This is a genomic window from Dyella kyungheensis, assembly GCF_016905005.1.
GTDB lineage: Bacteria > Pseudomonadota > Gammaproteobacteria > Xanthomonadales > Rhodanobacteraceae > Dyella > Dyella kyungheensis.
In genome coordinates this window covers 55445-113115 of sequence record NZ_JADIKC010000005.1, presented here as the reverse complement: position 1 = coordinate 113115, position 57671 = coordinate 55445, and the positions used below count along the sequence as shown (strand labels likewise).

The window sequence follows — 57671 nt, the reverse complement described above, 5'->3', positions numbered from 1 at the left end:
TGTGTTTTGGCATGGCCTCGACCATGGCGCCTGCGCTTACCGGCAAGATGATGGAGATCTGCCGCGCGAGCCTGCCCAAGATCACCTTGCGCTTCATCACCGGCGACAGCGAAACGCTGCGCGACAAAGTGGCGGCGAAGACGATCGACCTCGCCATGGTGTTCGAGAACGCGCCGGAAACCGGCTTCACGCGCGAGGTGCTGTTTCGCCAGCGCCTGTATCTGGCCAGCCGCAAACAAGGCACGACGGAGAAGTCCACATCGCTGGCCAGGATCACCCAGTTGCCGTTGATGCTGCCCACGCCGACCAATGTGTTGCGCAAGGCGCTGGACCGCGAACTGGCTGCCGCCGGTCTGCAGGTCGAACCGGTGGCGGAATCGGATCTGTTCGACGTGGTGCTGTCCGCCGTCGAAACCGGACTCGGCCACGCCATTCTTCCCAAGGGCGATTTCACCGATATGCCCGGGCACCCGGACATCGCCACCACGCCGATCGAGCCGCCGATCTATCTCACCGCCTGCCTGATCACCTCGCGCGACAAGCCGCTGACGCGTGCGGCCGCCGCCATCGAAGCCCAGCTGCTGGGCTTTCTGCGCAGCCAGGTGGGCCAATCGGCGTTCAAGGGCGCCGAATGGGTCGACGCCGAGCCATAACGGGCCGATATGCCCGCATAGCGAAACAGTATTTTCTTTCGCCCCGGCACAAGCACACACTCTGCTGCAACGCACAAGCAAGGCCCTTAGCCGCACCGCCTCCGCAGCCTATCTCTTCCCTGGAACCGCCCCACAGGCGCTTCCCGACCCCTTGATTCCCATCATTTCGAACCAGCACGCTTTTGGCTGGAACGGAGAAGTCATGTCTACCGTTGCCCCCCGTCGTACCTTGAACAAGGCGCTTGCCGTCAAGGCCCAGCACGCCACCCGCGCCCTGCTGAACCGCTGCGCCGGCAACACCAGCTGGATGCAGTCGAACCTCCTGGCCGATGCTTCGAGCATGCGGGCAAAGGCCTCTGTATGGACGCATGCAGACGCAACGCCGGTCACCTGGGAAGCCACCACGCCGCAGAACGCCTATGCGGTGCTGTTGTTGCTCGACGATGCACGGCTGTCCCTGCGCAGCGATGCGCATGCGCTGCAGGAACGCGCTTGCGATGCCGGTTCGTACTACGTCAGCCGCCCCGGCGAATCGGTGAGCGTGCATTGCCCGGGCCGGTGCCGCGCGCTGTATGTGGCTGTGCCGGTGCAACTGTTCTGGTCGGCGGATGAAGCGAGCCACGCGTGCTTCTCGGTAGGCCCGGCGCGCGATGCCCTGCTGCTGCAGCTGGCCCGCACGCTGCTGGAGATGCATGGCGAAAGCCGCGAACAGGCGCTGGCCACGCAAGTAATGGAACTATTCGTGGATCGCCTGCGCCACCTGCGTGCCGCCGCCGCGCCGGTGGCCTGTGCCGTCAGGAAGACCGTGCTGCCCCAATGGCGCCTGCAGCGCGTCGACGACTACGTCAAGGCGCATCTGTCCGAACACATCACCTTGAACGACATGGCCGCCGCCGCAGGGCTCTCGCCGATGCACTTTGCCGCGCAGTTTCGCGCCGCCACCGGCTTCCGTCCGCATCACTATCTGCTGCTGTGTCGCATGGAGCACGCCAAGCAGCTGATGGCCGAGATGCCGCGCTCGATGCTGGACGTGGCCCTGGAAGTGGGCTTCCACACGCAGGCGCACTTCACCACCGTGTTCAAGCGACTCACCGGCAAGACACCCAGCCAGTGGCGCGTCGATACCCTGCGGGCACAGCACGTATAAGCACCATCGCGGTCGTGCGAATCCGAAAAATCGGCGGTGCAACGGAAACGACCGCGCCAGCCGCCTGCCTAACATGCGTGTATCGACCGTCCCCACGGCAGCCCAGCAAAACCCAAAGGCCAACGCCATGACTTCGTCCCTCGCGCTGCGTCGCAAGCCGCTGATCCGGCGCGCCACGCTTCCCGCCAGCCGCACGCTCAAGCGCATCCGCGAACGCATGCTGGACAAGGTCTGGCGCCGCGCCATGACGCGGCGCGGGCACGCCTGGCTGGGCGACGCACTGGCCGCGGCCACGCCGCTGTGTCCGCACGCCTCGGCACCGTACCGTTCCATGGCTGCCGCCGTCGGCAGCGAAGATCCCGAAGGCGCCATGCTGTTGGGCACCGGCCACAGTCTGGCAGTACAGCTCGACGCCATCGACAGCCACTTCGTCAAAGACATACTCGTGCGCCGCGCCGCCTGTGCGATGGCAGCGCTGCATCATGACGGTGGCTATCTCGGCTATGCCCGTGCCGAGCACATGGAAGTGATGGGCAACGAGGTGGGCTTTGCGGAACTCGATTGCGCGGCCTGCGACGCGCTGGACGTCGCCACCGCGCAAACGCGCGACTGGCTGCTGTTCACCGCCAGCGTAGCGCTGCACTACGAAGAACGTGCGAACGACCTGGCAGCCATTCTCTTTCGCGCCATGCGCGCACTCCCCGAAGCAACCTCCGAAGCGCTGCGCCAGACAACGGACAGCCTCGCCGCACTCGAGCATACGTGGTGCAGGTTCCTGGGTCGCAACGTCAGGGCCATGCACACGGCGGTGCTGGCGATCCGTACGCGCGACGCCTGGAGGGCCTCACCGGCTGCGTCAGTGCAGGCGCTTTCGTCTCGACCCAACCACGCCTTGCTGCGTTATCTGGACCTGCGCTGACGTCAGACCGCTTCGATGTAGCGCAGCAGCAAGCGCGCGCTTTCCCTGCCCTGCCAGTCGTTGATGACCAACTCGTAGGCTGCACGCAGCACCGTCGGTGGCGGCGTGCCTTCGTAGGCATTGAACATCACGGCATCGTGCACGGAGCCATCGCGTGGGTCGCGCAGGCTCAAGCGCAAGTGGCGCTCGCCCATCACCCGCCAGCTGGCGCATTCGAACAGATTGTCGAACACCGGCTCGGGAAACGCCTGACCCCAGGGGCCCGCCGCGCGCAGCTGCCGCGCCAGTTCCAGCGTCGCCGCGCCGGGCGGCAATTCGCCGTCGGTGTGCTGCACCGCCTGCAGGTGGTCGTCGTCCAGCCACTCGCGTGCGATGGCATCGAACGCTGCCGCGAATCGCGGGTAATCCTCGGTGCGAAGGCTCAAGCCAGCCGCCATCGCATGTCCGCCGAAGCGCGCGATCAAGCCGGGATGGCGCGCGTCGATCATCGCCAGCGCATCGCGAATATGAAAACCGCCGATGGAACGCGCGGAGCCGCGAAGCTCGTCCGGCATCTCTTCGCTGGCGGGCGCAAAGGCGATCACCGGACGGTGCAGCCGTTCCTTCAACTTGGAGGCCACCAGTCCCACCACGCCCGCATGCCAGCTCGGTTCGAACAAGGCCACGCCCACGGCGTCGATGTCGGTCGCCCGTGACACCATGATTTCCGCTTCCGCCACCATGGCGGCCTGCAGTTCGCGGCGCTCCTGGTTGATCGAGCTGAGCAACTCGGCGTAGCGACGGGCCTGCACCGGATCATCGGTGAGCAGGCATTCCACGCCGATGCGCATGTCTTCGAGACGACCGGCCGCGTTGAGGCGCGGACCGATTGCGTAGCCAAGATCGCTGGCACATAGCGTTGCCACGCTGCGCTGGCTGGCTTCCACCAGCGCAACCACGCCCGCGTGTCCGCGCCCGCCACGCACGCGGCGCATGCCTGCTTCGACCAGCACGCGATTGTTGAAATCCAGTGGTACCAGATCGGCCACCGTACCCACGGCCACCAGATCGAGCAGCACGGAAAGATCGGGCTCGCTGCTTGCCGTAAACCTACCCTGCTCGCGCAACGACGCTCGTAGCGCCAGCAGCAAATAGAACATCACGCCCACACCCGCCAGCGCCTTGCTGGGGAAGCTGTCGCCGCCAAGATTGGGATTGACCATGGCATCGGCAGCGGGCAGTTGTTCGCCGGGCAAATGATGATCGGTGACGATCACGCGGATGCCTCGCGCCTGCGCGGCGGCGACGCCGGCAATACTGGCCACGCCGTTATCCACCGTGACGATAAGCTGCGGCGTCGGCTGCAACGATTCCACCAGCGCCGGACTGAGCCCATAGCCATGCACGAAACGATTGGGCACGGCGTAGTCGACCCGACGCGCACCCAGCATGCGCAAGCCGCGCACCGCCACCGCGGTGCCGGTGGCACCATCGCAGTCGTAGTCGCCCGCAATCACGATGGACCAATCGTCGCGGATCGCCTCCGACAGCAGCGCGACCGCCCGCTCGATGCCGCCCAGTTGCTGCGGCGAAAGCAGGCGCGCCAATCGGTATTCGGCGCCCAGCGGCGACAACACACCACGCGCCGCGAACACCTGCTGCAACACCGGATGGACGTCCAATCCCCAGCCGTCGGGCATGCCCTGGGCGACGCGACGGCGAAGATTCACCCGCTTCACCGGCCGCTCCCGCGCCAGAAGCGCAGGCGATGCCAGGGACGATGCAGCCAGCGCTCGCCACTGGCGAAGCTGAGCTGTACGGGGTGCTGCTTTGCCAGCGCAAGCAGACTCGGCGTCCAACGAGCGGCCAACTCGTCCACCGGAAGGTCCTGCAGATCGATGAGCATGCCCGGGGCTGCTGACGTCACCGATGACTCCGTGCGCGCAATCACCGGAATGCCCGCGCGCTTCGCCAACGCCGTCAACAGAAGATCGTCGCCAATGACACCGGTGAGCGTGGTGGGCACGGACGCCGGCAGCACGCCGCCTCCCCACAACCACAGGTGATTGACCGGCGGCAGGCCGCGCTCGCGTCGGGCGGCATTGAGCGGATGCTGATGCAGGATCACCTGCAGCTCGTTCAGCAGGATGCGCCAAGAACGGCCTTCGACGCCTTGCGGCAAGTGATAGTAAAGATCTTCGCCCAGCGCCTGCTCAGGCGCGGCGAAATCAGGCACCGACGCATCCGCCGGCAAACGCACGTGCCAGTGATCGGGCGCTGACACCTGCAGCGCCATGCCGGCTTCGTCGAACAGCGGCATCAGCGTTTCGGCCAACGCCTGCGCCTCCGGCATCGACAACTGCATCTGGCCACAGGCCAACAGACGTGCACCGTTGAGATCGGGTTGCACCCAGGCCGGATCGGCACACAGCCACCGCTCGACGCCGGCATCGCCCGCGATCAGTTCACGCGTCAGCGCCCCGGCGGGCAGCGGGCTGGGTACAGCGAAACGATCGGCAAGGCCGGCCATGTAGCCGCGCTCGCCATCGTCCAGGCGATCAGCTTTGCGCAACAAGCCGTGCAGCGGGTGATCGGGCGCGAAGCGCGCGAGGTTCGGCAGCCAGACATCGATCGCGTGGTGAACCGAACCGTTCATCGCTGCGCTCATGCCTCCAGCTGTTCGTAGAGTGCGAGCCACTCGACTTCGAGCGTTTCCTTCTCGCGGCGCAGCTCGGTCTGCTTCTGGCTCAAGCGCATCATCTCGGCCGTGGGGCCGTTATAAGTGGCCGGATCGGCAAGCTTGGCTTCGAGCGTGGCGAGTTCGCCCTCCAGCGTGGCGATGCGCGTCTCGATCTTCTTTACGCGTGAACGCGAGGCCTTGTCGTTCTCGCGTTCGGCCGCGGTGCGAAGGCGACGCTCTTCCGCCGTTTCCACGCGCTCGACCGGCTTGGCTTCCTTCTCTTTGTTCTTGGCCTTCTTGGCCGCCGAACCACGGCTGCGCAACCAGCGCGCGTAATCGTCCAGATCGCCGTCGAACGGTTCCACGCTGCCGTCGGCCACGCGCCAGAAACTGTCGCTGACCATGCCCAGCAGATGACGGTCATGCGACACCAGCACCAGCGCGCCATCGAACTCGGCCAGCGCATCGGCCAGCGCTTCGCGCATATCGAGGTCGAGATGGTTGGTCGGTTCGTCGAGCAGCAGCAGGTTGGGCTTGTCCCAGGCGATCAGGGCCAGCGCCAGTCGCGCGCGTTCGCCGCCGGAGAAACCGTCGACCGATTCGAACGCGCGATCGCCGGCGAAATTCCACGAGCCGAGAAAATCGCGCAAGGCCTGGGCAGCCACGCCGGGCGCCTTTTCCTGCAGGTGATCGAACGGTGACGAACCTTCGTGCAGGCTTTCCACCGTGTGCTGGGCGAAGTAGCCGATCTTCAGATCCTTGTGCCCCTTGCGCTCGCCGGCCAGCGGTGTCAGTTCGCCGACCAGCGTCTTCACCAGGGTGGATTTGCCGGCGCCGTTGGGGCCGAGCAAGCCGATGCGCTCGCCCGCTTCGAGGCGAAAACGCACGTTGCGCAGGATCGTGGTGGCGGCTTCGCCGTCCTCTCCCGGATAACCGGCATCGACGTCTTCGATCTGCACCATCGAATCGGGCAGGCGCGCAGGCACGGCGAACTGGAAATGGAACGGACGCTCCGCGCGCACCGCTTCTGTGCCGGCCAGCTTCTCCAGTCGCTTCACGCGCGACTGCGCCTGCTTGGCCTTGCTGGCCTTGGCCTTGAAGCGATCGACGAACGACTGCAGGTGCGCGCGTTCGGCCTGTTCGCGCTCGTGCGCGATCTGCTGCTGGCGCAACTGCTCGGCACGCAGGCGCTCGAACGCACTGTAGTTGCCGGTGTAGAGCTTGCCGCTGCCATCGTTGAGGTGCAGCGTGTGGGTGATCACGCCGTCGAGGAACTCGCGGTCGTGCGAAATGATCAACAAGGTGCCCTGGTAGCGGCGCAACCATTCCTCGAGCCACAGCACCGCATCGAGATCGAGATGGTTGGTGGGCTCATCGAGCAGCAACAGGTCGGACGGCGCCATCAGCGCACGCGCCAGGTTCAGTCGCACGCGCCAGCCGCCGGAGAATTCCTTCACCGGCGTCTCGTGCGTCTCCGCCGCAAAACCCAGGCCGTGCAGCAGGCGGCCAGCGCGGGCACGCGCATCGTAGCCGTGCAGTTCTTCGATGCGGTGATGCGCACGCGCCATCGCTTCGGTATCGCCCCGCGCCTGCGCATCGAGCTCGTCGCGCAGCGCCTTGGCCAGTTCTTCGTCGCCGCCCATCACGTATTCGATGGCGGGGTCCGGCAGCGAAGGGGTTTCCTGGGCCACCGAGGCCATGCGGATCTTCGCCGGCAGGTCCAGATCGCCGGCATCGGCTTCCACCTGGCCCTGCAAGGCGGCGAACAGGCTGGACTTGCCGCAGCCGTTGCGCCCGACCACGCCCAGCCGCCAACCCGTCTGGATGACCAGGTCAATATCGGAAAGCAGCAGCCGGCTGCCACGGCGGAGAGCGAAGCGTCGAAACGAAATCATGAGGGAGAGCCTAAAGCCTGTTCAGTGCCGTGGCATGGCCTGCACAGGGCAGACGCATGGGACCGGGCGCAACGCCCGCAGCCGACCATGATAGCCGCAGCGCGCACCAATCCTCATGGCGAATGCCCACGCCGTCGCAATCGCCGCAGATTCGCATGGCTAAGGCCCGGCAGTTCTGCTACAACGACGCGGCAACGCCTTGTGCGGAGAGGGGAACCGTGAACAAGTACGGAATCAGCAAGTTCAGCATCAGCCTGTCCATCGCCCTGCTGGCCGCCAGCGTCGGCGCACCGATGGCCGCCCACGCGGCGGACAGCCTGCTCATCAACCGCGTGCAACAGGAAAAGGGCATGGACCTGCCCAGCCGCGGCATGAGCATGGCCGACGTGGAGAAAAAGTACGGTGCTCCGCAGCGCAAGCTCTCGCCCCGCGGCGGTGACAGCGCCCAGCATCCGGTGATCAACCGCTGGGATTACGCGCATTTCATCGTGTATTTCGAGAAGAGCCACGTGATCCACGCGGTGCTCAACACGCCGGCGGGCAACAACACCAATCCCGCTTCGGTCAACTGATCCAGGCGAAGGTTCTACCGGCGCGGCTCGTGGAAACACGGGCCGCGTTCTCTTTTCCGCCCTGTCACGTCTCATCGTTTACACTCTGCGCCCTTCATCGCCAGCCCTGGGGTTCCTAGCGGCCACGGCGACTGTCCCCGCTGCAAGAGAGCCGCCTACGATGATCGACCACAGCCTTCGCCTTCCGGCGGAATGGGAGCCGCAATCGGCCGTTTTGATCGCCTGGCCGCACGCCGGCACCGATTGGGCCGACCGCCTGGCCGAGGTGGAAACCACGTATGTCGCGCTCGCCGCCGCCGTGACGCGCTTCCAGTCGCTGATCATCGTGGTGGCGAACAATGAATTGCGGCTGCGCGTGCAGGCCCTGCTCACCGGCGAAGGCGTGGATCTGTCCAAGATCCGCTTCGTCGAACTGCCCTACGACGACACCTGGCTGCGCGACTCGGGCCCGATCACGCTCAGCGGCGACGGTGGCCAGTACCAGCTCACCGATTTCCGCTTCACCGGCTGGGGCGGCAAGTTCGGCGCCGAGCAGGACGACGCGCTGATCGCCGGCCTGGTGCAGGCCGGCGTGTTCGGCAAGGCCAAGCACAAGCGCATCGACTGGGCGCTGGAAGGCGGCGGCATCGAAAGCGATGGCGAGGGCACCGTGCTCACCACCTGGCGCTGCCTGACCCAGCGCCATCCGGAACAGTCGCGTGCGCAGATGACCGAGATCCTCGGCGACAGCCTGCATGCCCAGCGCGTGCTGTGGCTGGACTACGGTTACCTCGAAGGCGACGACACCGACGCGCACATCGATACGCTGGCCCGCTTCGCGCCAGGCGAGCGCATCGTCTACCAGGACTGCGACGACGCCAGCGACCCGCACCACGACGAGCTCAAGCGCATGGGCGAAGAACTCGCCGCGCTGCGCACGCCCGGCGGCAAGCCCTATGCGCTTTACCCCCTGCCCTGGGCCAAGCCGATCGTCGACGACGGCCGCCGCCTGGCGGCGTCCTATGCGAACTACCTGATCGTCAACGATGCGGTACTGGTGCCCGCCTATGGCGACACGGCCGACGACGAGGCCGCGCGCATCATCGGCGAAGCGCATCCAGGCCGCGAGATCGTCCAGGTGCCCTGCCGCCCGCTGATCTGGCAGAACGGCAGCCTGCACTGCATCACCATGCAGTTGCCGGCCGGCATCGTCTGAAGACCGGGCCAGTGGAAACTGGCCCAAGACCCACCATATAGATGAATTGCCGCCCGCCCCGCCACGGGGCCGGGCGGGCGTATCCGTTAGACTCTGCGATCTGCTCCCCGGCAGCCTTTTTCTGGAAGCCCACCGATGACCCGCAAGACCCTCAAAGTCGCCCTGCTGCAGGAAACCGACCGCGGCAGCCGCGATGCCAATCTCGACGCCATCGAGGCGGGTCTGCGCGAGGCGGCGGCCCAGGGCGTGGAACTGGTGCTGCTGCAGGAACTGCACAACGGCCCGTACTTCTGCCAGCGCGAGTCGGTGGACGAATTCGACCTGGCCGAAACCATCCCCGGACCCAGCACCGCGCGCATCGGCAAGCTGGCCGAGGAGCTGAAGCTGGTGGTGGTCGCCTCGTTGTTCGAGAAGCGCGCCACCGGGCTGTATCACAACACCGCCGTGGTGTTCGACCGTTCGGCCGCCATCGCGGGCAAGTACCGCAAGATGCACATCCCGGACGATCCGGCGTTCTATGAGAAGTTCTACTTCACGCCGGGCGACATCGGCTTCGAACCGATCGACACTGCCGTGGGCCGCCTGGGCGTGCTGGTGTGCTGGGACCAGTGGTATCCGGAAGCCGCCCGTTTGATGGCGCTGGCCGGCGCCGACCTGTTGCTCTACCCCACCGCCATCGGCTGGGACCCGCAGGACGACCAGGCCGAGAAGGATCGCCAACGCGAAGCCTGGGTCACCGTGCAGCGGGGTCACGCCGTGGCGAACGGGTTGCCGCTGCTGTCGTGCAATCGCACCGGTTTCGAAGCCGACAAGGCCGGCGTCACCAACGGCATCCAGTTCTGGGGCACCAGCTTCGTGGCCGGTCCGCAGGGCGAATTCCTGGCACAGGCCGGCACGGACGGTCGTGCACTGTTGATCGCCGAAGTCGACATGGCGCGCAGCGAGCACGTACGCCGCATCTGGCCGTTCCTGCGCGACCGCCGCATCGACGCATACAGCGACCTGCTGAAGCGTTTCCGCGACTGACACCCATGTGGCGCGAGTAGCTTCGCGCCGCTGCCACTCCATGCAGTCTTTGCCTGCACCACACCGACACCGCGCATGATCCAGACCGACATCACCGATTCCCTGCCGCCCGTGTTGCACGACCAACCGATCGAGCGCGTGATGCGCGACGGCGTGGAATACGTGGTGATCGGCACGGCGCACGTATCGCGCACCAGCGTCGAAGCGGTGGAGGCGCTGCTTGCGCACGAGACCTTCGACGCGGTGGCGGTGGAACTGTGCGACAGCCGAGCCCAGGGCATGCGCGACCCGGAAGCGTTCAAGCAGATGGACTTGTTCCAGGTGATCCGCCAGGGCAAGGCCGGCATGGTCGCCGCCAGCCTGGTGCTGTCCTCGTTCCAGAAGCGCCTTGCCGAGCAGTACGGCATCCAGCCCGGCGCGGAAATGAAGGCCGGCATGGATGGCGCCGAACAGCGCGGTGTGCCGGTTTGGCTGGTGGATCGCGAGGTGGGCACCACGCTGCGCCGTGCCTGGCATAGCGTGGGCTTCTGGCAGCGCTTCGGCTTGATGGGCGGCTTGATCGCCAGCGTGTTCGAACGCGAGAACATCCAGGAGGTCGAGATCGAAAAACTCAAGCAGGGCGACATGCTCGAGAGCGCCTTCAGCGAGTTCGCCACCAATTCGGCGCCGCTCTATCGCGCGCTGATTGCCGAACGCGATGCCTACATGGCCGCGCGTCTGCGCGAACAGGCCGCGCAAGCCGGTTTCGGCGAAGGCCGCCGCGTGCTGGTGGTGATCGGCGCCGGCCACCTCAAGGGCCTGTGCGAACAACTACGCACGCAGCAAGGCGACCCCGCTGTCGAAACCGCATCGCTCTCCGCGGCGCCACCGAAGGCCGCATGGCCGAAATGGCTGGCCCTGGGCCTGGTGCTGGCGGTGTTCGTCGCCATCGGCTTCGCCTTCCACCGCAACCCATCTCTGGGCGCGGCTGCGTTGCGCGACTGGGTGCTCTACACGGGCGGCTTCTCCGCCATCGGCGCCATCATCGCGGGCGCGCATCCGTTGAGCGTGCTCGCCGCATTCGTTGCCGGACCGATCAAACCGTTCCGTCCCGGCATTCCCTCCGGCGGCATCAGCGCGATGGTCGAAGCCTGGGTGCGCCGCCCGCGCGTGGCCGATTTCGAAACCCTGCGCGACGACATCGGCCACTGGCGCGGCTGGTGGCGCAACCGCGTCGCCCGCACCCTGCTCAACTTCTTCCTGGTCTGCCTGGGCACGATCATCGGCGAATACACCGCCGGCATTCATATCGTGAAGAGCTTGCTCTGAGCACCGCGGCAAAACAATCCTGCTCGGTCTAACTGTGGGAGCGCACCCTGTGCGCGACTGCAACGCTGCAATGTATCGCTCCGTTGGTTTGTCGCGCACAGGGTGCGCTCCCACACTAAAAACGCTCAATGATGACCCAGTGCCTCATCGAGCACGCCCAACAGTTCCTCGTTGGGGTCCAGGCTCTGCTCCCAATACATCACCCCACCCAATCCCTTCGCCTTGACGAACGCCGCTTTCGCCCGCAGCGACTGCGGATCTTCATAGGTCACGAATGTGCGCGTCTTCGCATTCCACAGATACGGCGCCTGCGCCTTCGCATCCCAATGCCGCACATAGCCGTTCTTGTCGATGTAGCTCGCCACCAGCTCCCGCCATGACGGACTGCCCGCGTACTTCGCATACTTCTGCTGCAAGCCGTCGTGCGCCGGATCCACTCCGCTGAACTCGCGCCCGTAGAACGCCGCGCCGAGATTGAGCTTCTTCGCCGGCACGCCCGCCGCAAGGAACTGCGCCACCGCCTTGTCGCCCGCACGATCATCGGCAGGCGCGACATCGGACAGATGCAGACCCGCATGATGCCCCGTGGTCGGGGTGAGGCTGTTGTGGAAGTCGTACGTCATCAGGTTGATCCAGTCGAGCGAGCGCGACGCACGCTCAAGCTCGATGCCCGCCACGAATTCGCCGTCGGCCGCGGCGATGGTCACCAGGTAGTGGCGGCCGTGATGGGCCGCGCCCAGCTTGTCCAGGCGGGCGCGCAACGTCTCCAGCAAGAGGCTGAAATTGCGTTTGTCCTCGGGGCGGTGGCTGATGCCGGGACCGGCCAGCGTGGGATATTCCCAATCGATATCCACACCATCCACATCGTACTTTTCGATGAACGCGGCCACGTCGTCGGCCATGCGCTGACGCGTCTGGGCAGTCAACGCCACGTCGGAGAAATAGTCCGCCCCCCAGCCACCGATGGAGACGACGACCTTGAGGTCGGGATTGATCTTGCGCAGCCCCGTGAGGGTCGCCAGCGTCTGTCCGGCGACGGGGCTTGGAAACTGCACCTCTCCCTTGGCATCGACCCGCGCAAACGCATAGTTGATGACGTCGAGCTTCCGCGCGCTCACCGGCGGCAGCGGTTGCGCGTCGGCCACGTAGCCGACGATGCGGTAATCTGCCGCAGGGGGTGCGGCCTGCGCCTGCGCGCTGTTCCATGCCATGCCCAAGGCCATCGCAACAGCGGCGGCCATCCGCAATCCGCGGCGATTTCCCGCTTTCCCAAGCACTTCTTTCATGGTTTGTCCCTTGCGTGAGTCGTTGCGCAGCGCAGGCTCGCCGAAGCGCCCGCCCCTTTACTGTGATGCCTTGCCCTGATGCGAATCAGTGGCTTGCGACATGTTGTCCGTTCGTGAACGCTACGACTATACTTCCGGGACTTTCACCATGTACCAGCCGGAATCGTGGGGACGATGCTGATGACTCGACTGCAACTGCTTGGCCTGACCGTGGCCGCAGCTTTTTTCGCCACCGCCAGCGTGCATGCCGAGGGTGACAAGGCTGCCGGACGCAAGCTGATCTATACGTGCAATGGCTGCCATGGTGTACCCGGTTACGCCAATGCGTACCCGAACTATCCGGTGCCGCGCATCGCCGGCCAGAACGAGCAATACATCGTCACTGCGCTGCACGAATACAAAGCCGGCGATCGCAAGCATCCGACCATGATGGCCCAGGCGCAGAGTCTGTCCGACCAGGACATTCAGGACATTGCCGCCTACCTGTCCAGCCTCGCCAAGTAAGCCAAGGACCCGAACGCATGCATCGTGCACTCACCCTGCTTTCCTTCGGCGCCGTCCTGGCGTTCGCTTCCACCCAGCTGCTGGCCGCCGGCAATATCGAGAACGGCAAGCAGAAGGCCGCGGCGTGCTTCGCCTGCCACGGCGCCGACGGCAACTCGATCGATCCGCAGTACCCGCGCCTGGCCGGCCAGTACAACATGTACATGCAGCAGGCCCTCAACGAGTACAAGACCGGCCAGCGCGACAACGCCATCATGAAGGGCTTCGTGGCGCAGTTGTCCGACCAGGACATCCAGGACGTCGCCGCCTACTTCTCCAGCCTGCCGAGCAAGCTCGATACGCTGAAGGGCCATATCCAGGGCGACAAGTAAGCCTCATCGCCGGAAAACAGAAAGGCCCGCATCATGCGGGCCTTTTCTTTTGGACGTCCAGACGGCTGTTGATCAGCCCAGCGCGGACTGGCCTTCCTTCTTGCTGTAGTACGGATTGCTGCCGCCACTGTGATCGGTGGCATCGCGCACCTCGGTGATTTCCGGCACGCGTTCGCGCAGGGTCTTTTCTATACCGTGCTTGAGCGTCACATCGACCATGCCGCAGCCATGGCAACCGCCGCCGAACTGCAGGATCACCACGCCGTTCGCGTTCACTTCCAGCAGGGTCACGCGGCCGCCATGCGAGGCGATCATCGGATTCACTTCGGCTTCGAGCACGTAGCGTACGCGTTCGATCAGGCCGGCTTGTTCGCCCGGAATCTCGCCCTTGATGCGCGGCGCACGGATATTGAGCTGGCCGCCGGTCGCGTTCGGTTCGAAATCGATGCTTGCACCCTCCAGCCAGGGTGCACTGTCACCTTCCACGTTGAAGTCGAAACCATCGCAGACGATGGTCCACTCCTGCCCGGTCAACTCATCGGGCTCGGCAAACTCCAGTTCGCAATTGGCCGCCGGCGTACCCGGCGAGGTCACGCGCAGGCGAATGCTCAGGCCCTCGATGCCCTGCTGGGAAAGCAGGCGCAGGAAGTGCCGTTGCGCGCGTTCTGAAATGTCGATCATGTCTACTCCAGCTGAAACACCGGCGTGGCCGGGAATACAGCACCATTTTAGTCCTATTTTGCGCCGCCTGCCCGGCTTTGACTTTTGCTGGCGTAGCTTCGACGCTTCGCACCTTTCTCTCAGCACGGACGATTCGCCATGAACCTCAGCCAACTCGCCAGCCAGCACTGCACGCCGCGCAAGAGCAAGGAACACGCGCTGGACGCCGCCAAGCTCAAGGAACTGCTCGCCGTACTGCCGGGCTGGAAAGTCACCGACGACGGCAAGGCCATCGTCAAGGATTTCAAGTTCCCCGACTTTCACCACACGCTCGGCTTCATCAATGCGGTTGGCTTCATGGCCAATCAAGAGGACCACCACCCCGATCTGGAAGCCGGCTACGGCCATTGCCAGCTGTTGTGGTCCACCCACGATGTGGGCGGCCTGTCGATGAACGACATCATCTGCGCCGCGCGCGTCGACGTCCTGCTCGAGCGTTGAGCGCACCACGCGCCACCTTTCGCCTGCTGCCCGTAGCGGGTTTCCTCGCGGCGGTGGCGGTGTTGTTGTGGTGCATGGCCGCGCTGTCCGGCTGGATCACGCGCGGCCAGCTGATCCATCAGGCCAGCCAGAATGTCGCGACGCTGCGCGGCGACGGCCCGCTGTGGCAATGGCCGCTGCGCCGCCCCTCCGATCTGGTCGCCAGCCGCGTCTTCGGCGCGGCCGATATGAAGGTGAAGCCGAATGGCCTGCTCATCACCAGCCGCGACGGCACGCCGTTTGAAATCGGCCTGCCCTTGGCGGGTCCGGTCGACCTCATGCACTGGCCGCTGCTTCGCCTCGACCTGCGGAGCAGCCGCGAAGGTGCGCTCGGCCTGAGTTATCAGCCCCTCGAATCGGCGGCGGCCTGTTCCGCCGAGCATGCGGCCGCCGTGTCGACCACCACGGCACAGCTCTCCATCGATGTGCGGAATCTGACCTGGCGCACCGTCGACGGCGCGCCCTGCGAGGCGCCGGACGTGGTGGCCTATATGTTGCGGCTGCGGCTGGCGATACCGGCGGGCGCCACGCTGGCCGTGCATTCGGCAGCGTTGACATCGCTCGATCCCAGTCTCCTGCCGCCGACCATCGATCGGCAGGTCGCCGACATTCGCCTGCTCGGCTCCGAATCGTCGAGTAGCTGGACGCCCCAACCCCAGCAACTGGAACGCTACCGGACGCCCGTGGTTCGCCTGCCGGAGGACGCATCGTCGGAATCCATGCTCCTGTGGCGGGACCGGGTGCGCCACTACTGGCCGGCCGCGATCATCCTCCCGTCCGGGCAAGCGCTGCCCGCCCACGCCAGCAGCCATATGCCGACCTGGCTCGATGCCGGTGTATGTGCGCTCTATCTGGCCTGGCTGATCTGGCTGGCGATCCGGCAACGTCCGGGCGTGGTGCGGCCATGGACGGAAGTCGCAGCGATCGCGTTCGGCCCGCTGTGGCTGATTGCCGGATTGCGCTGGGGACCGGACCCTTCGTTCCCCGGCATTGCCGCCTTTCTGGCGGCGCTGGTCTACGGGGGCCAGAGCGAATGGCGCCGACGGCCGGTCGAATGGGGTTGGTGGGGGCGAAGCTGGTCGGAATGGATCTACCTCCTGGTGCCGCTACCCGTGGCCGCCGCGTTGACCTGGGCCGATGGCCATCAGCTGCTTCACCTGGATGTCCGCCATATCCTGGGCTATCTCGGCTGGGCCCTGCTGCAACAGTGGGCCATGCTCGCCCTGGTAATGGGACGCCTGGAGCGGACCGGGCTGCCCCGGCCCGCCATCCTGCTGGTGACGGCGGGCCTGTTCGGCCTGCTGCACACGCCCAATGGCGCCCTGATGCAGCTGTGCGTGGCGGCCGAGCTGTGGTGGGCCTGGCGTTTCATGCGCTCGCCTCGGCTGGTGCCGATTGCCCTAGCCCATGCCGCCAGCGCGTTACTGGTGGAAAGTGGGCTTACCGGCCATCTGTTGCGTTCGCTCGAGGTGAGCGCGCGCTTTTTCCAGTAGACGGCGGATCTTGTTGCCCTTCACCGCCAGAACGTCGAGAAAATCCTTCAGATCGTCGGGCATCGGCGCCGAAAAGCTGTAGGAACGACCGTCCAGCTCAAAACTCATGTGCGAAGCGTGCAGGAACAGGCGATTGAGGCCCAGCTCCTTCATGCCCTTGTTGATCTCCTTGTCGCCGTACTTCGGATCGCCCGCCAGCGGATGACCGATATGCGCGGCATGCACACGAATCTGATGCGTACGGCCCGTACCCAGCGTCGCCTGCATCAGGCGGCCGCCCGGGTACTGCTCCATCTCCTGGAAGAAGGTCAGCGAAGGCTTGCCGTTATCGGACACCCGCACCATCCGCTCGCCGCCCTGCAGTACGGATTTGAGCAGCGGCGCATTCACGCTGAACTTGGCCTTGTTCGGGTGGCCGACCATCAGGCAGAGGTACTGCTTGACCACGGAACCATCGCGGATGGCTGCCTGCAGCCCGGTCAAACCGGCACGGGTCTTGGCGAACACCAGCACGCCGCTGGTATCGCGATCGAGCCGGTGCACCAGCTCGATATGCTCGTTCGGGCGCGCCGCACGCAGCAATTCGATGGCCCCATGGCTCACCCCGCTGCCGCCATGGCTGGCGATGCCGGTGGCCTTGTCGATGGCCAGGAAGTGCTTGTCTTCGAAGATGATCGAATCAGTGATGGCTGAGACCATGCCCGCCGACGGACCCTTCGTCTCAACCTTTTCGGCCACCCGGACCGGTGGAATACGCAGCATATCGCCGGCCGCGAGACGCGTATCGGGCTTGGCCCGCTTGCCGTTCACGCGGACCTGTCCGGTACGAAGAATCCGATAAATCATGCTCTTTGGAACCCCCTTGAGCAGCGTCATGAGCGCATTGTCGATGCGCTGACCGTCCCGCTCGGGGCCGATCTCGACTTGACGCACACCGTGAGGTGCGTCGGGGGAAGTTACCGTCTGCATTGAATAAAACCTGCCGAAATAGGATACTCGGGCGGCGTTTGGTCTTGCCCCGCCGAAGTTCGGATGGGGGCGGGACTCCCACCCCGTGACGTCGGCGAGGATAGCGCCGGTCGCCTCTCTGGCAGCCGGTTGCTGCTCCCTTACATCGTAACGGTTTGGGTTGTCGTTGTCCGGTTTCCAAGGGAATCCGGGGCGGCGGACGCGAGCCTAAGAATCATCCCGGCACCGAGAACGATGCCGTCATTTGCCGCTTAACCGCAGCGGCGCGATCCCCGGCAGGCCGCCGAAGTGACTGGCGCCACCGAGGCACGCGACGCGCGGCAAGCCGAGGAAAAATTACAATGAAACGTATGTTGATCAACGCAACTCAGCGTGAAGAGTTGCGTGTGGCCATCGTCGATGGTCAGAACCTTTACGATCTCGATATCGAAATCCCCTCCCGCGAGCAGAAAAAGGCCAACATCTACAAGGGCCGTATCACCCGCGTGGAGCCGTCCCTGGAAGCCTGCTTCGTCGACTACGGCGCCGAACGCCACGGCTTCCTGCCCCTGAAGGAAGTCGCCCGCGAGTACTTCACGCCGGGCCTGGACCCCAACAAGGCGAACATTCGCGACCTCATCAAGGAAGGTCACGAAGTCGTCGTGCAGGTGGAGAAGGAAGAGCGTGGCAACAAGGGTGCCGCGCTGACCACCTTCATCAGCCTGGCCGGCCGCTACATGGTGCTGATGCCGAACAACCCCAAAGCGGGTGGCGTGTCGCGTCGCATCGAGGGCGAAGACCGCCAGGCGCTGAAGGAAGCGCTGGAGCATCTGAACGTCCCTGACGACGTCGGCCTGATCGTGCGCACCGCCGGCCTGGGCCGCGACGCCGAAGAACTGCAGTGGGACCTGGACTACCTGCTGCAGCTGTGGAAGGCCATTTCCGGCGCCGCCCAGGCGCAGAAGGCCCCGTTCCTGATCTACCAGGAATCCAAGCTGTTCATCCGCGCCCTGCGCGACTACCTGCGCAGCGACATCGGCGAGATCCTCATCGACGAGGAATCGCTGTACAACGACGCGCGCGAGTTCATGCAGCAGGTGATGCCCAACGCCCTGCGCAAGCTCAAGATGTACCGCGACGACACCCCGCTGTTCTCGCGCTACCAGATCGAAACGCAGATCCAGAGCGTGTTCGACCGCCAGGTCCGGCTGCCCTCCGGCGGCTCGATCGTGGTCGACCAGACCGAAGCCCTCACCGCCATCGACATCAACTCGTCGAAGGCCACCAAGGGCAGCGACATCGAAGAAACCGCGTTCAACACCAACCTGGAAGCGGCGGTGGAAATCGCCCGCCAGCTGCGCATCCGCGATGCCGGCGGCCTGATCGTGATCGACTTCATCGACATGGACAGCCCCAAGCACCAGCGCGAAGTGGAAGAGCGTCTCAAGGACGCCCTGAAGCTGGACCGCGCCCGTGTGCAGATCGGCCGCATCTCGCGCTTCGGCCTGCTGGAGATGTCGCGCCAGCGCCTGCGTCCGTCGCTCGGCGAAGCCACCCAGATCGTCTGCCCGCGCTGCGAAGGCCATGGCCATATCCGCGGCGTCGAGTCGCTCGCGCTGTCCACGCTGCGCCTGATCGAAGAACACGCGATGAAGGACAACACCGGCCAGGTGCTGGTGCAGGCCCCGCCGACCGTGGCCAACTTCATGCTCAACGAGAAGCGCGCCAGCGTGGTCGAGATCGAGCTGCGCAACAAGGTGCACGTGGTGATCGTGGCCGACGACAAGCTCGAGACGCCGCACATCGAAATCCAGCGCATCCGCGAAGCGGACATGGGCGAGCACAGCAAGCCCAGCTATGAGCGCCTCACCGCCGTCGAAGCCTCCGCCGTGCCCAAGATGGGCCAGGCCCTGGGCAGCAGCGAGCAGCCCGCGGTCAGCGGCATCGTGCCGTCGTCGCCGGCGCCTGTGCGCGAAGAAACCGCCGCCGAACCGGCACCGCAGGCACCCGCGGCTCGCCAGCCCGCTGCCGCCCCGGCACCGGCGGGCGGCGTCATCTCCCGCCTGCTAGGCTGGTTCCGCTCCAGCGCGGCTCCGGCAGCTCCCGCTCCGGCGAAAGCCGAGCCGGCCACCTCCAACCGCAACGCCAACCGCCGCGACGAGCGCGGTCGTCCGTCCCAGGGCGGCCAGCAGCAGGGCAACCGCCAGCAGCAGCGTCGCGAACAGCCGCAGCAGGGCCAGAAGGGCCAGCAGCAGGCCAAGGGCAATCGTCAGCAGCAACCGCGTCAGCCGCAGCAGCCCAAGCAGGAACGCCAGCCGCAGCCGCCGAAGGACGCTCAGCCGCAGGCTCAGGGCGAACGCAAGCAGCAGCAACCGCGTCAGGAACAACAGCCGCGCCAGCCGCGTCAGGGCCAGCAGCAGAACCCGCAGGCACAGGCTGCCGCCGTGACAGCCGCGCCGCTCGCAGCAAGCCATCCGCAGGCCGAACGCCCCGCGGCCGTCGTTGCGCCCGAAGCGGAGCTGATCAAGAACGTCGTTGCCCCGCTCGAAGCGGCCACCGGCGAAGCCATCGCCACCGATACGGCTCCGGCCGTGGCAGGCGCGGCGGAAGTCGAGGGCGGCCAGTCGCGCCGCCGCCGCGGTCGTCGCGGTGGCCGTCGCCGTCGTCGCCATGAAGACGGTACGCAGGCCGGCGCGCAGAGCCAGGAATCCGCCGACGATCAGCATTTCGATGATCTGGACGACGAAGACCGGACGGAAGCAGCCAAGCCGGCCGCACCGACGCCCGCAGCCTCGCCTGCTCCGATTGCCACCGCCGCCGCGGTCACCGCAGCAGTGACGACCGTGACGCATGCGGTTCGCGTCGAAACGGCTGAGGCATCCGCCGATGTCGCCGTGAGCAAGCCGAACGATGACGCTGCCGCTGTCGCACCGGTGACGCCGAGCCAGGCTCCCGAGCAGGTGCTCAGCGCTGTGGCGCCGACCTCGTTCAATCTCCCCACCCTGCCGCCGATTCCGCCGATGGAAGACGCTGCGGAGAACGCGATCGGGCACGTGCAGGTTGAAACGCACGCCGCCATCGAAACGTTCAGTGCGCCCGTGGTGCACGAGGAACGCGTGGCCGCGATCGCTCCGGCGATCATCAGCGAAGCCGTGACGGAAACGCCCACTACCGATATGTCAGCAAGCACGACGCATGCGCCGGAAGTTGCCCCCGTGGCCACCGAGACCGTGCACAACGATGTGGGCACCACCATCGATTTCCGCGCACACCTCGACGTGTCGCCGAAGATCGAGCCGGTCGTCGAACAGCCCCCCGCTGCGGAGCCTGCCGCGACCGCCGTTGCCGAGAACGAGGTGGCCGTGAAGGCGGAAGCTCCGGCTGAGCAGGAAGCAACGCTGGTTGCCTCGCCAAGCCAGGGTGACCTGCTGGCGCATGCCGGCCTGTCGCAACAGCAAGCCGTCGAGTCGAACCCGCCGCATGCAGCTGGCGAGGAAGGCACCGACGAAGTGAAGAAGGACGCTTCCTCGCACGGTTGAGGAAGCGCCATCCGCACACAAAAAAAAGCCGGACATCCGTCCGGCTTTTTTTGTGCTCAGCGAAGCGGTGTATCAGGCGCCGACTTGATTGTTGCCCACCTGGTTGTTGTGCGTGTCCAGCAGTCCGTGGATGGTCATCAGATGCGCCAGGCTGATCACATGATCCACCTGCAGCTTTTCCATCAAGCGCTGCTTGTAGGTAGAGACGGTCTTGGGGCTAAGATTGAGCTGTTCGCCGATCATCGTGAGCGCCTTGCCACGCACCAGCATCATGGCTACTTCGAGTTCGCGGCTGGACAAGGCGTCGAACGGCGATCCCTCGCCATCCAGCGTGGCCAACGCAAGCTGCTGTGCCACCGCCGGGGCCAGATAACGCCGACCCGAGGCGACCTGACGCACCGCATCGAGCAACTCTTCCGACGTGCAGCCCTTGGTCAGATAGCCAAGCGCACCCGCATCGAGCAAACGCTTGGGGAAGCGCGCGTCGTCAACCACAGTGACAATGATGATGTGCGTGGGGAGCTTGGAGCGCGACACGCGCTCAGTCAGTTCGATACCGCTCATGCCCGGCATATGGACATCCACCAGGGCAATATCTGGCGCCTTGGCGCGGATAAGCCTTAGCCCTTCTTCGGCGGTTCCTGCCTCGCCGCTGATCTGAATATCCGGCTGCTGCTGCAGGATCATCCTGAACCCTGTACGCACCAGCTCGTGATCGTCAATCAAAACAACTTTGATCACCAGTCGCCCTCCTTGGGTGTGTGGGACCGAACATAGGCCGCCCCATGGCCTAATGCAAGTACCTGAAGCAAAATAAGAATATACCGACAGAGACTTCCTACTTAGGCGGCCAGAACTACCTTACGCACAACACCGCCGGAAGCCTGACGAGACTATTCGACACCCGTTGACCAGTTCCTCAGCCCTATCGCATCGAGATCGAAATCTTCGACCGTCACCGTCATCACGTGGCCAGAATCGTCCGACCAGTGCTGTTCGCCGACACGCCGGGACACTCCATGGATCAGCGCGCCCTGCGCGATGCCGCCATCGCTCTCGCAGCTGCCCACGACAAAACCCTCCGGCAGCTCCGCCGCAACGCGCTGCTCGAAGAGTCCAAGAAATCTGCTGCCACTCATGACATCCCCCGAATGCGCCCCATGGGCGACGAGTGTCGAGCGAATGGTGCCCGGAGACGGAATCGAACCGTCATACCCTTGCGGGTGAGGGATTTTAAGTCCCTTGCGTCTACCAGTTTCGCCATCCGGGCCGATACGGAAGGATGCGCATCCTAGCATGCGTGCGACGGGCGCTCGCAGTGGCGCATGCAAAGAAAAACCCGCCGTGAGGCGGGTTTGATTCGGATCGCAATGGAGGCCTGGGTCGGAATCGAACCGGCGTACACGGCTTTGCAGGCCGCTGCATGACCACTCTGCCACCAGGCCATTGCGCACGGATCGTAACCTGAAAGGGTCACCATCCGCTTGAAAAAACAAAACCCCGGAATGCCGAGGTTTTGCGGAACACTGGAGCGGGAAACGAGACTCGAACTCGCGACCCCGACCTTGGCAAGGTCGTGCTCTACCAACTGAGCTATTCCCGCATCTGAGTAGGAAATCATAGCCAGAAAGAGGCCATTTGTGAAGAGTCTGGGAAGACTTTTTTCGCGGCCCTGCCAATGGGCCTTGGGACCCTCCGTCGCGAACAGCCTACGCGATGTCAGGCAGTCTCATCAGCGAATACGTGTGTTTCAGGCAACAGTCCGTTCGGTTTGCCGCGACTGGTAACTACACGGTTGCGACTTATCTTGTGGGAAGGCGCTCAAGGGCGCTACCCACTATCAGGAGTGCAGCATGATCGACCGTCGACCTTTCGATAGCCTGGGCGGAGCCAACCACGGCTGGCTCGACGCCAAGCATCATTTCTCCTTCGCCAGTTACCACGATCAGTCCCGCATGGGCTGGGGTGCGCTGCGCGTGTGGAACGATGACACCATCGCGCCGCAGACGGGCTTTCCGCCGCATCCGCACGCGGACATGGAAATCATCACGTACGTTCGCGAAGGCGCCATCACGCACCAGGACAACCTCGGCAACAAGGGACGCACCGTGGCGGGCGACGTGCAGGTGATGAGCGCGGGCTCGGGCATCACCCATGCGGAGTACAACCTGGAATCGGGCGCGACGCAGATCTTCCAGATCTGGATCATTCCCGACCAGCACGGCAAGGCGCCCTCCTGGGGTACCAAGCCGTTTCCGATCGGCGACCGCACCGGCCGTTTCGTCACGCTCGCCAGCGGCTTCAAGGAAGACACCGATGCCCTGCCCCTGCGCACCGATGCGCGCGTGCTGGGCGCCACGCTGAAGGCCGGCGAGACAGCCGTGTATGACCTCGATGCCAGCCGCTATGCGTATCTGGTGCCCGCCAAGGGCAGCGTCGAAGTCAATGGCGTGAAACTCGACGCGCGCGACGGCGCAGCGATTCGCAACGAGACGAAGCTCACCGTCAAAGCGCTCGACGATGCCGAGCTGGTGTTGGTCGATTCGGCGCCGTAATAAATCGCGCCGTCCGACCAAGGTGGGAGTGAACCCTCGCGCTGGCCTTGCTAACCTCGCCTGATTCCGCAGCGCGAGGTTGGCAATGGACCACTGCATTTACACGATCGATACCGGCTTCGTTCGTCCCCGCTTCGATGCGGCTTATTTGCTGGTGGAGAACGGTCGTGCAGCCTTTATCGATTGCGGCACGAACTACGCCGTGCCGCGCATGCTCGAAGCGCTCGGTGCTACGGGTCTTGCAGCCAGCGACGTCGATTGGCTGATCCTCACGCACGTTCACCTGGATCATGCCGGCGGTGCCGGCGAGCTGATGGCGCAGTTGCCGAATGCGCGTCTGGTGGTGCATCCGCGCGGCGCGCGGCACATGATCGATCCCAGTCAATTGTGGGCGGGTGCCTCGGCCGTGTACGGCGAGGAGGTGATGGATACCACCTATGGCCGCCTGCGGCCCATCGCTGCCGGACGCGTAGTCGAGGCGCCTGACGGCCATGTCGTGCAGCTCGCGGGGCGACCCTTGCTTTGCCTGGATACACCGGGTCATGCACGGCATCACCTGTGCGTCTACGACGAGCGCGCGAAGGTGTGCTTTACGGGCGATACGTTCGGTTTGTCGTATCGCGAATTCGATACGGCTGGCGGTGCCTTCATCTTGCCGACGACATCGCCGGTGCAATTCGATCCCGATGCATTGCATGCCTCGATTCGGCGGCTGGTCGCGTTGAAACCCGCGGCGATGTATCTCACGCATTACGACCGCGTCGAACAGGTGGCCAGACTCGCGGACGATCTGCATGAGCAGATCGATGCGATGGTGTCCCTCGCGCAATCCGCGCAGGACAATTCAGCGAACGCGGAGCAACGCCATGAGGCGATGAAAGTCGCGCTGGCGGATCTCTATCTGTCGCGTGCGCACGCCCATGGCTGGAACGGCAATCGCGCAGCGCTGCTCGAGATACTCGGCATGGACGTCGAACTCAATGCACAAGGCCTCGGCATCTGGCTGGACAGCCGGCAAAGCCGCTGACGCTTACGCCAGCGACGCGTCGATCAGCTGGTTGGCGATCTTGACCAGTGACCCCGCCGGCCCGTGCGCGCCGAACAACTGACCGGAGGCATAGGTGCCTTCGAGCAGCAACAGCAGGCCATCGGCGAGCAAGGCGGGATGCTTCGCACCCATCGCCGTCGACAGCTCGACCAGCCGTGCGCGCAACTTGCGCTTGTTTTCCTCGGCGACTTTCCGGGCCGGGTGATCGTCGCCGGGATATTCCACCACCGCATTGGTCAAGCCGCAGCCTCGATAGCCCGCTTGCGAGGCTCGCTGTGACAATCCTTCGAAGTACGCCATCAATTGCGCGCGAGCATCATCCGGATGGATGTCGGCACCTGCATTGAACGCCGCCCAGAAGCCCACTTCGTAGTCGCGCAGGTATTCGGCCGCCAGTTCGTCCTTCGACGCGTAGCTTCGATAAAGACTCGGCTTGGTGACACCGGCACGCGTGACGATCTCCTCCACCCCGATGGCGCGGATGCCCTCGCGATAGAACAGCTCCCGCGCCGTGCGACGAATGCGCTCGGCCGCCTTGGGCTTCTCTTCGGCCATCGGTTCAATGGGCGGGGATGGGGGGCGTTTGCTCGGCATGGCTGGTATGGGTTGACAATGTTACCGATCGGTACGTACGATTCACGCATCCAACGTACCGATCGGTAACATGACTATACCGCGCATCCGTCCTTTCGGCCAGAAGTACGCCTTCGTCGTGGCCGGCGTGATTTTTCTTGCCCTGCTGGCGGCTGCCGGCGTCCGCGCTGCTCCCGGCGTGCTGATCCTTCCCCTGGGCAAGGCGTTTGGCTGGAGCCGGGACACCATTTCCCTCTCCGCTGCCTTGGGCATCTTCCTCTACGGCATGGTCGGCCCCTTCGCCGCGGCGCTTATGCAGGCCGTGGGCGTGCGCCGCACGCTGGTGGGTGCCCTGGTCCTGATGACCGTGTCGATCTCCGCCAGCGCCTGGATGACGCAGCCCTGGCACCTGATGCTGACCTGGGGACTGTTCTCCGGAATCGGCTCGGGTTGCGTGGCCATCGTGCTGGGCGCCACGGTGGTGAATCGCTGGTTCGTCACCCATCGCGGCCTGATGATGGGACTGCTCACGGCGAGTACTGCCACCGGCACCCTGGCGTTCCTGCCGGCGCTGGCCGCCATCGCCGAACATGGCGGTTGGCGTCCGGTGGTGTGGACTGTTGCCGCAGGCTGTGCCCTGTTGATTCCGCTCGCCTGGTGGCTGCTGCCCGAACGGCCCGCCGATATCGGCCTGCGCCCCTATGGCGCAACGGAAGACGAGGTCGATACGGCGCCGCGCCGCAACCTGCTGGCCATCGCGCTGGGCAGCCTGGCCACGGCGGCCAAGCAGCGCACGTTCTGGTTCCTGTTCGCCACCTTCTTCATCTGCGGCTTCACCACCAACGGCCTGATCGGCACGCACTTCATTGCGATGTGCGGCGACCACGGCATTCCGGAAGTGCGCGCAGCGGGCCTGCTGGCCATGATGGGCGCGTTCGACCTGATCGGCACCACGCTGTCGGGCTGGCTGACCGATCGCTACGATCCGCGCAAGCTGTTGTTCGTCTACTACGGCTTGCGCGGGCTCTCGCTGATCTGGCTGCCCTACTCCGATTTCTCGTTTGCCAGCCTGTCGTTGTTCGGCATGTTCTACGGTCTGGACTGGATCGCCACGGTGCCACCCACGTTGCGTCTCGCCACCGAAGCATTCGGCGATCGTGATGCACCCGTGGTATTTGGCTGGGTCGCGGCGGGCCATCAGATCGGCGCGGCCAGCGCGGCCTTCTTTGCCGGCGCGCTGCGCACCCAGAGCGGCGACTACCTGCAGCCGTTCGTGGTGGCCGGCGTCACCGGCCTGATCGCCGCGGGACTGGCCTTGATGATCGGCCGCCGCCCGCAGCTGCAACCGGCGTTGCAGGCCGGTTGATCAGGCCAGGCGCGTGCCGTTCGGCACCGGACGTTCGACGGCAGTGAGCACCACGCCGTCATCGGTATGGAAACCGGTGAGCAGGAACTGCGAGCGGAACGGACCGATCTGCTTTTCTGGAAAATTGATCACGCCGACGATCTGGCGACCGAGCAGATCCTCGGCGCGATAGAGATTCACGACCTGCGCGCTGGTTTTCTTCTCGCCGTACGGGCCGAAATCCGCCCACACCTTCCAGGCCGGCTTGCGCGCTTCGGGAAACGCTTCGACGCGCGTGATGGTGCCCGTCACGATCAGCACCTTCTCGAAATCGGCCCAGCTGATCTCATCCACCGTGTTTGCTTGTGTTGCGCTCATCCTTCCAACCTCGTCTTGAACCAGTCTTTGCTTTGCTGCCACCAGTAGCTGGCCTGTGCGCCCAGGTAACCGAACGGTCGATAAGTGCGCTCCAGGCCGTAGGGCGCGAACTGCTTCCAGCGGTCGTCGCCCTCGGCCAGCGCGGACGCCAGCAGGTCGCCTGCCGCGCACGTGGGTGCCAGACCGTGACCGCCAAACGCCTGCGCCCACCACAGTCCATCGCCGCTGCTGCCGATCTGCGGCATCTGGTGGCGCGCGTAGCTCATCAGGCCCGACCATGCGTAGTCCACCCGCACGCCCTTCAATTGCGGGAATACGCGCAGCAGATCGCGCATCAACAGCTTTTGCACGGCGCCCGGCGAACGATCGCGCACCGAGATGCGACCACCCCACAACAAGCGGCTATCGGCCAACGGTCGGTAGTAGTCGAAGGCGAAGCGCGAATCGTAGACGGCCGAACGCGTTTCCAGGCAATCCTTGAGCCGGTCGCCCAGCGGTTCGGTCACCATCACGTACGTGGCAATGGGCAGGATGGCGCGATCGACCTGCCGGCGCAGACCGGCCAGATAACCGCCGCACGCCAACACCACCTGATCGGCGTGCACCGAACCCTGCGCCGTTTCGATGCGCCAGCGCAAACCGTCGCGACGCAGCTGCCACACATCGGTGTCTTCATGCACACGCACGCCTTGCGCGGTTGCGGCGCCAGCGAGGCCAATGGCGAAGTTCAGCGGATGCAGATGCAGGGCGTCGCGTTCGTACAGGCCATCGTAGTAACGCGTAGAGTGCACGCGAGCACGCAGCTCGTGCTGCGGCAGCCATTCCCACGACACGCCATACTGGCGCGCCAGCAGTTCCTGCCGCTGGCGCAGCACGGCCGGATCGCGGAACCAGTTGGCCCAGATCACGCCTTCGTCCACCACGTCGCAGGGAATGCGGTAATGCGATGCACGGTGACGGATGCGCTCTACCGCTTCGGTGGTGAGGCGGAACAAGGCAAGGGCAGCATCCTGTCCGCGCTGATCGAGCAGCGATTGCTCGCCCAGCGAGTAGCCGCCGAAAACGAAACCGCCGTTGCGCCCCGAGGCACCGAAACCCACCTTCTCCCGCTCAAGCAGAATCACATCGCGTACGCCGCGCTCGGCCAGACCAAGCGCCGTGTGCAAGCCGGCAAAGCCTCCACCGATGATGGCGACGCGCGCATCGGTCTTGCCCTGCAAGGGAGCGTATGGCGCATACGGGGTGGCCGTGGCGCGGTAATAGGAGGCGGCCGGTGACGAAGTCATGCGATGGGCGTGTGCTTGTCTCGGATCAGGCTATCCAGCATAGCGCAGCCCCCGTGCTTCATCCGAGCATGACGCCTGGCAGGGACGTTCAGTCGACCACGTTGACGCCCAGGGGCCTGACGTCGCTGCGGCCGCGGTCATCGACCACGCGCACCTCGTAGTTGCCTGCGCTGGCAGGTAGCCAGAACATCGACTCGCCGGGGGCACTGCGCCCCACATAGGCATCGTTGACGAACCAGTACATCTCGCGCACCGATGCATCGGCATTGGCGCTGAAGGCCACGCGATCCTGGCCGCTCGACTTCAGCCGCATCGCGTAGATGCTGCCGCGCAGCGGCGAGGTGATCGACGGCGGTTCGCCGTCCACGCCGCTGAGCACGCAGCTGTCGTTGCGCGGCGGCGTACGCCGCGGAATGCCCGCCTGCACGAACACGCGCTGCAGTTCGGACGGCCAGAATTCGTAGACCTCCACGTGCGTGCGCTTGCCGGCATACGGCGGACAGGCCGGCTTGCCGGTGTCGTCATCGATGACCACCGGGCGATGCACCTGACTCACGCGGATCGGCGACTTGCCGGGAATGAACCAGGTCATGCCGCGCTGCGGGCACCACTGGTTAGGCAGGTCGCCGCTGGCCAGACAGATCTCCACGCGGCGCAGGTGCGCAGGCATATGCCGCACGGGCTCGGTGAGCTGCGGCTGGGCGGCGCGCAAAGCGTCCTCCATCTGGAAGAACAACGGCGCCGCCGCATCCACGCCCACGAAGGCCGGGTTGCTACTGCCATCGAAGTTGCCGATCCAGACGATGAGCACGTACGGCCCGAAACTGCCCGCCGTCCATGCATCACGAAAGCCCCACGAGGTGCCGGTTTTCCAGTACACGGGCAAGCGATCGGGCTGCGCGCCGGTGGTTTCGTCGGGGCGCGGGTTCTGGCGCAACATGTCCATCACCATGAAGCTGGCTTCTTCGCTCAACAGGCGCGTGCCGTTGCTGGGCGGATCGCTGGCCAACAGACGAAGCGGACGCAGCTCCCCGCGATTGGCGAGCATGGCGTAGAGCCCCGCCAGTTCCTGCATGGTGACTTCGCCGCCGCCGAGCACCAGCGCGAGTCCGTAGTGTTTTTCGCTGGCAAGACGACTGATGCCTGCATCGTGCAGGAACTGGTAGAACGACGGTTGCTGGAGCTGCGAGGCCACCCACACGGCGGGAATATTGCGGCTGCGTACGAGCGCTTCGGTCGCCGTGACGGGACCCAGGAAATGGCCGTCGAAATTCTCCGGTGCATACGGGCCAAACGCGGTCGGCACATCCCGCAGCACGGTCTGCGGATGCAATACGCCCTGGTCGAAACCCAGCGCGTAAATGAAAGGCTTCAAGGTCGAGCCGGGCGAGCGCTTGGCGAGCGTGCCGTTCACCTGCCCCTGGATCTCCGCATTGGCGTAGTCCGCCGAACCGACCAGTGCCTTCACGCCCATATCGCGCGTGTCCACCAGCACGGCCGACACATTGCGGATGCCGCGACCGCCGTTGCGTTCGACATAGCGGTCCACTTGCCGTTCCAGTACATGCTGCAGATCGAGATCGAGCGTGGTGGTGACGCGGCTGTCGCTGTCGGCGGCCATGAGCTTGCGCGCTGCGAGCACCTGATCGACCGCATGGGGCGATTCGAACGGTAACTTGGAGAGCGGACGCAGCCGCAACGGCAATGCAAACAGCGGCTGCAGCGCCGCATCGCCTGGATGCAGCGTTTTCCACCGGGCATACAGACGATTGCGGGACGTGCTGAGCCGATGGCTGATGAGGTCCGGCGCATCGGCGCCCGCCTGCAGCCGGCGACTGGGATCCTGCGGAATCACCGCCAGCGTCAGCGCCTCGGGCAGGCTCAGCGCATCGGCCGGTTTGTCGAAATAGGCCAGGCTCGCGGCGCCTACGCCTTCGACATTGCGCCCATAAGGCGCGTAGTTGAGATAGGCCTCGAGAATCTGCTCCTTCGAATAGAACAGTTCCAGTTGCAGCGCACGCGCCACTTGCAGCAGCTTGCCCGAGGGAGCGCGCGTATTGAGCCGCCAGAGCAAACGCGCCAGCTGCATGGTGATGGTCGAACCACCTTGCCGGTTGCCATGGCTCACATACGTAACCCACGCACCGCGCAGCAAACCGTAGGGATTGAAGCCGGGATGCCAGCGATACCAGCGGTCCTCGTGCAGCAGCACGCCGTCCACCAGCGCGGGCGAGACGTCCTTGAGTGGCACCCACAGGCGATAGCGTTGATCGCTGGCGAGGGTGAGGCGCAGCAGGCGACCGCGAGCGTCATAAACCGCAGTCGACGATGGCAGCCATGCGCTCAAGGGCCGATGCGGCCATAGCCGAAGTCCGACCAGCAGCGCCGCCAGCAGCGCCAGTCCCACCAGCCAGTTCTGCCAGCGCACGCCCCAACGGATCAGGGCGCGGCAGCAGCGGGCAATGAAGGACGGCGTGGTCATGCGGTATGTCCGTGGGAGCGCCCCGCTACGGCGGGACGCTCCGCTTCGATCAAGGCTGACGGACTACCTCCAGCGTCACGCCACCGGCCGTGCGTGCCTGCACGCGCCGGTCGTACAGCGCTTCGCCATAGGCCGGGGGCACGATGAACTTGCCCGCGTTGGTGGCCTTGATGCGGTACACGAACTCACCCACGCTGGGCGTGGCCGAGCCGTAAAGCACCACGCGATCCTCGCGCACATCGGCGTACTGCAGCGCCCAGCTGGATCTTCCCACGCCGATCGGCGAACGCCATTCGCTGGCCTTGACCTCGCTGTCGCCACCGGCATCGTTCTGCTCGCTGCCGTCCTGCTGCTGATCCGTCACCGCCGGCGGCGGCTGGATCACCGGCTCGAAGCCGCCGGGCAACAGGTCGACGATCGCCACGTTGTCCAGACCGCGGTCGTCCGTGGCGCGAATCTTCAGGTGCACGTCGATCTCCTGGCCGATCGTCACCTTGTCGATGGCCTTGCCGTTGACGTCGGTGTAATCGCGCGTGATCTCCAGCCCTTCCTTGATCGCCTTGGCCGGTTGATCGCGATCAAAACCACCCTGGCTCACCACTCGCCACGCCGGCAGCGTGCTGTCGTTAGTGAAGCGCAGGCGCTTGGCGTTCGCGTCCCAGCTACCGGCCTGCAACAGGTTGCCCTGCAACGCCGCGATGGCCCTCACCGCGCCATCGGTTTGCACCTGGTCGATGCGCAGCTTGCCCAGCTGGCCTTCGTTCTGCGACGCGTAGGTGTCCAGCGCCAGCAACACCATCGACGAGGACAGCGTGTTGTACCAGCCGTGTTCGAGCGGCTCGGTGATGTTCTCCATCACGCGAGGCGACAGTGCACGGCTGCGCTCGGGGAAGTGTTTAGCCAGCAGATACAAGGTGCTCGCATCGCGGATCAACGAGTCATAGTAGTAGCCGTAGCGATACTCCTTGTCGCCTGTATTGCGCTCCAGCAGTTTCTGCGGGCCGGCCATCAGTTGCGCGGCCTGCTTGTCCTGCTTGAGCAACTGGTACGACGACGCCAGCCACGCGGCGGCCAGATCGTTCTTCCACTCGTTCGGATACGCGTCCTGCAGGCGTTTCTGCACGGCCGCCAGGTCATTGGTGGTGACGTTGCCCTGGCGGGTGAGCAGGTACACGGCGTAGGCGCGTTGGCGCAGCAGGTCCAGACCATCCAGCGTGTCATCGCTGGCCAGCTGATGCAGGTACTTGTTGCCGGCATCGAACATGTCGCGCGGAATGGCCACGCCACGATCGCGCGCTTCCAGCATGAAGTGCATCGCATAGGTGGACACGAAGGGATTGGAATCCGGCGTCGCGGACCAAAGACCGAAACCGCCCTGCCCGTTCTGGCGCGCATGCAGCACATCCAGGAACTGGGACAGCGCCTCCTCGTTGGTGAGTTTCTTGCCGCTCATCGACGGCTGCAATGCATCGGCGAACACCTTCACCTGCGGCCATTTCGACAGCACCAGCCGCGGCATGGCGGAGCTGATGATCTGCTCGCTGCAATAGTGCTGGAAATTCACCAGATACGTGGTCAGGCCGCTCGACAGCACCACCGGGATATTGGAGATGGCGGCATCGCGCGAGGCGTACTCGCTGAACAGGCTGCGCAGGTCCGGCTGATCCTGCTTGGTGCCCGCATCCACGCGGCCCACATCCACCTGGGTGCGATAGGCCGAGGCCGGACGCACGGACACATCCACGCTTTGGCGGGCCGACTTGTCGCCATAACCCGCGACAAAACTGAGATTGCCCGAACCGAGCTTGTCGGTTGCCTTCACGCGGAACGTCACCACGCCCTCGCGCATTTCGCCGAGGTTGAGGCTCTGGTTCGGCGCGCCGACCACCTGCAATTGCGGCCCTGTCTTCAGGGTCACCGCCACCGGCACCTGCTTGCCGCCGAGACCGGTGAGATTGTTGGCCACGCCGACGCTGACCTCGACCTCATCGCCCGGCGCCAGCGTGGTGGGCACGTTCGGCGACAACACGAAATCGCCGCGCACCGTGGTGCTGCCTTCATAGGTGCCGATGCGATCCGGCGACACGGCCACCGCCATCACGCGCAGCTTGCCGTTGAAGTAGTCCGGCACCTGATAGGTGAGCTCCTTCTCGCCGTTCACCTCGACAATGCCGGACCAGTAGGCCACCGGCTTGTCGCGCTTGCGCTTGAACGGATTGAGCTGGCGGCCGATCGCACCGTCGGCGTCGCCGCCGGGCGCGGCCATCGCCATCAGCTTCTCGAAGTCGGGCAGGATCAGGTCGAGGATCTGCGAGGTGCCCACTTCCAGCATGCGCTTGCAGAAGAAGAACTTCAGCGGATCGCCCAGCTTGTAGCGCGCCACCTGCAGGATGCCCTCGTCCACCGCGAACACCACGGCACGCGTGGGCTGCGGCGCGCTCAGCTTGAACGTGACCGTTTCGCCCGGTTTCACCAGCGCGGGCGAATCCACCTTGATCGCGTTGCGACGCGCGTCCAGGTTGACCGAGAACGGCACCACGCCATAACTGAGCGGGCTCATGAAGATTTCATCCGACGACGGATCGCGGATGTACTGCACGTTGATATAGCCGTTGCCTTCGAAATCCGCCGGCACGGTGATGTGCTGCACGGAGCTGCTGGTATCGGCATGGAACCAGGCGTGCGCATAGACCTTGTCGCGCTCGATGGTGATCAGGCCACTGCCCGCATAAGGGGCGCGAATGGCGATGTCCACCGATTCGCCCGGCGCGTAGTCCTGCTTGCTCAGGTTGAGCTGCAGCTCCGCGTTGCGGTCCAGCGAGCGCGACACGTTCGCCGCGCCGGCCACGGAGTACTCCACGCGATTCACTTCCACGCCGTCGCTGCTGCGCACGATCACCAGCGCATAGTTGCCTGGCTTGTCGGTCGGCAACGCGTAGTCCATGCCGTTCGCCGGAATCGCCAGCGGCTGCTCGTTGAGCGGCACTTCCTTGAGTTTGGACTGGTACTTGTAGACGCCCGAATCCTGCTTGGTCAGCACCGAGATGTAGCGCCGCTCGATCAGGCGGGCTTTGAGATCCTTCAGCGCCATCGACTTGGCGGTGTGATCGATCGCCACCAGGTGCACGCTGCGCGGGGCATCGCGGTTGATGTAGTCGAGATTGTCGACCGACTTGTAACCGACCAGCCAATCGTTGCTCGACACCAGCGTCTGCGACGCCGCGGCCACGCTGCGACCGCCCTCAGGCTCGTAGGCCTTGGCGAGGAAGTACAGCTGATAGGTGGCGTCCGCGTATTTCTTCAGGTCGAGATCGAACTCGGCGTGACCCTTGTCGTCGGTCTTGCCGTCCTGCAACTTGTCCTCGTAGCCTTCTTTGGCACGACGCACATCGTAGAAGTGATAGTCGGGCCAACTGCGGAAGGCCGGCCATGCCGGACGCAAGGTGAGCGACGCTTCCACCCGGCGATCCGTTGCCGGCGTGCCGAACAGGTTCATCACGTCGACGATGCCCTTGATCTGGTCGGGCTTGACCCAGCCCTCGGGCACCTGGCCGACAAGCTTGGCTTCCACCTTCATGCGATCGGGCAGGAATTCCTTCACCTGCACGGTGGTGCTGCCGATCTGCGCACTGGCCTTGCCATCCTTGACGATATAGAGATTCACCGTCCAGGTGCCGGTGGGCGCCGTTTCCGCAGGTGCGTACTCGAGCTCGCCGAAGCCGGACGTATCCATCGACATCGGCAGCTGCTTCACCGTCATGCCGCGGGGATCGACGATCTCCGCCTGCAGCGGCACGCCCACCACGTTGCGCGTCCAACTGGCCGCACGCACGATGAGTCCCACGTGGAAGGTGTCGCCCGGGCGATAGATGCCGCGATCGGAGAACAGATAAGCGGACAGCTGGCCGTCGTTCTGCGCATTGCGCTCGCCACCCACGTCGAAGCGCGAGAAGTCGAGCTTGCGGTCGTAGCTGCTGGAGCCACCGATCGGCAGGAACGACAGGTCGTCGCCCTTCTTCACCACATAGAGGGTCGGCTGCTTCTCGCGCTCCAGGCCCTTGAAGGTGGGGAAATGCACCACGCCGTCGGCCGAGGTGGTATCGCTGAAGAGCGTCTGGCCGTTCACCGCCAGCACGGACACCGATGCACCACCCACGGGAGCGCCGGAGTGGATGGACTGCACGAACACATCCTGGCTGCCGTCCAGCGAACGCTTCACCAGCATGCCCAGGTCGGTGACCACGATCATGCGCGTGTCGGCGGCCGGCGCGTTGCCATCATCGTCGTTGTCGTTCTCCGACATCTCGCCATCGCCATCGCCCTCATCCGATTCGCCGTCCGAGGCATCGTTGGTGGGCGCGGCCTGCGGCTCGTTCTCGGCCGCCTTGCGGGCATCTTCGCGCTTCTTTTCCGCCGCGGCGTCGTAGCTGGTCAGATGCAGCAGGAACACGCCCCGCTTGCCTTCCTTCAGGTACTGGCCGAGATCGAGCCCCTCGTAATGAGCCTTGGCGGGATCGCCTTTGGGGAAGCTGCGTTTCTGTTCGAAGCGTTCGACGATGTGATCCTCGCTGAACGCATAGCTCAATTCCGGATGCGCATACGAACCCTGGTTGAGGCTCACCAGATGCTGCAGCTGATCCGGCAACACGCGGCCAATTTCCACCCGCATGCCAGGCAGATTGCGCGACACCACCGAGATGCGCTTGCTGCCGGACATGGACAGCAGCGAGCCATCCGCCATGAAGCGGAGCAGCTTGGGATAGTTGGGCACGGTGACGACGCTGCCATAGGGCTTGCCCAGGATGTAACCTCCGAACGTCTTCAGGCCCTTGTCCACGTGCACATACACACGCTGTCCGGGCGACGCATGGAACTTGAAGCTTTGCACGGCGTCGTAATCGTTCTCGGTGGGTACCATCTCCAGCTTCAACGGCTGGCTTTGGCGCAGCTCCGCCTCGCCCACTTCACCCTCGCTCCACGGATACGGAGGCGCATCGTCATCCTGCTGCTCTCCGGCCTTGCGCGGCGGCAGCACCCACGCCTTGATCAGACCGGCCAGCTCGGTGTCGCGCACGGCGCCGCCGACATTGACCAGCAATACCTGTTCGGGTTCGTACTTTTCGTTGTCGACCAGGGTCGGCTCGATGCCGTCGATGGTGAGGCTGTAAAGGCCGGGCACGCGCACCTGCGCCTTCAGCTCGGCAGCGGTACCGTCGCCGCCGCGCGTGCTACGCAGGCCCTTGGCGAGGGTATAAGCCACGGCGCTTTCGTCGCGCGGCAAGGACAGCGGCTGCGAATGAATCCAGGCGTGCAACTTGTACTGGTCGTAGGTGACCGTGTACTTCAACGGCACGTCGCGGCCCGCGCGCTGCATCAGGCCCACCTCGATGCGCTTCTCGAAATCCGCCGAGTCGACCGGATAATTGAACGTCACCGGTAGGATGGTCTTCTTCGCCGTGGCGTCCTGCGGGTCCTGGTAGAACTCGCCCTTCTCCGCCTTCGCCTCGAACGCGGGCGTGTCGAATTCGAAGTGGTCGTCCGCCATCAACACCTGCTTGGCGAATACCTTGGCGACATCGAAGCGCACCTCGTAGTGCTTGCCGACCGGCCAGTCCTCGGCGGGAACGAAGCGCAGCGTGCGGTCGTCGAGCCACGTCCACTGCCCTTTCACCGCGGGCTGCATGACGATGCCGGCCGTCACGGCTTTGCCGACCTGCTCGATCGGCGCGGCGGAGCCGGAGAACGTCACCATCAGCGGATTGATGGCGATCGGCTGCTTCGTATAGTCGGTGATCGACGGCGCGGAAGCGCTCAGCGTGATGCGCGAAGGTTCCACCGGTTGCGGCCGGTTCTTGTACCACTGCCAGCCGAACCAGCCTGCGGCAGCGAGTACGAGCGTCGCGACCAGTACGCCTGCGGCATGCACCGGGCGACGGCGAATCCAGCCGCCGGTCTCAGGCAACCAGGCAGGTGCCGACCAGCTGACCTGTCCGAACAACGGACGCAGTATCAGGCCCAGGCCCGCCAGAATCCCGCGCAACAGGCGCAGAGGCAGCAACAGCAGAAATCGCAGCAGATCCATGATGCCTTCCCGTTTTTCATCCAATGAACACGACTGGGGACACTGTGATCGATTCGAGTGGCGCAATCGATCAGAACATTCCTCGGGCAAGCCGATTCCGGTGCCGCTCAGGTGCGCCAAAACGCCCGCCTCTTGCGAAGCGGACAGAACACCACCGGCTTACCCCAGGCACAGCTTGCTCGCCAAAGATGGCAAAGCACGGCAAGGATTCTGGCATGGTTGCGTCAGCGACGCATGGGCATCCGAGCCCCTTTGAGAATGTCCTTGGTCCGCATTGCGCGCGACCGGCGAGATGCCGGCCGGAGCCGGCATCTCGGGTTCAAATCACAGGGTTGCCATCAACTCGCGCACGACCGGGGCAAGCTTGGGATCCTGCAACGCCATGTGCATGGTGGCGCGCACCAGGCCGGCCTTGTTGCCGCAGTCGAAACGCGTGCCTTCGAAACGGTAGGCCAGCACGTTGCCCTGCTCCTTGAGCAGCGCCTCGATGGCGTCGGTCAACTGGATTTCTCCACCGGCGCCGGGCGTGGTCTGCTCGAGCAACTGGAAGATGCGGCCCGGCAACACGTAACGGCCGACCACCGCCAGGTTCGACGGCGCATCCGCCGGCTTGGGCTTTTCCACCATGTGGCGGATCTTGGCGCTGCGCTCGTCCAACCGGGTGGCATCGACGATGCCGTACTTGTCGGTATCGCTGTGCGGCACTTCTTCCACGGCAATCACGCCGGCATTGGCCGACTCGGCGAGCTCGGCCATCTGGCGCAACGCGCCCTTGCCCTGGTTCCAGATCAGATCGTCCGGCAACACCACGCCGAAGGGCTCGTCGCCCACCACCGGCTTGGCGCACAACACGGCATGGCCGAGGCCAAGGGCTTCGGGCTGCGTCACGAAGATCGCGCGCACGTGCCGGGGCAAGGTGCCCTGCACCAGCGCCAGCAATTCGTCCTTGCCCTTCTCCTGCAGCTTCGCTTCCAGCTCGTAGGCCTTGTCGAAATAGTCGGCGATGGCGTGCTTGTAGCGATTGGTGACGAACACCAGGGTGTCGGCACCGGCGTCCACGGCTTCGTCCACCGCGTACTGGATCAACGGGCGATCCAGCACCGGCAGCATTTCCTTGGCGACCACCTTGGTCGCGGGAAGGAAACGCGTGCCGAGACCCGCCACCGGAAACACCACCTTGCGCAACGGCTTGCTCACTTACTTCTCTCCTGATTCAGTGCGGCGCAGCGTCACCACGTTACCCGCCTGCACCGTTTCGCTCCATCGGAACGACGGCAACAGGTGGGAGACACATTGACGCAGCGTGTCCTCGTCGTAAGCCACCACAGCATCCGCTGCCTTGGCCATCTGCATGTTGAGCACATCCCACTTCACCGGACGGTACTGCGCGAGGAAGATCTTCGCGTGCGTCGTCTCGATGTAGTTCTCGAGCGGATGGAACAATTCCTCGAACAGCTTCTCGCCCGAGCGCAGGCCGGTATAGACGATGGGAATCTCCGTGCCCGGCTTGCGGCCGGCCAGGCGGATCATCTGCTCGGCCAGATCGCGGATCTTGATCGGCTCGCCCATGTCCAGCGCAAAGATCTCGCCGCCCTTGCCGATGCTGGCGGCCTGCAGGATAAGCTGGCAGGCCTCCGGAATGGTCATGAAGTAGCGCGAGATTTCCGGATGCGTGATGGTCAGCGGACCGCCGTTGCGGATCTGCTCGCGGAACAGCGGCACCACCGAGCCGGCCGAATCGAGCACGTTGCCGAAACGGACGGTGATGAAGTGCGTGTTGGAATGCTCGTTGAGGTTCTGGCACCAGATTTCCGCCAGACGCTTGCAGGCACCCATCACGCTGGTCGGGTTGACGGCCTTGTCGGTGGAGATCAGCACGAAGGCCTCCACCTGGTGGCGGTCAGCCAGGTCGGCCACGTTGCGCGTGGCCAGCACGTTGTTGCGGAACGCTGCGCGCAGCTGCGTCTGCAACATCGGCACATGCTTATAGGCCGCCGCGTGGAACACCACCTGGGGCTTGTACTCGCTGAACAACTTGCGCATGGCGGCAGCATCGCCGCAATCGGCCAGCACGCCTTCGAAGATCAGCTCGGGATACTCGGCCCGCAGTTCCTGCGAGATCCGGTAGAGGTTGAATTCGCAGTTGTCGACCACGCACAGCGCCTGTGCGCCGAGGCGCGCCACCTGGCGGCACAGCTCCGAACCGATCGAGCCGCCGCCGCCCGTCACCAGCACGCGGCGACCGGTGAGCGTGACGCGAATGGCCGTCCAATCGAGTTCGACGGTATCGCGGCCGAGCAGGTCCTCGATGGCGACTTCCTTGATCTCGTTGAAGTGCGCGCGGCCGGACACCACATCTTCCAGCTTGGGAACCGTGCGGTAAGGCAATCCGCTCAGATCGCACAACTCCACCACCCGGCGCATTTCCTGGGTGGACGCGCCGGGCATGGCGATCAGCAGCATCTGGGCCGCCACTTCGCGGGCCAGTTCGGGCAGCTGGTCGATGCGTCCCAATACCGGGCGACCGTTGATGCTGGCGCCGCGCAGGCTTTCCTTGTCGTCGACGAAACCGACCACGGTGAAGCCGTTGTCGCGATGCAGGTCGCGCGACAAGGCCTCGCCCGCACGATCCGCGCCCACGATCAGCACACGTTGCGCGGGCTTGGCTTGGAACAGGTCGACGCGGCTGTCCTTCCAGAACCGATACGCCAGTCGTGGCGTACCCAGCAGCACCGCCAGCACCACCGGATACAACAGCAGCACCGAGCGAGGCACGTCGGCCAGGCGGTTGTAGAGGATCAGCACGGCCGCGATGGCCAGCGCGCCGATGATCGCGGCACGCAGGATGTTCCATAGGTCAGGCAGGCTGGCGAAGCGCCAGACGCCCTTGTACAGGCCGGTCCAGCTCAGCACGGCGCCCTGCACCAGCAGCACGAGCGGAAATTCGAGCGCATGGAAGCCGATCGCCGCGTTGTCGATCATCGCGTAGCGCAGCGCCTTGGCCACCCACCACGCCAGCGCAGCCATCAGCAGGTCGTGGAGGACCACGGCCGTTCGCGGATGAATGACACCGACCCATTTACGTAGCGACATGAAGACCCTTGTCCATAACGCGCCGCAGACATCGGCGCTTCATCAAGATCCAGACGGCGGTCGCTATCAGGTAGGTACCGATGAAGACCGGTACCGACCATGCTGGCCTGGCCCATGCGAGCAGCGCGAGCGGCGCTGCTACCAACACGTTCCACACCAGATAGCACGCCCCCCCCGTGGCATGCGTGAACCCACTGCGTACCATCCACTGGTACAGGTGTTCACGATGTGCAGTGTACCAACGGCGGCCACTTGCCATCCGTCCCAACAGGGTAAGGCTAGCGTCCGCTACAAAAGATGAACTGAGGATCAAAGCAGGCCACAGTAAGTGCCCGTCAACCCGCCAGAGCGTTGCGGTAAGGGCGAAAATCAGCAATCCCATGGTGCCGCTGCCCACATCGCCCATGAAAATACGGGCCCGGGGCCGGTTGAAGTACCAGAAACCCAGCGCCGCGGCGGCCAGGCAGCAGCAGCCGGTCGCCAGGGCCGGCTGGACGGCGGCATAGGCGAGCAGCGCCAGGCCCAGCCCGACGAAGATCACCTGCTGGGCCAACAGCCCGTCGATGCCGTCCATGAAATTGTGCAGATTGATGCTCCACCCACCGGCCAGCACCAGCAGTGGCACCCACCACCATGACATGCCGGTCGCCGCAAGCGCCGCGGCGAACAGCCCCGCCGACAGCAGCTGGATGCCGAAGCGCGGCAGGATCGGCAACGAACGGTGGTCGTCCCACCAGCCCACGGCGGCCACCATCACCGTACCCGCGGCCAGGGCGCCCGCCACGCCGGGCGACCACGCGCCCGGGAGCATGAGCAGACTCGCCGGCATAGTCAGCAACACCGCGACGACGATGCCGATGCCGCCACCGCGAGGCGTGGGAATGGTGTGGGAGCGACGCTGCCCGGGCAGATCCAGCATGCCGCGACGGTGCGCATAGGCGATGGCGCCACGCACCACCACCATCGCAATCAATAACGCAGCCAGCACCATCCCTATCGCTAGCATGGCAGGAGTCATCCGTGCCTCATTCGTTGGCGACGCCGTGGATGGGACGGATCGTGCTCCAGTTCTTGCAGCTGGGGCATTGCCAGTGGTGCGCCTTCGCGCCGAAGCCGCAACGGCTGCAGCGATACATCGCCTGGCCTTCGAGCAGCTTCTTGGTGAGATCGCGCAGGATCAGGAAATTCTCGCGCGCCTCGCCTTCCATCTTGTCCATGGTGGCGTCGATCAAGGCCATCAGTCCGCGCACCGAGGGGCGCTGGCGAAGCTGGGAGGTGAGGAAATCGATCGCCGCACGCTCGCCATCGCGCTGCTGATACAGCCGCGTCAATGCGAGCACCGGCGAGATGCCGTGGTAGCGCTCGAGAATGTCGCGCAGGAAATGTTCGGCATGCTCCATCTGTTGCGAGCGTGCATAGCTGTTGAGCAGCGGCGGCAGGATTTCCGGCACGAACGCGATGTCCGCCTCGACCGCGTGCTCATAGGCCTTGGCCGCTTCCGCATGCTGGCCTTCCTCGGCGTATAGACGTCCGGTCAACATGAAGGCGCGCACGCAATCGGCCTGGCAGGCGAAGGCCTGGCGCAGATACTCGCGCGCTTCCTGACGGGCGCCGTGCTGGCGCGACTGCTCGGCCAGCTCGCAGTAGAACTGCGCGATCATGCCGGCTTCGTCTTCGCCGGTCATCGCCTCGAGGCGGCGCGCATGTTCGATGGCTTTGTGCCAATCGCGTTCGTGCTGATAAATCGAGATGAGGTGGCGCAATGCGGACGGCGCGTGCGCGTCCATCGCCACCAGATCGGAGAACAGGGTTTCGGCGCGATCGAGCAGGCCCGCGCGCATGTAGTCTTCGCCCAGCTCCAGCAAGGCGACGGTCTTCATCGCATCGGACAGGCCCGGTCGCGAGACCAGGTGCTGATGCAGGCGGATCGCACGATCCACCTCGCCGCGGCGACGGAACAGGTTGCCCAGCGCAAGATGCGTTTCAACCGTGTCGCGGTTGTACTCGGCCAGCTTGAGGAACACCTCGATGGCCTTGTCCTGCTCCTCGTTGAGCAGGTAGTTCAGGCCGCGGAAGTAATCGGAGGACAGCTCGCTGACCTGTGCGCCGGAACGCCGCACGCCAGCTCGGCGGGCGGTCCACCAGCCACTGGCGAATGCTGCGGGTACCAGCAGGATGAGTACGTACAGAAGCGCGCTCATGCACCAGCCGGAGAGGTCTTGGTCTTGCCACCGGCCTGGCCCAGAGCCCTGCGACGCAGGCGATGCTGCCTGGAACTGACGCCCAGCCACGCGGTGAGTCCGCCCAGCAGCCAGCCGATCACCAGCGCCAGCAGCAGGGCCGCTCCCTTGGGCAGGGACAGGCGCACGAAGCCCAGGTCATAGCCGACCAGATCGGCATTGAGTGCACCAAGCACGATGCCGGCCGCGATGAAGAGCAGGAGAATCAGCGTAACGATCAGTCGCATAGCGCGACTTTACCCGATTGCCGGGAGCCGTCACAGGCGGCCATTCGGCCGTGCTTCATAAACTGGAAGATGGATTCCCTTTTTGCGCTTGCGACATCCGCTGGTCATCGCCGCGACGCAAAAAAAGAAGGCAGGATCGGCTCGTCGCCGCCTGCCTCCCAAAACACTCCGAAGCGATGCCCGTGACCGGGAATCACTCCAGATTCAAGTTGACGCGCTCGCGCAATTCCTTGCCCGGCTTGAAATGCGGGACATGCTTGCCCGGCAGGGCCACGGCGTCGCCGGTCTTGGGATTGCGTCCCATGCGCGGCGGACGATAGTGCAGCGCGAAGCTGCCGAAGCCTCGGACCTCGATGCGCTCGCCATTGGACAAGGCGTGGCTCATCTGTTCGATCACGCTTTTGACCGCCAACTCCACGTCGGCGAACGCGAGATGGGTCTGACGCCGTGCCAGCGCCTCAATCAATTCGGATTTGGTCATGGGTCCCCAATGTCCGTGACGTGTAACCGCGGGGCGGCGACTGATCGCCGCCCCGCATTCCTGCTTTGCTTTTTTGCTTAGTCAGCCTTGTTGAGCTGCTCTTTGAGCAGCGCGCCAAGCTTGGTCGTGCCGCCGGAAGCGGACGAGTACTCAGCCATGGCATCGGCAACGTCTTCTTCGTCCTTGGCGCGGATCGACAGCTGCAGCTGACGGCCCTTGCGGTCCATGCCGGTGAACTTGGCTTCGACCTTGTCGCCCACCTTCAGATGCTGCGTGGCATCGTCGATGCGCTCCTTGGCGATGTCGTTGGCGCGCAGGTAACCCTCGACGCCCTCGCCCAGGTCGATCACGGCGCCCTTGGCATCCACTTCCTTGACGGTACCGTTGACGATGGTGCCGCGCGGATTGGTCGCCATGAACTGACCGAACGGATCCTGCTCCATCTGCTTGATGCCGAGGGAGATGCGCTCGCGCTCCGGATCAACGGCCAGCACCACGGCTTCGATCTCGTCGCCCTTCTTGAAGTTACGAACCAGATCTTCGCCCGAGGCCTGCCAGGAGATGTCGGACAGGTGAACCAGGCCGTCGATGCCGCCGTCCAGACCGATGAAGATGCCGAAGTCGGTGATCGACTTGATCTGACCGGACACCTTGTCGTTCTTCTTGTGCATCGCTGCGAAAGCTTCCCACGGGTTCGAGCGGGTCTGCTTGATACCCAGCGAGATGCGGCGACGCTCTTCATCCACGTCCAGGACCATGACCTCGGTCTCGTCACCGACCTGCACCACCTTGGCCGGGTTGACGTTCTTGTTGGTCCAATCCATTTCGGAAACGTGCACGAGGCCTTCCACGCCCGGCTCGATCTCGACGAAGCAACCGTAATCGGTGACGTTGGAGACCTTGCCGAACAGGCGGCTGCCGACCGGGTAGCGGCGAGCGATGGCGACCCACGGGTCGTCGCCCAGCTGCTTCAGGCCCAGCGACACGCGGTTGCGCTCGCGGTCGTACTTCAGCACGCGGACGTCCAGCTCGTCGCCGACGTTGACGACTTCGGACGGATGACGCACGCGCTTCCACGCCATGTCGGTGATGTGCAGCAGGCCGTCGATACCGCCCAGGTCCACGAACGCGCCGTAGTCGGTGAGGTTCTTGACCGTGCCCTTGACCACCGCACCTTCGGTGAGGCGCTCAAGCAGCTTCTCGCGCTCTTCGGAGAACTCGGTCTCGACGACGGCGCGGCGGCTGACCACAACGTTGTTGCGCTTGCGGTCGAGCTTGATGATCTTGAACTCGAGGTCCTTGCCTTCCAGGTAAACCGGATCGCGGACCGGACGCACGTCGACCAGCGAGCCCGGCAGGAATGCGCGGACGTCCTTGATGTCGACGGTGAAACCACCCTTGACCTTGCCGGAGATCTTGCCGGTGATGGTCTCTTCCTTGTCGAAGGCCTGCTCGAGGTCGTCCCAAACCATGGAACGCTTGGCCTTCTCACGGGAGAGCTTGGTCTCGCCGAAACCGTCTTCCAGGGCGTCGAGGGCAACCTTCACCTCGTCGCCTACCTGCACTTCCAGCTCTCCGCTCTCGTCCTTGAACTGCTCGATCGGGACGATGCCTTCGCTCTTCAGGCCAGCGTTGATCACGACGACGTCGTTGCGGATTTCCACAACGATACCCGTGACGATCGCGCCCGGCTTCAGCTTGGAGATAGCCTGTTGGCTCTGTTCAAACAGTTCGGCAAAACTTTCAGTCATGTTGATTCCAGAAATGAGAAAAGGCCTTCAGTCCTTACGCGCCGTCGGATGAAAAGCGCATGGACTATCGGCCCACCGGCTATGGGTGTCTTCGGGAAAAAGCTCCCTCGGCACCGTTGACCAAAACCCCTACCGCGGTAGAGGCACCAACGACCGTCGGCAGCCCATCAGGGCCGCACGACAGCCAATACTTTCGCGACGACAACGTCGATGCCCATGCCGGTGGTATCGATGAAAACCGCATCGGCGGCCGGCTTGAGCGGCGCGACGGTTCGTGAGGCATCACGTTCGTCGCGCGCTTCGATCTCGCGCTGAAGAGTGGCAAGTGTAACGCTCAGCCCCTTTTCCTTCAACTGCTTATAGCGTCTTTTCGCCCGCTCGGCGGCGCTGGCGGTAAGGAACACCTTGAACGGGGCCTCGGGGAAGATCACGGTACCCATGTCGCGCCCGTCGGCGACCAGGCCCGGGGCCTTGCGGAAAGCCAGCTGCATGTCCACAAGTGCCTGACGTACCGAAGGAATCGAGGCAATCGCCGAGGCCGCGCCACCGGCCGTTTCGGTGCGCAATTCGTCGGTGGCATCGTGCCCGTTGACCATCACCCGGGTGTCGCTGCCGTCGGTGGCGGCCACGAAGCGGATCTTGGTGGTCTGGGCGCAGCGGGTCACGGCCTCGGCGTCGGACAGATCCAGCCCCTCCATGCCCGCCGCATAGCCCACGGCCCGGTACAGGGCGCCGGAGTCCAGCAGCCGCCAGCCCAGTTTCTCAGCGACCATGCGACTGATGGTGCCCTTGCCTGACCCCGAGGGTCCGTCGATGGTGAGAACGGGGACGGACGAGGACGAGGTCATGGGCGCTCCTGACGGGGACGGAAGAAAACGCCTATGCTATCGCGTTGGTCCTCGCACGGAACGCGGGATGTCCACTCGCCATCTCTCTTCCGTCAGACCCATGCACCTTGAAACCATGACCGATCTGCGTCGCGAATTCGATCAGGCCGCCGAAGATATCCAGCAGCTTGGCCTGCGACCGGATAACGACACGCTGCTCAAGCTCTACGCCCTGTACAAGCAAGGCTCGGAAGGCGACGTCCACGGCGACGCGCCCGGCTTCTTCGATTTCGTCGGCACGGCCAAATACGAGGCCTGGGCCAAGCTGCGGGGCATTTCCGAGGAGCAGGCGATGCAGCGTTACATCGCGCTGGTGCAGGAACTGCTCGGCTGATTTGCCAGGCGCATTGCGCCGGCGCTTGCTTTCAAACGCATCAAGCAGGCACATTCATACGATCGTTTGAACCTTGTCGACGGTCCCTATGAACTTCCCGCGCCTGTTCTCCCCGCTCGACCTTGGGCACACCACCCTGCCCAATCGCATCCTGATGGGTTCGATGCACACCGGGCTGGAGGACAAGGCCAGCGACTACGATAAGCTCGCCGCGTATTTCGCCGAGCGCGCACGCGGCGGCGTCGGCCTGATGGTCACCGGCGGCATCGCGCCCAGCATCCAGGGATGGCTGAAACCGTTCGGCGGCCGGCTGACCATGCCGTGGCATGTGGCGCGACACCGGAAACTCACCCGCGCTGTCCACGCTGAGGGCGGCAAGCTGTGCATGCAGATCCTGCATGCGGGCCGCTACGGTTATCACCCGCTGTCGGTGGCGCCGTCGAAGATCAAATCGCCGATCACGCCGTTCACGCCGCGCGCGCTTTCCACCGGAGGCGTCGAGCGCACCATCCGCGACTTCGTACGCTGCGCCAAACTCGCCCAGGATGCCGGTTACGACGGCATCGAGGTGATGGGTTCGGAAGGCTATTTGATCAACCAGTTCCTGACCGCGCGCACCAACCAGCGCAACGATGCCTGGGGCGGCGATGCCGGCAAGCGCATGCGCTTTCCCGTGGAAATCGTGCGTCGAACGCGCGAAGCGGTGGGGCGCGATTTCATCATCATCTATCGCCTCTCCATGCTCGACCTGGTGGAGAACGGCCAGGACTGGAGCGAGATCGTCACGCTCGCCAAGGCCATCGAAGCGGCCGGCGCCAGCATCATTAACACTGGCATCGGCTGGCATGAGGCACGTGTTCCCACCATCGTCACCAGCGTGCCGCGCGCGGGCTTTGCCTGGGTGACGAAGAAACTCAAGGGCGAAGTGTCGATACCGCTGATCACCACCAACCGCATCAACATGCCGGAGGTGGCCGAACAGATCCTGCTGGCCGGCGAAGCGGACATGGTGTCGATGGCGCGCCCGTTGCTGGCCGATCCCGCATGGGCGGCCAAAGCAAAGATGGGACGCAGCGAACGCATCAATACCTGCATCGCCTGCAACCAGGCCTGCCTGGATCACGTCTTCAAGAATCAGCGTGCGAGTTGTTTGCTCAATCCGCGCGCCTGCCACGAAACCGAGTTGCGCATCGAGCCCGCCCCGGCGCGCAAGAAGATCGCCGTGGTCGGCGCGGGGCCGGCGGGCCTGGCTTGTGCCAGCACGCTGGCAGAACGCGGCCATGCGGTGACCCTGATCGATAAAGCGAGCGAAATCGGCGGCCAGTTCAACTACGCCAAGCGCATTCCGGGCAAGGAAGAATTCCACGAGACGCTGCGCTATTTCCGCCACCGCCTCGACGACACCGGGGTCACCGTCACGCTGGGGCAGACCGCCAGCGCATCGACGCTGGCCGCTGACGGACACGATGAGGTGGTGATCGCAACGGGCATCACGCCGCGACACGTGCACTTCCCCGGCAGCGACGATCCGCGCGTGCTGAGCTATCTGGACGTGCTGGCGCACAACAAGCCGGTAGGCCCGCGCGTGGCGATCATTGGTGCCGGCGGCATCGGCTTCGACGTGGCGGAGTTTCTGGTCGAACACGCACCGTCGGCCACGCTCGACGTGACCCGCTGGACGCGCGAATGGGGCGTGGACATGCATCTGGATACCCGCGGCGGCCTGGCTCCCGCGCAACCGGAAGCACCGGCGCGCCAGGTTTGGCTGCTGCAGCGCTCGGAGGGACGCCCCGGCGCGCGGCTCAACAAGACCACGGGCTGGGTCCATCGCGCCACGCTCAAGGCCAAGCGCGTCACCATGCTCGGCGGCGTGAGCTATGAACGCTTCGACGATCAGGGCCTGCACATCACCGTCGATGGTCAGGCGCAGGTACTACCGGTCGACAACGTGATCGTCTGCGCCGGTCAGGAGCCGAATCGTTCGCTGGCCGATGCGTTGATCGCCGCAGGCATCAAGACCCATGTCATCGGCGGCGCCGACGTGGCTGCCGAGCTCGATGCCAAGCGGGCGATCGATCAGGGCACCCGGCTGGCCGCCACTCTCTGATGAGCTCGTTTCGCCCTGTGCGCGACTGAGGCCGCCCCAGTCGCGCACAGGGTGCGCTCCCACAGAAGGCAGTTGAACGACCGCAGAAACGACAACGCCCGGCGCAAGGCCGGGCGTTGTGCTTGAAAAGAAAGCGCCCCGCTAGTCGACGCGTCGATATGGGTCTGGGGGGAGGAAGACCAGATATCGCGGGGATAGCGTCGCAGCGGGGCGAGGGTCGTCGCCACCTGGGGGGAGGGGACGGTGGCGGGACGGAAGAAATATTATGATCGACGGGTTATAGAAACAAATATATATTTAGGCGTCGACTTATTCGAAAACCATATTAAAGCCCTCTCATGTTCGACTTCAGACAGCTTCGTTACTTTGTAACGGTCGCCGAGGAGCTGAGCTTCACCCGCGCAGCCCAGCGGCTGTACATCTCGCAGCCCCCTCTTTCTCAGCAGATACAATCGCTTGAGAACGACCTTGGGGTGCGCCTGCTGGAGCGGAACAAGCGCAACGTCTCGCTGACCGAATCGGGCAAACTGTTCCTGGAACAGGCGCGGCAGATCCTGGCCAAGGCTGAAGAGGCCCGCGCGCAGATGGCCGACGCCGCCACCGGCTTCAGCGGCAAGCTGCGGCTGGCCTACACGGTGTCGGTGACCTTCCATCCCGCCCTGCCGCAGACCCTGCTGCGCTATCGCAGCTTTGCCCCGCAGGTGCGGCTGATCCTCAGCGAGATGTACACCGAGCAGCAGTACGCCGCGCTGCTGGCGGGCGAAGTGGACGTCGGCTTCGTGCGCGACGAACCCGAACACCCCGGCATGGCCCGACTGTTGCGCCTGGACGTGATCGACCGCGAGCCCTTGCTGCTCGCCCTGCCCGCCAATCACCCGCTGGCGGACCGGGAAAGCATCTGGCTACGCGAAGTGGCCATGGAAGCCTTCGTGGTTCAGCCTCGCGAACTGGCCGCCACGCTGTACGACCGCCTCACCCAGATCGCCGCCAAGGCCAACTTCCACCCGCTGATCAGCCAGCAGGCGCAGCAGATCAATGGCTTGCTGGTGCTGGTGGCCGCGGGCATGGGGCTGGCCCTGGTGCCTGCTTCGATGCGCTCGGTGAGCCTGCCCGGGGTGAAATACCTGCGCCTGGAGGACCCCGATGCCTATATGCTGCTGGCCCTCGCCAGCCGCATCGATGAGCCGTCGCCCGTGGTCAGGCGCTTCCTGAGCGCCATGACCGAGTCCGACTGAGCCCGCAGCGCCTGGCCGCGCCGCCATGGGCCGGCAATTGGCAGGCGATCCAAAGACTTGTGCGACTCCTGGAAACTGTTTACACTCGCCGTCTTGTATTTTTCTTTTAATAGTTTCAGGAGCTGGCCGTGAAGGTGCTTTCCTCATTGAAGTCCGCCAAGGCGCGGCACCGTGATTGCAAGGTTGTGCGTCGTCGCGGCAAGGTGTTCGTGATCTGCAAGAGCAACCCGCGTTTCAAGGCTCGTCAGCGCTAATCATTAGCTGCGATGAGACGAAAAAAGGCCGCGAAAGCGGCCTTTTTTATGGCCCGCGGTCAGGGCTGGCGCAGATAGGCCACGAAACTGCGCGCCTGCTCGGCCTGGAACTGCCGGTCGGACATGGGCAGCACGGTCTGCCATAGCGACACCGGTTCAAGCGCAAAGCTCTCGATCGCGCCCGCTGCCGAGAGCACCGCAAATTGCAACGCCCGGCGCGGGAAGCGATGACGGACCTCCTCGCGAAACGCCTGCAACACTTCGACCACCTGCTCGATGTTCTCGGCAATGTGCAGGCGTACTTCGTTGGCGAACTCGGAGGCTCCCTCCGATTCCAGGAAACGCATCAACGCCCGCATCAGGCGCGGATGACGGCGGTACTGTGCGAACAACAATTCCATCAGCTGCGCGGCGGAGCCCTCCAGGGTGTCGCGCAACAGCATGGTGCGCAGGTGCTCGCGATTCCCCGTGTTGCTGGAGCGAAGCATATGCAGGAAGGCTTCGCGCAGCAGCGCATCCTTGTCCGGAAAGCGGCGATAGATGCTCGCTGGCGCCACGCCGGCCAGCGCCGCGATTTTCGGCACCACCGCCCCTTCCAGCCCGTCCTGGTCCAGCGCTTTCACGGTCGCGGCAAGCAGACGGTCGACCGTATCGCGGCTCCGCTGCTGCTGGGGTTCGAGCACCCTGGATGTCTTCTTCGTGGCCATGCGCTGGACAATGCCCAGAATAAATGCGAATGTAAATTTACATTTACTTTAAGGCGCGATCATGATGCTGTCGACGACCGGGATTCCTCTGGCGCTGTGTGCCGCGTGGCTGGCGTGCGTGGCGCCCTGGCTGGACCTGCAAGACGCCCGGCGGCTTCGCCAGCGGAGCACTACCGGGGGGCGCCTTCACTTTTATCGCAAGGCGGCCTGCTGGCTTTGGCTGACGGCACTCGTCGTGGCGGCCATCACTCCCTGGGGCAGGCCATGGACCATCCACCCCACTTCATCGTCCAATCCCTGGTTCGTCGCCCTGCCCTCACTACGCATCGGCCTCGTCGTAGGGCTGGCGGCCTACTTCGCCCTGGCGCTATGGCCGGGCGTGCACACCCTGCTCGTGCCTGCTGCGCGCCCGCGATATCTGCGCGCCTTCAGCCGTTTGCAATTCGTGTTGCCGGTGTCTTCCCGCGAGCGCTGCTGGTGGGCGTTCGTTAGTGTGACTGCCGGCATCTGCGAAGAGTGGCTTTATCGCGGCTTCCTGATGGCGTATCTGGCGGGAAGCTGGGGCGGACCCAACTTGGGCGTTGCCGGAGCGCTCGTCGCCAGCTCGCTGGTATTTGGCCTGTGCCATATCTACCAGGGACGGCAAGGGGTGATTGCCACCACCATCGCGGGACTGGTCTTTGGCCTGCTCGCTCTGGTGACGGGCAACCTGGCCTTGCCGATGCTTCTGCACGTACTCGTCGATGTCCAGGTACTGGCGATCTACTGGCCCAGCCGGGACGCGCCCGAGCGTGCGCAGGCACTCATTGAAGGCCGCGCCGGAGAATGAGCGACGCAAAAAAAGGCCCTCTCTCCTTGCGAAGAGAGGGCCTTCGGTTCAAGCAACTTACTGGTAACGCACGCCGACGATCGCGTAGCTCTTCACGCCATTGGGTGCGGTGAATTCAAAGCTGTCGCCTTCACTCTTGCCGATCAGCGCGCGGGCAATCGGCGAGGACACGGCAATCAGGCGCTGCTTGATGTCGGCTTCCAGATCGCCAACGATCTGATAGGTCACCGCTTCGCCGCTGTCCTCGTCTTCCAGGTCAACGGTTGCGCCAAACACCACGCGCGAACCGGCCGCAAGACGAGTGACATCGATGACTTCCGCCGTGGACAGCAAGGCTTCCAACGCAGCGATGCGTCCTTCGATAAAGCTCTGCTGCTCGCGGGCGGCGTGATACTCGGCGTTTTCTTTCAGATCGCCATGTGCGCGCGCCTCGGCAATGGCCGCGATGATCTGCGGCCGATCGGTGCCTTTAAGCTTTTCCAGTTCATTGCGAAGGCGCTCGGAGCCTGCCTTGGTAATGGGCGCACGACTCATGCTTTCAGTTCCTTGTGCAGTTCCTGCAGGCTGTGCACCGAGCCGTCGCCGTGATAATCCAGCGAATGCACCAAGGCACGGGCGCCTGCCACCGTGGTCGAGTACGTGACGCGCTGCTGCAAGGCCTCGCGTCGGATCGAGAACGAGTCGGCAATCGCCGCCTTGCCCTCGGTGGTGTTGACGATATAGACGATCTCGCCGTTCTTGATCAAGTCGACGATGTGCGGACGGCCTTCGATCACCTTATTGATGCGCTCGCAGGTCACGCCATGCTCGGCCAGATACTTGGCCGTGCCTTCGGTGGCGACCAGGCTGAAGCCGCGTTCCAGCACTTCGCGGGCGACCGGCAGCAGGCGATCCTTGTCGGCATCGCGCACCGACACGAACACCTTGCCCTTCGGCGGCGTCTTGATCCCGGCCGCATCGTGGCCACGCGCAAACGCGGCGCCGAAGCTGCGGCCCACGCCCATCACCTCACCGGTGGAGCGCATTTCGGGACCGAGGATCGGGTCGACGTTCTGGAACTTCAGGAACGGGAAGATCGCTTCCTTCACCGAGTAGTAGCTCGGGATGATTTCGCGCGTGGTGCCCTGCGCGATCAACGAACGACCAGCCATGGCGCGCGCGGCGATCTTGGCCAGCGGCACGCCGGTGGCCTTGGAGACGAACGGCACCGTGCGCGAGGCGCGCGGATTCACTTCGAGGATGAACACCGTGTCGCCCTGGATGGCGAACTGGGTATTCATCAGGCCGATGACCTTCAGTTCCTTCGCCATCGCGGTGACCTGGCGGCGCATTTCGTCCTGCACTTCCTGCGTCAGCGAATACGGCGGCAGCGAGCAGGACGAGTCACCCGAATGGACACCCGCTTCCTCGATATGCTCCATGATGCCGCCGACCAGCACGTTGCCTTCGGCATCGGCGATGATGTCCACGTCCACTTCGACCGCATGGTCGAGGAAGCGGTCCAGCAGCACCGGCGAATCGTTCGACACCTGCACGGCGTCGCGGATGTAACGCGACAGATCGGCATCGCTATAGACGATTTCCATCGCGCGGCCGCCCAGCACGTAACTCGGACGCACCACCAGCGGATAGCCGATCTCGCGAGCCGAGGCCAAGGCCTCTTCCGGCGTGCGCGCGGTACGGTTCGGCGGCTGCTTCAGGCCGATCTTTTCGATCATCTGCTGGAAGCGCTCGCGGTCTTCGGCCAGGTCGATGCTGTCCGGCGAGGTCCCGATCACCGGCGCGCCCGCCGCTTCCAGCGCACGTGCGAGCTTCAGCGGGGTCTGGCCGCCGTACTGCACGATCACGCCCTTGGGCTTTTCGAGATCGATGATCTCCAGCACGTCTTCCAGCGTGAGCGGCTCGAAGTACAGGCGGTCGGAGGTGTCGTAATCGGTCGAGACGGTTTCCGGGTTGCAGTTGACCATGATGGTTTCAAAACCATCCTCGCGCAGGGCGAGTGCCGCGTGCACGCAGCAGTAGTCGAACTCGATACCCTGGCCGATGCGGTTCGGACCGCCGCCGAGCACGATGATCTTGTCGCGATCGGTCGGGTTGGCCTCGCACTCTTCCTCGTAGGTCGAGTACATGTAAGCCGTGGTGGTGGCGAACTCGGCGGCGCAGGAATCCACGCGCTTGTACACCGGGCGGACGCCCAGCGTGCGACGCAGGTGGCGCATGGCCGCTTCGTTGGTGTCCAGCAGTTCGGACAGGCGCGCATCGGAGAAGCCCATGCGCTTCAGCTCGCGCATACGCGCCGCGTCGAGCGCAGTGACGCCCTGCGCCTGCACTTCCTGCTCGGTCAGCACGATGTCTTCGAACGCCGCCAGGAACCAGGGATCGACGCGGCTCAAGCCATACACGTCTTCCAGCGACAGGCCGGCGCGGAACGCATCGGCCAGATGGAACACGCGATCCGGACGCGGCTCGCGCAGCTCGCGCTTGAGTGCGTTGACGCCCTCTTCGGTGGTCAGGTCCAGGCCGGTCGGGTTGAGACCGGTCTTGCCGATCTCCAGGCCACGCAGCGCCTTCTGCAGCGATTCGTGGAAGGTGCGGCCCATCGCCATCACTTCGCCGACGGACTTCATCTGCGTGGTAAGGCGTGCATCGGCCGAGGGGAACTTCTCGAACGCGAAGCGCGGAATCTTGGTGACGACGTAGTCGATGCTCGGCTCGAACGAGGCCGGGGTCAGGCCACCGGTGATGTCGTTCTTGAGTTCATCCAGCGTGTAACCCACCGCCAGCTTCGCCGCGATCTTGGCGATCGGGAAACCGGTGGCCTTGGACGCCAGCGCCGACGAACGCGACACGCGCGGGTTCATCTCGATCACCACCACGCGGCCGTTCTCGGCATTGATGCCGAACTGCACATTGGAGCCGCCGGTGTCCACGCCGATCTTGCGCAGCACCGCGATGGAGGCATCGCGCAGGCGCTGGTATTCCTTGTCGGTGAGCGTCTGCGCCGGCGCGACGGTAATCGAGTCGCCGGTATGCACGCCCATCGGATCGAGGTTTTCGATCGAGCACACGATGATGCAGTTGTCCGCCTTGTCGCGGACCACTTCCATCTCGAATTCCTTCCAGCCGAGCACGGATTCCTCGACCAGCACTTCGCCCACCGGCGACAGATCGAGACCGCGCTTGACGATCTCTTCGAATTCTTCGCGGTTATAGGCGATGCCGCCACCGGAACCGCCGAGCGTGAAACTCGGACGGATGATGGTGGGATAGCCCACCTTCGCCTGCGTCAGCAGCGCCTGCTCGAAGGTGCGAACCACTTCGGCCTTCGGGCACTCCAGGCCGATCTCGGCCATGGCGACGCGGAACAGCTCGCGGTCTTCGGCCATGCGGATGGCTTCGCGCGAGGCGCCGATCAATTCGACGTTGTACTTCTCGAGCACGCCGTTGTCGGCCAGGTCGAGCGCGCAGTTCAGGCCGGTCTGGCCGCCCATCGTCGGCAGCACCGCATCGGGGCGCTCCTTGGCGATGATGCGCTCCACCGTCTGCCAGTTGATCGGCTCGATGTAGACGGCATCGGCCGTCTCCGGGTCGGTCATGATGGTGGCGGGATTGGAGTTCACCAGGATGACGCGGTAACCCTCTTCCTTCAGCGCCTTGCAGGCCTGGGCACCGGAGTAGTCGAACTCGCAGGCCTGGCCGATGACGATCGGACCCGCGCCGATGATGAGGATGCTCTTGATATCGGTGCGCTTAGCCATGCGTGCGGGCCTCCTGCATCAGGGCGGCAAAACGGTCGAAGAGGTACCCGATGTCGTGCGGTCCGGGGCTCGCTTCCGGATGGCCCTGGAAGCAGAACGCCGGACGGTCGGTGAGCGCGAAGCCCTGCAGCGAACCATCGAACAACGAGGTGTGGGTGACGCGCACGTTCGCCGGCAGCGTGGCCGGGTCGACTGCGAAGCCGTGGTTCTGCGAGGTGATCAGCACGCGGCCGTCGTCCATGTCCTTCACCGGATGGTTCGCGCCGTGGTGGCCGAACTTCATCTTCAGCGTCTTGGCGCCCACCGCCAGGCCCATGATCTGGTGGCCGAGGCAGATGCCAAACAGCGGGATCTTCGCGTCGAGGAACTGTTTGGTGGCTTCCACGGCGTAGTCGCAGGCGGCCGGATCGCCGGGGCCGTTGGACAGGAACACGCCGTCGGGCTTCATCGCCAGCACGTCGGCGGCCGGCGTCTGCGCGGGCACCACGGTGATGTCGCAGCCCTGCTCGGCCAGCAGGCGCAGGATGTTGTACTTCACGCCATAGTCGTAAGCCACGACCTTGAAGCGTTTGGACGGCTGATTGAACGCCGTGCCATCCAGGTCGTAGATGCCTTCGTTCCACGAGTACGACTCGCCGACGGTGACTTCCTTGGCCAGGTCCATGCCGTTGAGGCCCGGGAACGCACGCGCCTTCGCCAGCGCGGCGTCGGCGTCGATCTGTTCGCCGGCGACGATGCAGCCGTTCAAGGCGCCCTTGTCGCGCAGGATGCGGGTGAGGCGGCGCGTATCGATGCCGGCGATGGCCACGATGCCGTGGCGCTTCAGGTAATCGGGCAGGCTTTCGGTGCTGCGCCAGTTGCTGGCACGACGCGGCACGTCGCGCACGATCAGGCCGGCGGCGTGGACCGAAGCGGACTCTTCGTCCTCGACGTTGACGCCGGTGTTGCCGATGTGGGGATAGGTCAGGGTGACGAGCTGTTTGGCGTACGAGGGATCGGTGAGGATCTCCTGGTAGCCGGTCATGGCGGTGTTGAAGACCACCTCGCCGACGGTTTCGCCAGTCGCGCCAGCGGCGTAGCCGCGGAACACGCTGCCGTCTTCGAGGGCAAGCAGAGCAGGAATAGGCATGGGAGGACCGCCTTTTAGGTGCAGCAAGGTCCGCAAGCCGCAGCAAGGCAGGCTTGTGGACCTTAGTCGAGGAATGTTGCAGGGCGGGTCGCAATGATAGGTGCAAGCCCCCTTGGTGTCCACTTAAAACAGCTGAACGCGGCCTCGGCGAAGCCCCTTCCGCGCCCTGTCCGGGCGCTACACTAGCGCGGTCTCATCCATGCCCGGACGCCCATGAACTCAGTCGCGTTGCTCGACCCTGCCCGTCTCGACCGACCGGACACCGACATCAGGACGGAGCCGTTCCCGTTCCTGATCGCGCACGGTCAGCTGCCGGACGAGGCGCGAGGCGAGCTGGAGCGGGATTTTCCGCGCTACGCGAGTGCCGGCTTCTTCCCCTATGACGCCAGCGACTGCGGCCCCTCGATCAATGCCCTGGTCGAACGCCTGAGCTCGGCCGAATTCGCCCGCGCCATCGGCGAGCGCCTGGGGATCGAGGACCTGGGCCAGTACCCCACCCTGATCACGCTGTGCCGGTCGCTCAACAAGCGCCACGGGACCATCCATACCGACAGCAAATCGAAGGTGGCCACGGCCCTGCTGTATCTCAACAATCTGTGGCCGGATTCCAGCGACGGCTGCCTGCGTTTCCTGGGCAGCATCGACAATATCGACAGCATGATCGCACCAGAGCTCAAGCCGCTGTACGGCGAGTTCGCAGTGTTCAAACGCTGCGAGAATTCCTTCCACGGCCACCTGCCCTACGAGGGCGAGCGACGGGTGATCCAGGTCGCCTGGCTGACCAGCGAAGAAGAAAAGCTGCGCAAGACCAAACGCGGCAAATTCGCCCGCGTGTTCAAGAAGATCTTCGGCTCGCTCGATCGCAAGCTGGGCGCCGACCGCGACCGCAACGCGGCCCATCGCGACTGATCGTTGACCGGAGCGCCCTGCACGGGCGCCCCGGCGGACTTACAGCTGGGTGCCGTAATGCCAGGCGATATACGCCGCAAACACGCCGTACAACGCACCTACCGGCAGCATCCAGCGTGCATCCACGCGCCCGCGACGGAACAGCCACCACAGATAGATCACCGCGATGCCGGTCAGTACGCCCGCGACCATCAGCGGCGCGTCGAACAGCCACGGCGTGGCGAATAGCGCGAGCGAGCTGGGAATGGTCGCCTGGATCATCATGGCGCCGGAAATATTGGCCAGGGCCAATCGCTCTTTGCCCTGGCGCACCCAGATCAACGCATTCATCGTCTCCGGCAGCTCGGTGGCGACGGGGCTGAGTACCAACGCCACCAGATGCGGCGAGAGGTTCCAGGCGATGCCGATGGCCTCGATCTGCTTGACGAAGACATGCGAGGCAAACGCGATCACCACCAGCGCCAGCGTGGTTTGCGCAGCCACCCACCACAGCGACGGATCGGCCGATCTGGGCTGGAATTTCAGCGGTTCGAGCTCTTCTTCCTCGGGCGCGGTATCGGAGGACTTCAACTCGCGCCAGACGTACAAACCGTAGGCCGCGAGGAACAGCACGCCCAGCCACGGCTTGAAGGCGAACGCGATCAGGCCCAGCGCGCACTTCACCACGAAGATCGCCAGGAACCACGACTGGTCGCGTGCGAGGCGCTGATAGCCCACGCGCACCAGCGTATCGGCGCGCTGCAATCGCCGGCGATTCATCCACAACGCCACGCCCACCACGGCATAGGCAATCGTCGCCAGCACGAGAGGACCGCCGAGAGCGGCGCCCACGCCGATGTCCTTCTGCTCGGGCGTCTTGCCGAGGATCACGGCGACGAACGTCACGGCGCTCTCGGGCAAGGCCGTACCGAACGCAGCGAGGATGGTGCCAGTCGCGGTGGCGCCCAGGTTGAGCTTCTGGCCGACCCATTCCACGCCATTGACGAAGTATTCGCAGGCGAGATAGATCGCCCCGGCCGAGAGCAGAAACCACAGTGCGATGAGCATGCTTGTTCCAAGGCCGGGCGAGCGGAAAACCATTGGCTCAGCGACGCGAGCTCGCCCGGCTAAGGTGAGCGCGTCGTGGCCAAAGGTCTCGCCGGGCTGCCGATACCGGGTGGCATCGATGACCATCCGCGCCATGAAGCCGGAGCTTCAAGTCTGTTGACGCGGATTCCTCTGGAATCGCTGCCGACTAGCGGCCGCGAGGGGGTGAGGATGGCTACT

At 64.6% G+C, this 57671-nt stretch carries 47 protein-coding genes, 3 tRNA genes and 1 riboswitch (2 of these 51 running past the window's edge); of the genes, 21 read left to right on the top strand and 29 right to left on the bottom strand.

The annotated features are described in order from the left end of the window. From ISP20_RS11845 to ISP20_RS11835, 3 genes are all read left to right on the top strand, one after another. Positions 1–653: the 3' portion of a LysR substrate-binding domain-containing protein gene (locus tag ISP20_RS11845; RefSeq protein ID WP_204636305.1), read on the top strand. It extends 277 nt beyond the left edge of the window; 653 of the gene's 930 nt are visible here — the last part of the coding sequence; the start codon falls outside the window, past its left edge; the stop codon is at positions 651–653. Between the two features lie 202 nt (positions 654–855). Beyond that, positions 856–1800, top strand: a complete 945-nt coding sequence (locus ISP20_RS11840) for a helix-turn-helix transcriptional regulator (protein WP_204636304.1) — start codon at positions 856–858, stop codon at positions 1798–1800. Positions 1801–1927: 127 nt separating this feature from the next. Further along, on the top strand, positions 1928–2719 hold the full coding sequence (locus tag ISP20_RS11835; protein ID WP_204636303.1) for a hypothetical protein: 792 nt from the start codon (positions 1928–1930) through the stop codon (positions 2717–2719). A 2-nt stretch (positions 2720–2721) separates the two neighbouring features. On the opposite strand, the gene recJ is transcribed toward ISP20_RS11835, so the two are convergent. From recJ to ISP20_RS11820, 3 genes are read right to left on the bottom strand one after another with little or no spacing between them, the layout of a single operon-like run. Then, the gene (recJ, locus tag ISP20_RS11830; protein ID WP_239535806.1) at positions 2722–4398 is read right to left on the bottom strand and encodes a single-stranded-DNA-specific exonuclease RecJ; all 1677 of its coding nucleotides are present in this window, start codon (positions 4396–4398) and stop codon (positions 2722–2724) included. A 35-nt stretch (positions 4399–4433) separates the two neighbouring features. Further along, positions 4434–5354: a phosphoglycerate mutase gene (locus ISP20_RS11825; RefSeq protein WP_204636301.1), complete on the bottom strand. Its 921-nt coding sequence runs from the start codon at positions 5352–5354 to the stop codon at positions 4434–4436. Positions 5355–5362: 8 nt separating this feature from the next. Next, the gene (locus tag ISP20_RS11820; RefSeq protein WP_204636300.1) at positions 5363–7273 is read right to left on the bottom strand and encodes an ABC-F family ATP-binding cassette domain-containing protein; all 1911 of its coding nucleotides are present in this window, start codon (positions 7271–7273) and stop codon (positions 5363–5365) included. A gap of 233 nt (positions 7274–7506) precedes the next feature. Between ISP20_RS11820 and ISP20_RS11815 the strand changes: the two genes are divergently transcribed. The 4 genes from ISP20_RS11815 to ISP20_RS11800 all read left to right on the top strand — a co-directional run bounded on the left by ISP20_RS11815 (position 7507) and on the right by ISP20_RS11800 (position 11374). Continuing rightward, positions 7507–7845 (top strand): hypothetical protein, encoded by a 339-nt coding sequence (locus tag ISP20_RS11815; RefSeq protein WP_204636620.1) that lies wholly within the window; start codon positions 7507–7509, stop codon positions 7843–7845. A gap of 160 nt (positions 7846–8005) precedes the next feature. Continuing rightward, entirely contained in the window at positions 8006–9040 is a 1035-nt protein-coding gene (locus tag ISP20_RS11810; RefSeq protein ID WP_204636299.1) for an agmatine deiminase family protein, read from the top strand. Positions 9041–9175: 135 nt separating this feature from the next. Next, positions 9176–10066, top strand: a complete 891-nt coding sequence (locus tag ISP20_RS11805; RefSeq protein WP_204636298.1) for a carbon-nitrogen hydrolase — start codon at positions 9176–9178, stop codon at positions 10064–10066. Between the two features lie 75 nt (positions 10067–10141). Next, entirely contained in the window at positions 10142–11374 is a 1233-nt protein-coding gene (locus tag ISP20_RS11800) for a TraB/GumN family protein (protein WP_204636297.1), read from the top strand. A 125-nt stretch (positions 11375–11499) separates the two neighbouring features. On the opposite strand, the gene ISP20_RS11795 is transcribed toward ISP20_RS11800, so the two are convergent. Further along, a complete protein-coding gene (locus ISP20_RS11795; protein ID WP_204636296.1) occupies positions 11500–12615 on the bottom strand; it encodes a glycoside hydrolase family 18 protein in 1116 nt (371 codons plus the stop codon). A 225-nt stretch (positions 12616–12840) separates the two neighbouring features. Here ISP20_RS11795 and ISP20_RS11790 point away from each other — a divergent pair, with 225 nt between their 5' ends. Continuing rightward, complete coding sequence (locus ISP20_RS11790) at positions 12841–13164, top strand: c-type cytochrome (RefSeq protein WP_204636295.1); 324 nt, start codon at positions 12841–12843, stop codon at positions 13162–13164. Between the two features lie 17 nt (positions 13165–13181). Further along, positions 13182–13535: a c-type cytochrome gene (locus ISP20_RS11785; protein ID WP_204636294.1), complete on the top strand. Its 354-nt coding sequence runs from the start codon at positions 13182–13184 to the stop codon at positions 13533–13535. A gap of 72 nt (positions 13536–13607) precedes the next feature. On the opposite strand, the gene ISP20_RS11780 is transcribed toward ISP20_RS11785, so the two are convergent. Next, positions 13608–14216, bottom strand: coding sequence for an NfuA family Fe-S biogenesis protein (locus ISP20_RS11780; RefSeq protein ID WP_204636293.1), 609 nt, complete (start codon positions 14214–14216; stop codon positions 13608–13610). A 138-nt stretch (positions 14217–14354) separates the two neighbouring features. Between ISP20_RS11780 and ISP20_RS11775 the strand changes: the two genes are divergently transcribed. Together ISP20_RS11775 and ISP20_RS11770 are read left to right on the top strand one after the other, a co-directional pair. Beyond that, positions 14355–14696 carry a 4a-hydroxytetrahydrobiopterin dehydratase gene (locus ISP20_RS11775; RefSeq protein WP_204636292.1) on the top strand — a complete coding sequence of 114 codons (342 nt, stop codon included), beginning with the start codon at positions 14355–14357 and terminating at the stop codon, positions 14694–14696. Continuing rightward, complete coding sequence (locus tag ISP20_RS11770) at positions 14693–16228, top strand: CPBP family glutamic-type intramembrane protease (protein WP_204636291.1); 1536 nt, start codon at positions 14693–14695, stop codon at positions 16226–16228. Before ISP20_RS11775 ends, ISP20_RS11770 begins: the two co-directional genes overlap by 4 nt. Here the strand turns inward: ISP20_RS11770 and ISP20_RS11765 are convergent. Continuing rightward, entirely contained in the window at positions 16157–17197 is a 1041-nt protein-coding gene (locus tag ISP20_RS11765; RefSeq protein ID WP_204636290.1) for an RluA family pseudouridine synthase, read from the bottom strand. The genes ISP20_RS11770 and ISP20_RS11765 overlap by 72 nt on opposite strands. 341 nt (positions 17198–17538) lie before the next feature. Here ISP20_RS11765 and ISP20_RS11760 point away from each other — a divergent pair, with 341 nt between their 5' ends. Then, on the top strand, positions 17539–20715 hold the full coding sequence (locus ISP20_RS11760) for an Rne/Rng family ribonuclease (RefSeq protein ID WP_204636289.1): 3177 nt from the start codon (positions 17539–17541) through the stop codon (positions 20713–20715). 72 nt (positions 20716–20787) lie between these two features. Here the strand turns inward: ISP20_RS11760 and ISP20_RS11755 are convergent, their stop codons facing one another. From ISP20_RS11755 to ISP20_RS11735, 5 genes are all read right to left on the bottom strand, one after another. Beyond that, complete coding sequence (locus ISP20_RS11755) at positions 20788–21456, bottom strand: response regulator (protein ID WP_204636288.1); 669 nt, start codon at positions 21454–21456, stop codon at positions 20788–20790. Between the two features lie 152 nt (positions 21457–21608). Then, positions 21609–21854 (bottom strand): hypothetical protein, encoded by a 246-nt coding sequence (locus tag ISP20_RS11750; RefSeq protein WP_204636287.1) that lies wholly within the window; start codon positions 21852–21854, stop codon positions 21609–21611. 44 nt (positions 21855–21898) lie between these two features. Continuing rightward, a tRNA-Leu gene (locus ISP20_RS11745) sits at positions 21899–21985 on the bottom strand. A gap of 101 nt (positions 21986–22086) precedes the next feature. Next, positions 22087–22160, bottom strand: a tRNA-Cys gene (locus tag ISP20_RS11740). An 82-nt stretch (positions 22161–22242) separates the two neighbouring features. Then, positions 22243–22318, bottom strand: a tRNA-Gly gene (locus ISP20_RS11735). A 250-nt stretch (positions 22319–22568) separates the two neighbouring features. Between ISP20_RS11735 and ISP20_RS11730 the strand changes: the two genes are divergently transcribed. Together ISP20_RS11730 and ISP20_RS11725 are read left to right on the top strand one after the other, a co-directional pair. After that, entirely contained in the window at positions 22569–23270 is a 702-nt protein-coding gene (locus tag ISP20_RS11730) for a pirin family protein (RefSeq protein WP_204636286.1), read from the top strand. An 85-nt stretch (positions 23271–23355) separates the two neighbouring features. Continuing rightward, positions 23356–24297 (top strand): MBL fold metallo-hydrolase, encoded by a 942-nt coding sequence (locus tag ISP20_RS11725; protein ID WP_204636285.1) that lies wholly within the window; start codon positions 23356–23358, stop codon positions 24295–24297. Positions 24298–24300: 3 nt separating this feature from the next. On the opposite strand, the gene ISP20_RS11720 is transcribed toward ISP20_RS11725, so the two are convergent. After that, a complete protein-coding gene (locus tag ISP20_RS11720) occupies positions 24301–24873 on the bottom strand; it encodes a TetR/AcrR family transcriptional regulator (protein ID WP_239535735.1) in 573 nt (190 codons plus the stop codon). 109 nt (positions 24874–24982) lie between these two features. Between ISP20_RS11720 and ISP20_RS11715 the strand changes: the two genes are divergently transcribed. Beyond that, entirely contained in the window at positions 24983–26257 is a 1275-nt protein-coding gene (locus ISP20_RS11715) for an MFS transporter (protein WP_204636283.1), read from the top strand. Here the strand turns inward: ISP20_RS11715 and ISP20_RS11710 are convergent, their stop codons facing one another. The 12 genes from ISP20_RS11710 to cmk all read right to left on the bottom strand — a co-directional run bounded on the left by ISP20_RS11710 (position 26258) and on the right by cmk (position 45104). Then, the gene (locus ISP20_RS11710) at positions 26258–26614 is read right to left on the bottom strand and encodes a tRNA-binding protein (RefSeq protein ID WP_239535733.1); all 357 of its coding nucleotides are present in this window, start codon (positions 26612–26614) and stop codon (positions 26258–26260) included. Continuing rightward, complete coding sequence (locus ISP20_RS11705) at positions 26611–27900, bottom strand: NAD(P)/FAD-dependent oxidoreductase (RefSeq protein ID WP_204636282.1); 1290 nt, start codon at positions 27898–27900, stop codon at positions 26611–26613. The genes ISP20_RS11710 and ISP20_RS11705 overlap by 4 nt, the downstream gene beginning before the upstream one ends. An 88-nt stretch (positions 27901–27988) precedes the next feature. Further along, entirely contained in the window at positions 27989–30382 is a 2394-nt protein-coding gene (gene pbpC / locus ISP20_RS11700; protein ID WP_204636281.1) for a penicillin-binding protein 1C, read from the bottom strand. 49 nt (positions 30383–30431) lie between these two features. Then, a complete protein-coding gene (locus ISP20_RS11695; protein ID WP_204636280.1) occupies positions 30432–36464 on the bottom strand; it encodes an MG2 domain-containing protein in 6033 nt (2010 codons plus the stop codon). 324 nt (positions 36465–36788) lie between these two features. Beyond that, positions 36789–37661 carry a UTP--glucose-1-phosphate uridylyltransferase GalU gene (galU, locus tag ISP20_RS11690; RefSeq protein ID WP_204636279.1) on the bottom strand — a complete coding sequence of 291 codons (873 nt, stop codon included), beginning with the start codon at positions 37659–37661 and terminating at the stop codon, positions 36789–36791. Beyond that, complete coding sequence (locus ISP20_RS11685) at positions 37662–39557, bottom strand: polysaccharide biosynthesis protein (protein WP_204636278.1); 1896 nt, start codon at positions 39555–39557, stop codon at positions 37662–37664. Continuing rightward, entirely contained in the window at positions 39544–40575 is a 1032-nt protein-coding gene (locus ISP20_RS11680) for an MraY family glycosyltransferase (RefSeq protein ID WP_204636277.1), read from the bottom strand. The genes ISP20_RS11685 and ISP20_RS11680 overlap by 14 nt, the downstream gene beginning before the upstream one ends. A gap of 7 nt (positions 40576–40582) precedes the next feature. Further along, positions 40583–41758, bottom strand: a complete 1176-nt coding sequence (gene lapB / locus ISP20_RS11675) for a lipopolysaccharide assembly protein LapB (protein ID WP_204636276.1) — start codon at positions 41756–41758, stop codon at positions 40583–40585. Beyond that, positions 41755–42024 carry a LapA family protein gene (locus ISP20_RS11670; RefSeq protein ID WP_204636275.1) on the bottom strand — a complete coding sequence of 90 codons (270 nt, stop codon included), beginning with the start codon at positions 42022–42024 and terminating at the stop codon, positions 41755–41757. Before ISP20_RS11670 ends, lapB begins: the two co-directional genes overlap by 4 nt. A gap of 193 nt (positions 42025–42217) precedes the next feature. Continuing rightward, positions 42218–42550: an integration host factor subunit beta gene (locus ISP20_RS11665; protein ID WP_484489046.1), complete on the bottom strand. Its 333-nt coding sequence runs from the start codon at positions 42548–42550 to the stop codon at positions 42218–42220. A 32-nt stretch (positions 42551–42582) separates the two neighbouring features. Further along, a complete protein-coding gene (gene rpsA, locus ISP20_RS11660) occupies positions 42583–44256 on the bottom strand; it encodes a 30S ribosomal protein S1 (protein WP_204636274.1) in 1674 nt (557 codons plus the stop codon). Between the two features lie 167 nt (positions 44257–44423). Beyond that, entirely contained in the window at positions 44424–45104 is a 681-nt protein-coding gene (gene cmk, locus ISP20_RS11655) for a (d)CMP kinase (protein ID WP_204636273.1), read from the bottom strand. A gap of 115 nt (positions 45105–45219) precedes the next feature. Between cmk and ISP20_RS11650 the strand changes: the two genes are divergently transcribed. The 4 genes from ISP20_RS11650 (at position 45220) to ykgO (ending at position 49073) form a co-directional block, all read left to right on the top strand. Then, positions 45220–45477, top strand: a complete 258-nt coding sequence (locus tag ISP20_RS11650) for an acyl-CoA-binding protein (RefSeq protein ID WP_204636272.1) — start codon at positions 45220–45222, stop codon at positions 45475–45477. A gap of 88 nt (positions 45478–45565) precedes the next feature. Continuing rightward, entirely contained in the window at positions 45566–47584 is a 2019-nt protein-coding gene (locus ISP20_RS11645) for an NADPH-dependent 2,4-dienoyl-CoA reductase (RefSeq protein WP_204636271.1), read from the top strand. 338 nt (positions 47585–47922) lie between these two features. Then, a complete protein-coding gene (locus ISP20_RS11640; protein ID WP_204636270.1) occupies positions 47923–48819 on the top strand; it encodes a LysR substrate-binding domain-containing protein in 897 nt (298 codons plus the stop codon). A 128-nt stretch (positions 48820–48947) separates the two neighbouring features. Then, complete coding sequence (ykgO, locus tag ISP20_RS11635) at positions 48948–49073, top strand: type B 50S ribosomal protein L36 (protein WP_010342887.1); 126 nt, start codon at positions 48948–48950, stop codon at positions 49071–49073. A gap of 59 nt (positions 49074–49132) precedes the next feature. Here ykgO and ISP20_RS11630 read toward each other — a convergent pair whose 3' ends face one another. After that, on the bottom strand, positions 49133–49780 hold the full coding sequence (locus ISP20_RS11630) for a TetR/AcrR family transcriptional regulator (RefSeq protein WP_204636269.1): 648 nt from the start codon (positions 49778–49780) through the stop codon (positions 49133–49135). 61 nt (positions 49781–49841) lie between these two features. Between ISP20_RS11630 and ISP20_RS11625 the strand changes: the two genes are divergently transcribed. Then, positions 49842–50609, top strand: a complete 768-nt coding sequence (locus ISP20_RS11625; RefSeq protein WP_204636268.1) for a CPBP family intramembrane glutamic endopeptidase — start codon at positions 49842–49844, stop codon at positions 50607–50609. A gap of 57 nt (positions 50610–50666) precedes the next feature. Here ISP20_RS11625 and greA read toward each other — a convergent pair whose 3' ends face one another. The 3 genes from greA to carA are packed head-to-tail and all read right to left on the bottom strand — an operon-like array spanning position 50667 to position 55496. Then, on the bottom strand, positions 50667–51143 hold the full coding sequence (gene greA / locus ISP20_RS11620) for a transcription elongation factor GreA (protein WP_204636267.1): 477 nt from the start codon (positions 51141–51143) through the stop codon (positions 50667–50669). Further along, complete coding sequence (gene carB, locus ISP20_RS11615; RefSeq protein WP_204636266.1) at positions 51140–54367, bottom strand: carbamoyl-phosphate synthase large subunit; 3228 nt, start codon at positions 54365–54367, stop codon at positions 51140–51142. Before carB ends, greA begins: the two co-directional genes overlap by 4 nt. Beyond that, complete coding sequence (gene carA, locus ISP20_RS11610; RefSeq protein ID WP_204636265.1) at positions 54360–55496, bottom strand: glutamine-hydrolyzing carbamoyl-phosphate synthase small subunit; 1137 nt, start codon at positions 55494–55496, stop codon at positions 54360–54362. Before carA ends, carB begins: the two co-directional genes overlap by 8 nt. 213 nt (positions 55497–55709) lie before the next feature. On the opposite strand from carA, the gene ISP20_RS11605 reads away from it, so the two are divergent. Continuing rightward, entirely contained in the window at positions 55710–56405 is a 696-nt protein-coding gene (locus ISP20_RS11605; protein WP_204636264.1) for a 2OG-Fe(II) oxygenase, read from the top strand. Positions 56406–56444: 39 nt separating this feature from the next. Here the strand turns inward: ISP20_RS11605 and ISP20_RS11600 are convergent, their stop codons facing one another. Next, positions 56445–57452 carry a sodium:calcium antiporter gene (locus ISP20_RS11600; RefSeq protein ID WP_204636263.1) on the bottom strand — a complete coding sequence of 336 codons (1008 nt, stop codon included), beginning with the start codon at positions 57450–57452 and terminating at the stop codon, positions 56445–56447. A 107-nt stretch (positions 57453–57559) separates the two neighbouring features. Next, positions 57560–57671, bottom strand: a riboswitch (yybP-ykoY riboswitch) (it continues 16 nt past the right edge of the window).

What these genes read in the sequence shown, in the direction of transcription:
- ISP20_RS11840 (WP_204636304.1), top strand. Translation starts at nt 856, where the DNA reads ATGTCTACCGTTGCCCCCCGTCGTACCTTGAACAAGGCGCTTGCCGTC.
- ISP20_RS11835 (WP_204636303.1), top strand. Translation starts at nt 1,928, where the DNA reads ATGACTTCGTCCCTCGCGCTGCGTCGCAAGCCGCTGATCCGGCGCGCC.
- recJ (WP_239535806.1), bottom strand. Translation starts at nt 4,398, where the DNA reads ATGCCCGACGGCTGGGGATTGGACGTCCATCCGGTGTTGCAGCAGGTG.
- ISP20_RS11825 (WP_204636301.1), bottom strand. Translation starts at nt 5,354, where the DNA reads ATGAACGGTTCGGTTCACCACGCGATCGATGTCTGGCTGCCGAACCTC.
- ISP20_RS11820 (WP_204636300.1), bottom strand. Translation starts at nt 7,273, where the DNA reads ATGATTTCGTTTCGACGCTTCGCTCTCCGCCGTGGCAGCCGGCTGCTG.
- ISP20_RS11810 (WP_204636299.1), top strand. Translation starts at nt 8,006, where the DNA reads ATGATCGACCACAGCCTTCGCCTTCCGGCGGAATGGGAGCCGCAATCG.
- ISP20_RS11805 (WP_204636298.1), top strand. Translation starts at nt 9,176, where the DNA reads ATGACCCGCAAGACCCTCAAAGTCGCCCTGCTGCAGGAAACCGACCGC.
- ISP20_RS11800 (WP_204636297.1), top strand. Translation starts at nt 10,142, where the DNA reads ATGATCCAGACCGACATCACCGATTCCCTGCCGCCCGTGTTGCACGAC.
- ISP20_RS11795 (WP_204636296.1), bottom strand. Translation starts at nt 12,615, where the DNA reads ATGGCCGCCGCTGTTGCGATGGCCTTGGGCATGGCATGGAACAGCGCG.
- ISP20_RS11790 (WP_204636295.1), top strand. Translation starts at nt 12,841, where the DNA reads ATGACTCGACTGCAACTGCTTGGCCTGACCGTGGCCGCAGCTTTTTTC.
- ISP20_RS11785 (WP_204636294.1), top strand. Translation starts at nt 13,182, where the DNA reads ATGCATCGTGCACTCACCCTGCTTTCCTTCGGCGCCGTCCTGGCGTTC.
- ISP20_RS11780 (WP_204636293.1), bottom strand. Translation starts at nt 14,216, where the DNA reads ATGATCGACATTTCAGAACGCGCGCAACGGCACTTCCTGCGCCTGCTT.
- ISP20_RS11775 (WP_204636292.1), top strand. Translation starts at nt 14,355, where the DNA reads ATGAACCTCAGCCAACTCGCCAGCCAGCACTGCACGCCGCGCAAGAGC.
- ISP20_RS11765 (WP_204636290.1), bottom strand. Translation starts at nt 17,197, where the DNA reads ATGCAGACGGTAACTTCCCCCGACGCACCTCACGGTGTGCGTCAAGTC.
- ISP20_RS11760 (WP_204636289.1), top strand. Translation starts at nt 17,539, where the DNA reads ATGAAACGTATGTTGATCAACGCAACTCAGCGTGAAGAGTTGCGTGTG.
- ISP20_RS11750 (WP_204636287.1), bottom strand. Translation starts at nt 21,854, where the DNA reads ATGAGTGGCAGCAGATTTCTTGGACTCTTCGAGCAGCGCGTTGCGGCG.
- ISP20_RS11730 (WP_204636286.1), top strand. Translation starts at nt 22,569, where the DNA reads ATGATCGACCGTCGACCTTTCGATAGCCTGGGCGGAGCCAACCACGGC.
- ISP20_RS11725 (WP_204636285.1), top strand. Translation starts at nt 23,356, where the DNA reads ATGGACCACTGCATTTACACGATCGATACCGGCTTCGTTCGTCCCCGC.
- ISP20_RS11720 (WP_239535735.1), bottom strand. Translation starts at nt 24,873, where the DNA reads ATGGCCGAAGAGAAGCCCAAGGCGGCCGAGCGCATTCGTCGCACGGCG.
- ISP20_RS11715 (WP_204636283.1), top strand. Translation starts at nt 24,983, where the DNA reads ATGACTATACCGCGCATCCGTCCTTTCGGCCAGAAGTACGCCTTCGTC.
- ISP20_RS11710 (WP_239535733.1), bottom strand. Translation starts at nt 26,614, where the DNA reads ATGAGCGCAACACAAGCAAACACGGTGGATGAGATCAGCTGGGCCGAT.
- ISP20_RS11705 (WP_204636282.1), bottom strand. Translation starts at nt 27,900, where the DNA reads ATGACTTCGTCACCGGCCGCCTCCTATTACCGCGCCACGGCCACCCCG.
- pbpC (WP_204636281.1), bottom strand. Translation starts at nt 30,382, where the DNA reads ATGACCACGCCGTCCTTCATTGCCCGCTGCTGCCGCGCCCTGATCCGT.
- ISP20_RS11695 (WP_204636280.1), bottom strand. Translation starts at nt 36,464, where the DNA reads ATGGATCTGCTGCGATTTCTGCTGTTGCTGCCTCTGCGCCTGTTGCGC.
- ISP20_RS11685 (WP_204636278.1), bottom strand. Translation starts at nt 39,557, where the DNA reads ATGTCGCTACGTAAATGGGTCGGTGTCATTCATCCGCGAACGGCCGTG.
- ISP20_RS11680 (WP_204636277.1), bottom strand. Translation starts at nt 40,575, where the DNA reads ATGACTCCTGCCATGCTAGCGATAGGGATGGTGCTGGCTGCGTTATTG.
- lapB (WP_204636276.1), bottom strand. Translation starts at nt 41,758, where the DNA reads ATGAGCGCGCTTCTGTACGTACTCATCCTGCTGGTACCCGCAGCATTC.
- ISP20_RS11670 (WP_204636275.1), bottom strand. Translation starts at nt 42,024, where the DNA reads ATGCGACTGATCGTTACGCTGATTCTCCTGCTCTTCATCGCGGCCGGC.
- rpsA (WP_204636274.1), bottom strand. Translation starts at nt 44,256, where the DNA reads ATGACTGAAAGTTTTGCCGAACTGTTTGAACAGAGCCAACAGGCTATC.
- cmk (WP_204636273.1), bottom strand. Translation starts at nt 45,104, where the DNA reads ATGACCTCGTCCTCGTCCGTCCCCGTTCTCACCATCGACGGACCCTCG.
- ISP20_RS11650 (WP_204636272.1), top strand. Translation starts at nt 45,220, where the DNA reads ATGACCGATCTGCGTCGCGAATTCGATCAGGCCGCCGAAGATATCCAG.
- ISP20_RS11645 (WP_204636271.1), top strand. Translation starts at nt 45,566, where the DNA reads ATGAACTTCCCGCGCCTGTTCTCCCCGCTCGACCTTGGGCACACCACC.
- ISP20_RS11640 (WP_204636270.1), top strand. Translation starts at nt 47,923, where the DNA reads ATGTTCGACTTCAGACAGCTTCGTTACTTTGTAACGGTCGCCGAGGAG.
- ISP20_RS11630 (WP_204636269.1), bottom strand. Translation starts at nt 49,780, where the DNA reads ATGGCCACGAAGAAGACATCCAGGGTGCTCGAACCCCAGCAGCAGCGG.
- ISP20_RS11625 (WP_204636268.1), top strand. Translation starts at nt 49,842, where the DNA reads ATGATGCTGTCGACGACCGGGATTCCTCTGGCGCTGTGTGCCGCGTGG.
- greA (WP_204636267.1), bottom strand. Translation starts at nt 51,143, where the DNA reads ATGAGTCGTGCGCCCATTACCAAGGCAGGCTCCGAGCGCCTTCGCAAT.
- carB (WP_204636266.1), bottom strand. Translation starts at nt 54,367, where the DNA reads ATGGCTAAGCGCACCGATATCAAGAGCATCCTCATCATCGGCGCGGGT.
- carA (WP_204636265.1), bottom strand. Translation starts at nt 55,496, where the DNA reads ATGCCTATTCCTGCTCTGCTTGCCCTCGAAGACGGCAGCGTGTTCCGC.
- ISP20_RS11605 (WP_204636264.1), top strand. Translation starts at nt 55,710, where the DNA reads ATGAACTCAGTCGCGTTGCTCGACCCTGCCCGTCTCGACCGACCGGAC.
- ISP20_RS11600 (WP_204636263.1), bottom strand. Translation starts at nt 57,452, where the DNA reads ATGCTCATCGCACTGTGGTTTCTGCTCTCGGCCGGGGCGATCTATCTC.